At 74.0% G+C, this 57,671-nt stretch carries 46 protein-coding genes and 1 riboswitch (2 of these 47 running past the window's edge); of the genes, 23 read left to right on the top strand and 23 right to left on the bottom strand.

Features of this window, described 5'->3' with window-relative positions; all coding sequences use genetic code 11:
* Together GA0070564_RS18025 and GA0070564_RS18030 are read right to left on the bottom strand one after the other, a co-directional pair.
* Window positions 1-339: the 5' portion of an alpha-ketoglutarate-dependent dioxygenase AlkB gene (locus GA0070564_RS18025; RefSeq protein WP_091609844.1), read on the bottom strand. 291 nt of this gene lie to the left of the window's left edge; only the first 339 of its 630 coding nucleotides appear in the window; the start codon lies at window positions 337-339; its stop codon lies off the left edge, out of view.
* 37 nt (window positions 340-376) lie between these two features.
* Window positions 377-1,042: an HAD family hydrolase gene (locus tag GA0070564_RS18030; protein WP_091609845.1), complete on the bottom strand. Its 666-nt coding sequence runs from the start codon at window positions 1,040-1,042 to the stop codon at window positions 377-379.
* A 164-nt stretch (window positions 1,043-1,206) separates the two neighbouring features.
* Between GA0070564_RS18030 and GA0070564_RS18035 the strand changes: the two genes are divergently transcribed.
* From GA0070564_RS18035 to GA0070564_RS18055, 6 genes are all read left to right on the top strand, one after another.
* Window positions 1,207-2,457 (top strand): acyltransferase family protein, encoded by a 1,251-nt coding sequence (locus tag GA0070564_RS18035; RefSeq protein ID WP_245670096.1) that lies wholly within the window; start codon window positions 1,207-1,209, stop codon window positions 2,455-2,457.
* Window positions 2,458-2,551: 94 nt separating this feature from the next.
* Window positions 2,552-3,055, top strand: a complete 504-nt coding sequence (locus tag GA0070564_RS29400; RefSeq protein ID WP_176730725.1) for a hypothetical protein — start codon at window positions 2,552-2,554, stop codon at window positions 3,053-3,055.
* Between the two features lie 149 nt (window positions 3,056-3,204).
* Complete coding sequence (locus GA0070564_RS18040) at window positions 3,205-3,975, top strand: hypothetical protein (protein WP_091609847.1); 771 nt, start codon at window positions 3,205-3,207, stop codon at window positions 3,973-3,975.
* A 290-nt stretch (window positions 3,976-4,265) separates the two neighbouring features.
* Window positions 4,266-4,404, top strand: a riboswitch (cyclic di-AMP (ydaO/yuaA leader).
* A gap of 229 nt (window positions 4,405-4,633) precedes the next feature.
* Window positions 4,634-5,521 carry a C39 family peptidase gene (locus tag GA0070564_RS18045; RefSeq protein WP_091609848.1) on the top strand — a complete coding sequence of 296 codons (888 nt, stop codon included), beginning with the start codon at window positions 4,634-4,636 and terminating at the stop codon, window positions 5,519-5,521.
* A 106-nt stretch (window positions 5,522-5,627) separates the two neighbouring features.
* Window positions 5,628-6,362, top strand: coding sequence for an alpha/beta fold hydrolase (locus tag GA0070564_RS18050; protein WP_091609849.1), 735 nt, complete (start codon window positions 5,628-5,630; stop codon window positions 6,360-6,362).
* Window positions 6,363-6,384: 22 nt separating this feature from the next.
* On the top strand, window positions 6,385-8,313 hold the full coding sequence (locus tag GA0070564_RS18055; protein WP_425412494.1) for a DUF6311 domain-containing protein: 1,929 nt from the start codon (window positions 6,385-6,387) through the stop codon (window positions 8,311-8,313).
* Between the two features lie 9 nt (window positions 8,314-8,322).
* Here the strand turns inward: GA0070564_RS18055 and GA0070564_RS18060 are convergent, their stop codons facing one another.
* Window positions 8,323-9,495: a glycosyltransferase family protein gene (locus GA0070564_RS18060; RefSeq protein WP_091610302.1), complete on the bottom strand. Its 1,173-nt coding sequence runs from the start codon at window positions 9,493-9,495 to the stop codon at window positions 8,323-8,325.
* Window positions 9,496-9,751: 256 nt separating this feature from the next.
* Window positions 9,752-10,090 (bottom strand): DUF952 domain-containing protein, encoded by a 339-nt coding sequence (locus GA0070564_RS18065; protein ID WP_091610304.1) that lies wholly within the window; start codon window positions 10,088-10,090, stop codon window positions 9,752-9,754.
* Between the two features lie 104 nt (window positions 10,091-10,194).
* On the opposite strand from GA0070564_RS18065, the gene GA0070564_RS18070 reads away from it, so the two are divergent.
* The gene (locus GA0070564_RS18070; RefSeq protein WP_091609851.1) at window positions 10,195-10,851 is read left to right on the top strand and encodes a response regulator transcription factor; all 657 of its coding nucleotides are present in this window, start codon (window positions 10,195-10,197) and stop codon (window positions 10,849-10,851) included.
* An 11-nt stretch (window positions 10,852-10,862) separates the two neighbouring features.
* The gene (locus GA0070564_RS18075) at window positions 10,863-12,347 is read left to right on the top strand and encodes a sensor histidine kinase (protein WP_091609852.1); all 1,485 of its coding nucleotides are present in this window, start codon (window positions 10,863-10,865) and stop codon (window positions 12,345-12,347) included.
* Here the strand turns inward: GA0070564_RS18075 and GA0070564_RS18080 are convergent.
* The 4 genes from GA0070564_RS18080 to GA0070564_RS18095 all read right to left on the bottom strand — a co-directional run bounded on the left by GA0070564_RS18080 (window position 12,344) and on the right by GA0070564_RS18095 (window position 16,640).
* Window positions 12,344-13,303, bottom strand: coding sequence for a TAXI family TRAP transporter solute-binding subunit (locus GA0070564_RS18080; RefSeq protein WP_091609853.1), 960 nt, complete (start codon window positions 13,301-13,303; stop codon window positions 12,344-12,346). The two genes, GA0070564_RS18075 and GA0070564_RS18080, sit on opposite strands and share 4 nt — an antisense overlap.
* Window positions 13,304-13,351: 48 nt before the next feature.
* On the bottom strand, window positions 13,352-14,053 hold the full coding sequence (locus tag GA0070564_RS18085) for a hypothetical protein (RefSeq protein WP_091609854.1): 702 nt from the start codon (window positions 14,051-14,053) through the stop codon (window positions 13,352-13,354).
* A 95-nt stretch (window positions 14,054-14,148) separates the two neighbouring features.
* Entirely contained in the window at window positions 14,149-14,946 is a 798-nt protein-coding gene (gene yaaA, locus GA0070564_RS18090) for a peroxide stress protein YaaA (RefSeq protein WP_091609855.1), read from the bottom strand.
* A 23-nt stretch (window positions 14,947-14,969) separates the two neighbouring features.
* Entirely contained in the window at window positions 14,970-16,640 is a 1,671-nt protein-coding gene (locus tag GA0070564_RS18095) for an ArnT family glycosyltransferase (protein ID WP_176730726.1), read from the bottom strand.
* 174 nt (window positions 16,641-16,814) lie between these two features.
* Between GA0070564_RS18095 and GA0070564_RS18100 the strand changes: the two genes are divergently transcribed.
* Window positions 16,815-17,798, top strand: coding sequence for an App1 family protein phosphatidate phosphatase (locus tag GA0070564_RS18100; RefSeq protein WP_245670111.1), 984 nt, complete (start codon window positions 16,815-16,817; stop codon window positions 17,796-17,798).
* Window positions 17,799-17,871: 73 nt separating this feature from the next.
* Here GA0070564_RS18100 and GA0070564_RS29405 read toward each other — a convergent pair whose 3' ends face one another.
* The 5 genes from GA0070564_RS29405 to glgA all read right to left on the bottom strand — a co-directional run bounded on the left by GA0070564_RS29405 (window position 17,872) and on the right by glgA (window position 25,723).
* The gene (locus GA0070564_RS29405) at window positions 17,872-19,119 is read right to left on the bottom strand and encodes a hypothetical protein (RefSeq protein WP_176730727.1); all 1,248 of its coding nucleotides are present in this window, start codon (window positions 19,117-19,119) and stop codon (window positions 17,872-17,874) included.
* A gap of 393 nt (window positions 19,120-19,512) precedes the next feature.
* Window positions 19,513-21,618: a 1,4-alpha-glucan branching protein GlgB gene (gene glgB / locus GA0070564_RS18110; RefSeq protein ID WP_091609857.1), complete on the bottom strand. Its 2,106-nt coding sequence runs from the start codon at window positions 21,616-21,618 to the stop codon at window positions 19,513-19,515.
* The gene (locus GA0070564_RS18115; protein ID WP_281182168.1) at window positions 21,606-23,858 is read right to left on the bottom strand and encodes an alpha-1,4-glucan--maltose-1-phosphate maltosyltransferase; all 2,253 of its coding nucleotides are present in this window, start codon (window positions 23,856-23,858) and stop codon (window positions 21,606-21,608) included. The genes glgB and GA0070564_RS18115 overlap by 13 nt, the downstream gene beginning before the upstream one ends.
* 58 nt (window positions 23,859-23,916) lie before the next feature.
* Entirely contained in the window at window positions 23,917-24,471 is a 555-nt protein-coding gene (locus tag GA0070564_RS18120; RefSeq protein WP_245670097.1) for a Uma2 family endonuclease, read from the bottom strand.
* 43 nt (window positions 24,472-24,514) lie between these two features.
* Complete coding sequence (glgA, locus tag GA0070564_RS18125) at window positions 24,515-25,723, bottom strand: glycogen synthase (RefSeq protein WP_091609859.1); 1,209 nt, start codon at window positions 25,721-25,723, stop codon at window positions 24,515-24,517.
* A 94-nt stretch (window positions 25,724-25,817) separates the two neighbouring features.
* Here glgA and glgC point away from each other — a divergent pair, with 94 nt between their 5' ends.
* Complete coding sequence (gene glgC, locus GA0070564_RS18130) at window positions 25,818-27,050, top strand: glucose-1-phosphate adenylyltransferase (protein ID WP_091609860.1); 1,233 nt, start codon at window positions 25,818-25,820, stop codon at window positions 27,048-27,050.
* Between the two features lie 70 nt (window positions 27,051-27,120).
* Complete coding sequence (gene pgm, locus GA0070564_RS18135) at window positions 27,121-28,764, top strand: phosphoglucomutase (alpha-D-glucose-1,6-bisphosphate-dependent) (protein ID WP_091609861.1); 1,644 nt, start codon at window positions 27,121-27,123, stop codon at window positions 28,762-28,764.
* 10 nt (window positions 28,765-28,774) lie between these two features.
* Here pgm and GA0070564_RS18140 read toward each other — a convergent pair whose 3' ends face one another.
* Together GA0070564_RS18140 and GA0070564_RS18145 are read right to left on the bottom strand one after the other, a co-directional pair.
* Window positions 28,775-29,689 (bottom strand): NAD(+)/NADH kinase, encoded by a 915-nt coding sequence (locus tag GA0070564_RS18140; protein WP_091610309.1) that lies wholly within the window; start codon window positions 29,687-29,689, stop codon window positions 28,775-28,777.
* A gap of 580 nt (window positions 29,690-30,269) precedes the next feature.
* On the bottom strand, window positions 30,270-33,371 hold the full coding sequence (locus GA0070564_RS18145; RefSeq protein ID WP_091609862.1) for a M14 family metallopeptidase: 3,102 nt from the start codon (window positions 33,369-33,371) through the stop codon (window positions 30,270-30,272).
* 186 nt (window positions 33,372-33,557) lie between these two features.
* On the opposite strand from GA0070564_RS18145, the gene GA0070564_RS29920 reads away from it, so the two are divergent.
* The 10 genes from GA0070564_RS29920 (at window position 33,558) to wecB (ending at window position 44,717) form a co-directional block, all read left to right on the top strand.
* Window positions 33,558-34,286 carry a nucleotidyltransferase family protein gene (locus GA0070564_RS29920; protein WP_091609863.1) on the top strand — a complete coding sequence of 243 codons (729 nt, stop codon included), beginning with the start codon at window positions 33,558-33,560 and terminating at the stop codon, window positions 34,284-34,286.
* Window positions 34,283-35,200: an NAD-dependent epimerase/dehydratase family protein gene (locus GA0070564_RS29925; RefSeq protein ID WP_245670098.1), complete on the top strand. Its 918-nt coding sequence runs from the start codon at window positions 34,283-34,285 to the stop codon at window positions 35,198-35,200. Before GA0070564_RS29920 ends, GA0070564_RS29925 begins: the two co-directional genes overlap by 4 nt.
* Window positions 35,201-35,202: 2 nt before the next feature.
* Complete coding sequence (locus tag GA0070564_RS18160; protein ID WP_176730728.1) at window positions 35,203-36,558, top strand: nucleotide sugar dehydrogenase; 1,356 nt, start codon at window positions 35,203-35,205, stop codon at window positions 36,556-36,558.
* Window positions 36,558-37,565, top strand: a complete 1,008-nt coding sequence (locus GA0070564_RS18165) for an NAD-dependent epimerase/dehydratase family protein (protein WP_091609864.1) — start codon at window positions 36,558-36,560, stop codon at window positions 37,563-37,565. The genes GA0070564_RS18160 and GA0070564_RS18165 overlap by 1 nt, the downstream gene beginning before the upstream one ends.
* Window positions 37,562-38,506 (top strand): NAD-dependent epimerase/dehydratase family protein, encoded by a 945-nt coding sequence (locus GA0070564_RS18170; protein WP_091609865.1) that lies wholly within the window; start codon window positions 37,562-37,564, stop codon window positions 38,504-38,506. The genes GA0070564_RS18165 and GA0070564_RS18170 overlap by 4 nt, the downstream gene beginning before the upstream one ends.
* 1 nt (window position 38,507) lies before the next feature.
* Complete coding sequence (locus GA0070564_RS18175) at window positions 38,508-40,034, top strand: lipopolysaccharide biosynthesis protein (protein WP_176730729.1); 1,527 nt, start codon at window positions 38,508-38,510, stop codon at window positions 40,032-40,034.
* Between the two features lie 50 nt (window positions 40,035-40,084).
* Window positions 40,085-41,275, top strand: a complete 1,191-nt coding sequence (locus GA0070564_RS18180; protein ID WP_091609866.1) for a glycosyltransferase — start codon at window positions 40,085-40,087, stop codon at window positions 41,273-41,275.
* Window positions 41,276-41,393: 118 nt separating this feature from the next.
* Entirely contained in the window at window positions 41,394-42,434 is a 1,041-nt protein-coding gene (locus tag GA0070564_RS18185; RefSeq protein WP_091609867.1) for a polysaccharide biosynthesis protein, read from the top strand.
* A 2-nt stretch (window positions 42,435-42,436) separates the two neighbouring features.
* Entirely contained in the window at window positions 42,437-43,543 is a 1,107-nt protein-coding gene (locus GA0070564_RS18190) for a polysaccharide biosynthesis C-terminal domain-containing protein (RefSeq protein ID WP_245670099.1), read from the top strand.
* A gap of 55 nt (window positions 43,544-43,598) precedes the next feature.
* Entirely contained in the window at window positions 43,599-44,717 is a 1,119-nt protein-coding gene (gene wecB / locus GA0070564_RS18195) for a non-hydrolyzing UDP-N-acetylglucosamine 2-epimerase (RefSeq protein ID WP_245670100.1), read from the top strand.
* Here the strand turns inward: wecB and GA0070564_RS18200 are convergent.
* The 5 genes from GA0070564_RS18200 to GA0070564_RS18220 all read right to left on the bottom strand — a co-directional run bounded on the left by GA0070564_RS18200 (window position 44,659) and on the right by GA0070564_RS18220 (window position 51,332).
* Window positions 44,659-46,251, bottom strand: a complete 1,593-nt coding sequence (locus tag GA0070564_RS18200; RefSeq protein WP_091609870.1) for a hypothetical protein — start codon at window positions 46,249-46,251, stop codon at window positions 44,659-44,661. The genes wecB and GA0070564_RS18200 overlap by 59 nt on opposite strands.
* Entirely contained in the window at window positions 46,248-47,381 is a 1,134-nt protein-coding gene (locus tag GA0070564_RS18205; protein WP_176730730.1) for a glycosyltransferase family 4 protein, read from the bottom strand. Before GA0070564_RS18205 ends, GA0070564_RS18200 begins: the two co-directional genes overlap by 4 nt.
* Window positions 47,382-47,508: 127 nt before the next feature.
* Window positions 47,509-48,720 carry a glycosyltransferase gene (locus GA0070564_RS18210; protein WP_141714812.1) on the bottom strand — a complete coding sequence of 404 codons (1,212 nt, stop codon included), beginning with the start codon at window positions 48,718-48,720 and terminating at the stop codon, window positions 47,509-47,511.
* 150 nt (window positions 48,721-48,870) lie between these two features.
* Complete coding sequence (locus GA0070564_RS18215; RefSeq protein ID WP_091609873.1) at window positions 48,871-50,103, bottom strand: glycosyltransferase family 4 protein; 1,233 nt, start codon at window positions 50,101-50,103, stop codon at window positions 48,871-48,873.
* Window positions 50,104-50,192: 89 nt separating this feature from the next.
* Window positions 50,193-51,332, bottom strand: a complete 1,140-nt coding sequence (locus tag GA0070564_RS18220; RefSeq protein ID WP_342672561.1) for a DegT/DnrJ/EryC1/StrS family aminotransferase — start codon at window positions 51,330-51,332, stop codon at window positions 50,193-50,195.
* Between the two features lie 181 nt (window positions 51,333-51,513).
* On the opposite strand from GA0070564_RS18220, the gene GA0070564_RS18225 reads away from it, so the two are divergent.
* Window positions 51,514-52,575 carry a DUF389 domain-containing protein gene (locus GA0070564_RS18225; protein WP_091610319.1) on the top strand — a complete coding sequence of 354 codons (1,062 nt, stop codon included), beginning with the start codon at window positions 51,514-51,516 and terminating at the stop codon, window positions 52,573-52,575.
* Here the strand turns inward: GA0070564_RS18225 and GA0070564_RS18230 are convergent.
* Both GA0070564_RS18230 and GA0070564_RS18235 read right to left on the bottom strand, forming a co-directional pair.
* Window positions 52,487-52,921, bottom strand: a complete 435-nt coding sequence (locus GA0070564_RS18230) for a hypothetical protein (RefSeq protein WP_091609874.1) — start codon at window positions 52,919-52,921, stop codon at window positions 52,487-52,489. The two genes, GA0070564_RS18225 and GA0070564_RS18230, sit on opposite strands and share 89 nt — an antisense overlap.
* Window positions 52,922-53,032: 111 nt before the next feature.
* Entirely contained in the window at window positions 53,033-55,564 is a 2,532-nt protein-coding gene (locus GA0070564_RS18235; protein WP_091609875.1) for a Tex family protein, read from the bottom strand.
* A 148-nt stretch (window positions 55,565-55,712) separates the two neighbouring features.
* On the opposite strand from GA0070564_RS18235, the gene GA0070564_RS18240 reads away from it, so the two are divergent.
* Complete coding sequence (locus tag GA0070564_RS18240) at window positions 55,713-57,224, top strand: deoxyguanosinetriphosphate triphosphohydrolase family protein (protein WP_091610322.1); 1,512 nt, start codon at window positions 55,713-55,715, stop codon at window positions 57,222-57,224.
* Here the strand turns inward: GA0070564_RS18240 and GA0070564_RS18245 are convergent.
* On the bottom strand, window positions 57,221-57,671 hold the 3' portion of the coding sequence (locus GA0070564_RS18245; protein WP_091609876.1) for a glycosyltransferase. Its footprint extends 743 nt past the window's final position; 451 of the gene's 1,194 nt are visible here — the last part of the coding sequence; the start codon falls outside the window, past its right edge; it ends in the stop codon at window positions 57,221-57,223. The genes GA0070564_RS18240 and GA0070564_RS18245 overlap by 4 nt on opposite strands.

Below are 57,671 nucleotides of genomic sequence, written 5' to 3' on the forward strand. Positions count from 1 at the left end.
GGCGGTGACGAACGGCTCGCCCAGCTCGTCGGCGTAGTGGGCGGTCAGCGCCGTCCGGGCCGCCGTCAGCACGGGGTGGGGGAGCGGACGGTGGCCGGCGTACCAGCAGAGCAGGCGGGGCACCTCGACCTCGCTGTCGTACATGGTGCGGCGCTCGGCCCGCCACGGCACGTCGTGCAGCAGGGTGTCGAAGACCGCGTCGGAGCCGTGCACCCAGCCGGGCAGGTGGTCGACCCAGGCGCCCCGGCTCAGCTCGTGCCGGCGCAGCCCGGCGAGCGGGCCCAGGCCGGGCTCGTCCTGCAGATCCAGCATCGAGGGCTGGTACGCGACGTCGGACACGCCCCGATCCTACCCCTCCGGTCGAACAGGCGTACGACTAGCCGGCCTTGGGGCTCGTGGCGTTGTGCCTGGCCACCAGGCCGGGCAGCTCGTCCAGCGAACCGATCCGGAACAGGCACCGCTGCGCCACGGCCGGGTCGTCGAGGATGTGCCCCCACGGTCCGCGCCGGATCAGGCAGGCCGGCATGCCGGCCGCCATCGCGGGACGGGCGTCGTTGTCGGGCCGGTCGCCGACGTACAGGATCGTCGACGGGTCACCGCCGCCGGCGCGGACGACCCGTTCGAAGAAGGCCGCCGCCGGCTTCGTCACGCCCCAGCCGGCCGAGGTGCCGATCGCGTCGACGGGGAGGTCGAGGGCGCGCAGGGTCGCCTCGGCGTGCGGCGGCTGGTTGCCGGCCAGGCCCACGAACAGGCCCTGCGCCTTGAGCGCGGCCAGGCAGGGCCGGGCGTCGGGGTGGAGATCCTCCTCGCCGAACGTCTCCGGTACGCCGGCGTCCGCCCGCCGCTCGAGTTCGGCGGCGAGATCGAAGTCGGGCCGGAAGGTCCGGAACGCCTCCTGGTAGTCCTGGCCCCTGGCGATCACCGCGCCGAAGACCGCCGAGAACGTGTGCCGGGGGACGCCGAGCCAGTCCGCCCAGTCCGCGAACTCCCGGGTCTCGTCGAGGATCGTCCCGCCGACGTCGAAGAAGACCGCCTCGATCATGTCCGTTCCCCCGTCACCGTCGCGCCGGGTCCCCGCCCGGGCCGTGCACCCGATCATGCGCCATGGAGCCGGCAGGCGGGGGGACGGAGGTGGGGGCGGGGGCCGGTAGGGTGCCCCGGGCGGTGTCGCGGTGGACGACGCCCCGGTCGAGGAGGAGACGAGACGTGCCGGTGGATCCGACGGTCGCCGATCCCGGGACCGGCGCCCCGGCCGGTACGCCCGCCGTCGACGCGCCGCCGAGCCGGCTGCCGTCGCTGACCGGGCTGCGGTGGATCGCCGCCCTGCTGGTCTTCGGCTTCCACGCCGCCACGATGGGCATCGTCGCCGAGCCCGCGCTGAAGGCGGTGCTGGACAAGACCTTCGCCCTGGGTCTGTCCGGGGTGGAGTTCTTCTTCGTGCTCAGCGGCTTCGTGTTGGTCTGGTCGGCGCGTCCGGGCCAGCGGCGGCGGGACCTCTGGCGCCGCCGGCTGGCCAAGATCTATCCGAACCACCTGGTCACCTGGGCGGCGGCGCTGCTGGTCGGCTGGTGGTTCGCCGACCCGCTCCCGCTGCGGGCCACCGTGGAGAACCTGCTGCTGGTGCAGGCCTGGGACCCCACCCCCGGTCACTTCTACAGCGTCAACACGGTGAGCTGGTCACTCTCCTGCGAACTGTTCTTCTACCTGGCGTTGCCGTTCGCGCTGCCGGTCGTACGCCGGATGCGCCCGGCCGCCCTCGCGGCCGTGGTGGTCGCGGTGCCGCTGCTGATCGTGGCGCTCTGGCCGGTGCAGCAGCTGGTGCCGGAGTCGGACCGTTGGTGGTTCACCCAGATCTTCCCGGTGGTCCGGTCGATGGAGTTCTGGCTCGGGGTGGCCGCCGCCGAGCTGCTGCGCCGCGGTCGCTGGCGCGGGCCGGGGCTCGGCGTCGCCAGCGGCCTGTTCGTGGTCACCTGGCTGGTGGCGGCCCGGTGGGTGCCGGCCGAACTCTGGGCCGGCCTGATGGCCGCGGCCTACGTGCTGGTCATCCCGGCGGCGGCCCGCGCCGACGTGCAGGGCCGGCCGACCCCGTGGCGGGGCCGCCGGATGCGTTGGCTCGGCGAGGTCTCCTTCGCCTTCTACCTGGTGCACGTGCTGGTGATGGTGACCGTGCTGCGGCTCACCGGGCTCCGGGGCGAGGGGCTGCCCGGCTGGTGGGGGCCGGCCGCCGTGCTCGGCTTCCTGCTGGTCAACCTGGTCCTCGCCGGGCTGCTGCACCGGTGGGTGGAGACGCCGATGATGCGCCGGCTGGCCCCGCCCCGCCGCCGGCCGGCGGTCGGGTCGCCCACCGCGCCGGAGCCGGCCGCCGCGCCGCCGGGGTCCGCCGCGCGGGTGCCGGCGCCGCGCTCCGGCGACCCCGACCAACCACTGGCGTACGTGGGCCGGCGCGACCCGGTCTGAGCTGCGTCCATCCTGGTCGGTGCGGCCCGGCGTGCCGGCCACGACACGCCCGGCCGCCGTGCGGGTCGGGGGTGGTCGACGGTAGCGTGGTGCCGTGCTTCCCGTCGCGCTCACCGGTCCGCTGTGGTGGGTGGCGCGCTGGACGTGGCGGCTGCTGACCAGCCTGGCCCTGGCCGTGGTCTTCTCTACCGGCGCCGTGCCGCTGCCCGCCGGGCCCGGCCCCTCGGTCGCCCTCGGCCCCGGTCCGGCCGACCCGGCTTCCGCCCCGCTCGCGGCGACCGCGGTCGGCCTCCGACCGGCCTCCGTCCCGCTCGCGGCGACCGTCGGCCTCCCACCGGCATCCGCCCCGTTCGGGGCGCCCGGCCGGGCCACCTCGGCCGGGCTCGACGCCACCGACCGTCCGGGGGTCGAGCTCCGGGCGGTCGTCACCGGCTCCGACGCGACGCGCGGCGACGTCACCCCCGTGCACCTTCTGCTTGTCGCCGGCGGCCCGGTCGGGGCGGCACCGGTCGGCCCCACGGCCGAGGCCGGGTCCCGACCCGTGCCGGCCGGACGGCCGGTGGCGGCCACCGGGCCTCGTGCCCCGCCCGTGGCCTGACGGATCCGCGGGCCACGCGCCCGCCACTCTTCCTCGACCTGATCACCGCAAGCCCGCCGGCCGGCGGTCGTGGCGCCCGCGACGGCGCCCACCCGTCCGGCGGCAGCGGTTCCCCGCTCCACCGCGTCCGCTCCCCGCGAGGTGCCGTCATGAACATCGTCCTCCAGCAGTTCCTGATCGAGGTCCCGCAGGCCGTCGCCATCTGGTCGGCGCTGCTCGTGCTCTCCCTCTCCGTCCTCGCCGTGCTGGTCGCCCGCCCAGACCGGGACCGGGCGCCCGACGAGGAACCCGCCCCCGGCTCGTCCGCCGCCCTCGCCGCCGCGGCGGCGGCCGACCTGCGCCGGTACGCCGACGAGGTCGCCGTGGCGGCGACCGGCGCTACCCAGACCGCCCGCCGTCGGCGGTCGGAGTGGCTGGCCGCCCAGGCGGAGGTCGACCTGGCCTGGCAGGCGTACGACGAGGCGGAGACGGCCGCCCGCCGGTTCACCGGCGCCGACGCGATGCCGACCCCGCGTACCCCGCGCACCCCGGCCGAGTACGCGCAGCGCGAGCGCTGGCTGCACCAGGCGGCGATGGCGGCGCACTGGCGCGGTGAGTTGACGGCCCGCCAGCTCAGTGACGTCTTCGGCCACCGGGACGGGTGGGATCCCCGCCGGCACCCGGCGGAGCAGGAGGTCACCCTGGCCCGGGCGGTCCGGGACGGGCGGCTGGCCGGCTACCGGGGGGCCGCCGAGCGGGAGCGGTCGGCGTGGCGGGCGGCCGAACTGGCCGCCGAGTCGGCCCGTGCCCTCTCGGCCGAGGCGTACGCCGCGGCGCAGCGGCTCCGGGTCGCCCCGGCGTCGCGGCCCCGCACCGTCCCGGCGTCGACCTCCACCCCGGCGCGTACGGCCACCCGGTGGCGCCCGGCCCGGGTCGGCTGACCAGCTGCTCAATTTGCGTGACGCCGGTCACTCGGCAGTGGAAACGGTCATCGGGCGCGTGTCGGGCCAGCCCGGAGATCGACTGGGGGAATTCGGTCACCGGCCGTCCCGTTCCGGCCTTTCCGGGCCGGGAGGAACCGTCGTCCCCATTGAGTACGGTCAGTGCTCCAACGCGGAAAGCGTCGCCGGTCCGGGCGGGGTTTACGCAGCTCGCGGGGGGTTGGCAGGCCAGTGACCGACAAGTAGTGTCGGCGCGGTCCGGAGCGGTTCTCGATCGCAGGTGGCGACGCCGCTCGGACCCGCCGAATCGTGTTCACGAACCGGGGACCCAGGTACGTCGGGGTGAATCCGCAGGGCCACGGCCCGCGGTAGGGCGCTCTTCCCGCCCGAATCCGTCAGCTAACCCGGTAGGCGGTCGCGGAAGGAGCTCCACCCGTGCCCGAACCCACCCCTCGAATGTTCCGCCTTCACGGTGCCGCGGTGCCGTCGCTCGCCCCCGCCGGGCGCGCGAGCTGAGCGCCGCGTTCGACCTTCCGCCCGGCTGACCGGGCGTCATCCCCGCGAGCGGCCGCCCTCGGCCGACGTCCCCTGCTGCGCGTGAGTCCTCCGCGCCTCGGTGGGGTGCGCCGCTCTCCCCCCGTACCGTGGAGGAAAAGACGTGAAGCACCACCTCAAGCGACAGCTGCGGCGCCTCGCCACCGAACGTCCCTACCAGGTCGTGGCCGCCTCGGCGGCGGCGCTGGTGGCGGCCTCCGCCACCGGTGCGCTGCTGGCCGGCCCCGCCGAGGCGCCGGCCCGCCAGGAGGCCGCGGCGGTGGCCGAGGCCGCACCGCGCCTCGACGACGCCGCCACCCGTGGCCAGGCCCGGATCGCGGCCGCCGCGCCGGTCAGCCCGCCGGCGTCGCCGTCGGCCACCGCCACCCCGGACCCGGACCTCACCGGCAACCCGGCGGCGAAGAAGGTCACCGCGACGAAGGCCGCGACCAAGAAGGCCGCGACCAGGAAGGCCGTGGCGGAGAAGCCCGCGGCGAAGAAGCCGCCGGCGACCAAGGTGCTCGACTACACCTACGAGGCCCAGTCGACCTACTACAACTGCGGCCCGGCCGCCGTGCGCAACGCCCTGAGCGCCAGCGGCGTCGAGGCCACCCAGGAGGGCCTCGCCGGCCCGCTCGGCACCACCGAGATGGGCACGAACTCCGCCGAGGACACCACCCGGGTGCTCAACCAGATGGTGAAGGGCTCCCCGTACCGGACGACGATGTTCGCCGGCAGCCCGTCGTCGGCGCAGATCGAGCGGCTCAGCGCCGACGTGGTCAGGGCCGTCAGCAACGGTCGCGGCGTCGTGGCGAACATCGCCGGGGACGCCACCGACACCCAGGGTGGCTGGCACTCCTTCCCCGGCGGCCACTACATCGCGGTGGTCGGCTACCAGGACAACGGCCGGACCCTGCGGATCGCCGACTCGGCCGACCCGTCGCTGCCGGCGTACTGGATCAGCGCCGCCGACCTGGCGAACTGGATCGCCACCCGCGGCTACTCCGCCTGACCCATACGACGAACCGACCGGACGCCGGCTCCCCACGGGGGCCGGCGTCCGTTTCGCGTACGGCGGGCCTCGCGCGCCGTGTCCGACCGGTGGCAGACTGCGCACCATGGTCGACGGGACGCGGGACCGCCCCCTGCTGCTGCTCCTGCACGGGATGGGCGCCACCGGTGAGGTGTGGCTGCCGTGGGCGCCCCTGCTGGAACGCGACTGGCCCGGCCGGTGGCTGGCGCCCGACCTCGCCGGTCACGGCTGGTCGCCCGGCCTGCTCCGGTACTCCTTCCGCGGGCTCGCCGACCAGGTGGCCGGCGGGCTCGACGGCCGGGACCGGCTGGTCGTCCTCGGGCACTCGCTGGGCGGGGTGGTGGGCCTGGCGCTGGCCGCCCGGACCGCCGGGTTGCCCGTCGCCGCGGTGGTCGGGCTCGGCATCAAGGCGGTCTGGTCGCCGGCCGAGCTGGCCAGGGCCGGGGAGCTGGCGCAGCGGCCGGTCACCTGGTTCGCTACCCGGGACGAGGCGGCCCGGCGCTACCTGCGGGTGGCCGGTCTGACCGGGCTGTTCGCCCCGGACCACCCGGTGGTCGACGCGGGCCTGCGCAGCGCGGACGGGCGGTGGCGGCTCGCCATGGACCCGGGCGCCTTCGCCGTCGGCGCGCCCGACCTGACCGCCCTGCTGGCCGCCACCGACGCCCCGGTGCTGCTGGCCCGGGGCGAGGACGACCCGATGGTGACCGACGCGCAGCTCGGCGGGTTGGGGGTGCCGGTGGTGACCCTGCCCGGGCTCGGCCACAACGCCCACGTGCAGGACCCGGCGGCGGTGCTGGCACTGGTCGAGGCGTACCGCTGAACGGAGCGGCGGCGGCCGTAAGATGCCACGGGTGACGGAACGCCAGTCCAGCCTCGCCCCGACCGACGCCGACACCACCCCCGTCGACACCACCCGCACCGACGCCGCCGGTCCGCCCGGCACGGTGGCCGGGTCGTCCGGGGCCGGCTCGGTGGCCGGGGCGGGCGCGGCCGACGGGAAGGACCCGGCGCAGCGGCAGACCCCGCCGGACGCGGACCGGACCGGGCGCCGACCCGGGTGGCGGTCCGTGCTCTTCGCGGCGCTGGCCTACCTCGCCGCGGCCCTCGTGGTGACCTGGCGTGGCTGGGCCGACCCGAACGGCGTCTTCCTCGGCACCCGCCCCGGCGACCAGAGCTTCAACGAGTGGATGCTGGCGTTCGACGCCCACGCAACCACCGGACTGGACAACCCGTTCTTCACCACCCTCCAGAACGCCCCGGACGGGGTGAACCTGATGACCAACGTCGGCATGCAACTGCCCGGCCTGCTGCTGACCCCGGTCACCGTGTTGGGCAGCGCGGCCCTGTCGTACCTGGTCTTCATCACCCTCAACCTGGTCGCCACCGGCCTGGCCTGGTACCTGGTGCTGGCCCGGCACGTGGTCACCTCCCGGGTCGCGGCGTTCGTCGGCGGGCTGGTGCTGGCCTTCGCCCCGGCGCTGGTGTCGCACAGCAACGGTCACCCGCACATCACCGCCCAGTGGCTGGTGCCGTTCCTGCTCTGGCAGGTCGTCCGGCTCACCCGGCCGGGGCACACCGTCCGCGACGGGCTGGTGCTCGGCGCGCTGGTCGTCGCCCAGTTCTACATCGGGCTGGAGATCCTCTTCCTGGTCGCGGTGGGCTGCGCGCTGGCGGCACTGGCGTACCTGCTGCTCAGCCCGCGCCGGGCGGTGCGGGAGGCGCCCCGGACGCTGGGCGGGCTGGCGGTCGCCGGAGTGCTGGTGGCCGTCGCCACCGCGTACCCGCTCTGGATGCAGTTCGCCGGGCCGCAGCACCGCACCGGCCACCCCGGCGAGCACGACGTGTACGCGTTGAAGCTGGCCTCCTTCGCCGCGTTCGCCACCCGCACCGTCTTCGGCGGCGACACCAAGGGACTGGTCGCCAACACCACCGAGGAGGCGAGCTTCTTCGGCCTGCCCGCGCTGCTGCTGGCGCTGGTCGCCGCGGTGGCGCTCTGGCGGTTGCTGGTCGTACGCATCCTGGTGGTCGTGGGCGTGGTCACCGCGCTGCTCTCCCAGGGGTCGACGTGGGCCTGGGGTCGGGAACGCACCGACACGCCGGCGCCGTTCGCGCTCCTGGCGCACCTGCCGGTCTTCGACTCCATGGTGATCGCCCGGTTCGCGCTGATCACCACGGTGGCGCTGGGCCTGCTGCTGGCGATCTGGCTGGACCGGGTGCTCACCGCCACCACGGGTGCCGGTGGCCGCCGGTTGCCGCTGCGGCTGGCCGCCGCTGCGGCGCTGGTCGCCGGGCTGCTGCCGATGGTGCCCACCCCGCTGCCCGCGCAGGCCCGGCCACCCGTGCCGGAGTTCGTCACCTCCGGCGCCTGGCGCGAGCACGTCGCCGAGGGGCGCACCCTGGTGCCGGTGCCGGTGGACAACTTCTCCTCCATCCGCTGGGGTTCCGCCGCCGTCGCCGGGTTCGCCGTGCCGCAGGGCTACTTCCTCGCCCCCACCTCGCCCACCGACAGCACCGGCCGGTGGGGGGTCGAGCCCCGACCGACGGCGGCGCTGCTGACCGCGGTCGCCGCCGGCACCCGGGGCACCGCGGTGACCGCCGCCGACCGGGACCGGGCGGTGGCCGATGTCCGGCACTGGAAGGCGGACGCTCTGGTGCTGCCCGCCGGCCATCCCCGGGCGGCGGCGCTGCGTACCGTCCTGGACGCCTGCTACGGCCCGGGACGTCAGGTGGACGACGTGTGGGTGTGGGACGTCCGTCCGCTCACCCGCTGACCGGCCGAGTCAGGGCGACGACGTCCAGACCAGCATCAGGTAGCCGCCGCAGTAGGCGGAGATCGCGGTGAGCAGGATCAGCACCGGGTACGCCCGGCCCCGCCGGGCGCCCGCCAGCGCCCCCGCCACCGGCAGCAGCAGCGCGAACGCGGGCAGCAGGAACCGGCCCTTGGAGTGGTAGTAGCCGGCGGCGCCGATCGTGGTGACCAGCAGCAACCCGCTGTAGAGCAGCAGTGGCCACGGCTGCCGGTCCATGATGCTCAGCACGAACAGGGTCAGGGCGGTCAGCAGGACCAGCACCACCAGGTAATGCGCCAGCCGGGACGGGTGGTCGAGGACGTCCCCGGTCCGGCTCCAGGTGAACGCGCCCCCGTCGAACGACGAGTTCCAGCCCTTGCCCTGGATGAGGAACCAGCCGTCCGCTCGGCCGGTGCGGTCGGCGACCCAGGCGACGAAGGCCAGCCAGCCCAGCGGCGCCAGGAGCATGGCGACCAGCGGCCGCCACCACGGCCCCCGCCGTCGGATCAGCGCGACCAGGGCGGCCAGCCCGACGACCGCCACCAGGGACGACGCGGTCGGGCGGGTCAGCCCGCCGATCAGGCAGAGCACGCCGGCGGTGAGCCACCGCTCGGTGAGCACGGCGTACAGCGCCCAGGCGGCGAAGGCGGTGAAGATCGCCTCCGTGTAGGCGAGGTTCTCCACCACGGCGTGCGGGACCACACCCCAGAGCACCGCGAGCAGCACCCCGGTCCGGCGGTCCTGCAGGTGGTTGCCGATGGCGAAGAGCCCCCAGGCCGCGGCGAGGGCCGCCACCCAGGACACGGTGATGGCCGCCTGGCGCAGGTCCATCGCCCAGGAGTCACCGAAGAACGCGACCAGCCCGGGATAGAGCGGGAAGAAGGCCATGTTGCTGTGCAGGTTCTCGGCCCGGTCGTAGCCCAGCGTCGCGATCTGGAGATACCACCGGCTGTCGTAGCGATCGGTGAGCAGGGCGTCGAACGACAGGCCCCGCGCCTCCGCCCAGATCCCGAGCACCACCAGGCCGACGGCGCGGACGGCCGCGTACCCGAGCAGGGCCGGCCAGGCCAGGGCCAGCGCCCGGAGCGGCCCGGAGCGGGTCGGCCGGTCGGTGGTGGTCGGGTCGGTGGTGGTCGGGTCGGTCCGCTCGGGCCCGGTGGGCACCCGCCGACCGTCGGTCACGGGAAGGGAACCGGGGGAAGTCCTCTCGTCGCGACCGTCTTCCGCTGCGACGTCCATATCCTGTTCCTCTTCGGCGCAGCCCGGCCGACCACCGGCGGGACCGGTGGGCCGGGGCGTCTGATGATCCGAAACCGCGCGGGCAGCCTAACAAGGGCAGCATCACCCGGTGCGCCCGACGCGCCTCTCCCGGGGGATAGCCCGGGTCACTGTCGGACACCCGACGGTGTGCGCGCTCCGGTCAGGGCAGCAGCGCCGCGACCGCGTCCGCCGCCGGCCGGTCCACCGGCAGGGCCTCCGCCACCACCACCGCGTCGACCGGCAGATCGCCGTAGAGGTGCGGGAAGAGCGCGCCGCCGCGGGACGCCTCCCAGCGCAGGGCGGCGCCCAGGCGGGCCGGGTCGACGGTCAGCAGGGTCAGCCCGGTCGCCCCGCCGAAGTGCCGCCGGGCCGTCTCCACCACCTGGTCGGCGGCCGAGAAGTGCAGGTAGCCGTCCTCGCGGTCGACGGCGGACCCGGTGAACCGGCCCCGCTGACAGGCGGCGTCCCATTCGGTCGTCGGCAGCAACTTGTAGATCACCGCACCAGCGTACGGTCCGGTGCCGCCGACCGACCGGCCCTCCCGCGGGGCCGGTGCGTCTGCCACCATTCCCAGGGCAACGGACCGACGAACGGGGGGTAGAGGTGCGCATCCTGCTCGTCGAGGACGACCGTCGGGTGGCCGCGGCCCTGTCGTCGGCGCTGAGCCGGCGCGGCTACGAGGTGGAGCACGCGCCCACCGTCGCCGCCGCACTCTCCGCCGCCCCCTGCGACCTGGTGCTGCTCGACCTGACGCTGCCCGACGGCGACGGCACCGACCTCTGCCGGGAGCTGCGCCGGCGCAGCAGCCAGCTCGGCATCATCGCGGTCACCGCCCGGGGCGAGGAGCGCGACCGGGTGCTCGGCCTGCGGCTCGGCGCCGACGACTACGTGGTCAAGCCGTTCTCCATGGTGGAGTTGCAGGCCCGGATCGAGGCGGTGCTGCGGCGGGCCGCGCACACCCCGCCGCAGCGCAGCGCGATCGAGGTCGGCGCGGTACGCATCGACGTCGAGGGGCGCACGGTCACCGTCCACGACCGGCCGGTGGCGCTGACCCGCAAGGAGTTCGGCATCCTGCTCTCGCTCGCCCGGCAGCCCGGGGTCGCGGTGCCCCGGGACCGGATCCTGCTCGACGTCTGGGGCACCACCTGGGCGGACCGGCACACCGTCGAGGTGCACGTGGGATCGTTGCGCGGCAAGCTTGGCGACTCCACCCTGGTGGAGACCGTACGCGGGGTCGGCTACCGGCTGCGCGGCGAGTAGAGGAGGCCGGGGTGCGTCGTCGGCTGGTGATCAGCTACCTGCTGTTGATGGTGCTGGTGCTGCTGGCGCTGGAGACCCCGCTCGCGGCGACCCTGGCCACCCGGGAGACCGACCGGGTCCGCGCGGACCGGTTGGCCGACGCCACCCGGTTCGCCTCGCTGGCCCGACCGGCGCTGCGCAGCGGCGCCCCCGGCTCGCTCGGCAGCGAGCTGCGCGCCTACCACCAGCTGTACGGCATCGGCGCGGTCGTGGTCGACCGGGAACGCCGGACGGTCGCCGCGTCGGCCGGCTGGCGCGGCGGGTCGGGCAGCGCGGTGGCGCTGGACACCGCCCTGTCCGGCCAGCAGTTCAGCGCGCCCGAGCTGGTCTGGCCGTGGGCGGACGGGCCGGTGGTGGTGGCCGTGCCGATCAACGACGGCGGTGAGGTGCTCGGCGCCGTGGTCACCGCCACGCCGGCGGACCGGGTCCGGCGTACCGTCACCACCTGGTGGCTGCTGCTCGCCGGGATCGGGATGGTCGCCGTGCTGGCCTGCGTGCTGACCGCGTTCGGGCTGGCCGGCTGGGTGCTGCGCCCGGTCACCGAACTGGACGCCGTCACGCACGAGATCGCCGAGGGTCGGCGTACCGCCCGGGTGCGGCCCCGGCTCGGCCCACCCGAGCTGCGCCGTTTGGCGGCCAGCTTCAACGACATGGCCGACGCGGTCTCCGACGTGATGGACCGGCAGCGCGCCTTCGTGGCCCACGCCAGTCACCAGCTGCGCAACCCGCTGACCGCGCTGCGGCTACGGGTGGAGGAGCTGGGCCCCGGCCTGACCGACCCGGACGGCCGGGCCGAGCACCGGTTGGCGCTGGAGGAGACCGACCGGCTGGCGCAGGTGCTCGACGCCCTGCTCACCCTCGCCCGGGCCGAACGGGCGGAGAACGAGCGGGTGGTGGTGGACGCGGCTGCCGTCGCGGCCTCCCGGGTCACCGCGTGGCAGCCGCTGGCCCGGCACCGGTCGGTGACGTTGCGGCTGGCCGTCGGGACCACGCCGGCGTACGCCCGGACGGTGCCCACCGCGATCGACCAGTCCCTGGACGCGCTGATCGACAACGCGGTCAAGTTCAGCGGGACCGGGGGAGAGGTGACGGTGACCGTCCGCCGGGAGGACGGCGGCATCGCGGTGGAGGTGCGCGACACCGGCCCCGGCATGACGCAGAGCCAGTTGGGGCAGGCCACCGAGCGGTTCTGGCGGGCCCCGGAGGTGCAGAACGTCGACGGCGCCGGGCTGGGCCTGACCATCGTGGCCGTGCTGGTGGACGCCTCCGCCGGCCGGCTCACCATGCGGGCCGTCGAGCCCCGGGGCCTGGCCGCCGGCCTCTGGTTCCCGGCGCCGCCGGCCCACCCGGCCGAAGCTGTGGACCCGGCCGAAGCTGTGGACCCGGCCGAAGCCGCCGCGGATCCCGCTCCGGCGCCGGCGGTGGACCCCGCCCCGGCCGTCGTCGAGCCCCGCTAGGGCTTGGTCTCGCGGTACCAGTCCGCCGCCCCCGGATGCAACGGCAGCGGGTCGGTGGCGATCGCCGACCGGGGGCTCATCCGGCCGGCAGCCGGATGCGCCCGGGCCAGCTCGGCCCGGCGGTCCATCAGCAGCCGGGTCACCTCCCGCACCAGCGGCTCCGGCAGGTCCGCCCGGACGATCAGGTAGTTCGGGTTCGCCACCGTGCTCACCGGATCGGTGTTGTACGCCGACCGGGGGATGTCCCGGGTGACGTACACCTCGCCGTGGGCACGGCGCAGCGGCTCGGTCCACTCGCCCAGGTCGACGATCCGGGTGGCGGTGCTGGCGGCCAGCTCCTCGACGGCGCGTACCGGCAGGCCGCCGGAGAAGAAGAAGGCGTCGATCCGCCCGGCCCGTAGCGCGGCCACCGAGTCGTCCAGGCCGAGCTGCTGCCGTCGTACGCCGTCGGTGAGGTGGGCGACGTCCAGCAGCCGGCCGGCGGTGGTGGCGGTGCCGGAACCGGGCGCCCCCACCGACACCCGGTGCCCGCGCAGGTCGGCCAGCCGGCGTACCGGGCCACCGGCCAGGGTGACCAGGTGCAGCAGGTCGTCGTAGACCCGCGCCACGGCCAGCACCCTGGACTGCCCGACGACGTCGGCGGTGAGCACGTCGGCCTGGGTGAAGCCCAGCTCGGCTTCGCCGGAGCCGACCAGCCCGACGTTGGCCTGGGAGGCGGCGGTGACCAGCACGCTGGCCCGGACCCCGGGCAGTTCCCGGTTGAGGATGGTGGCCAGCGACTCGCCGAAGGCGTGGTAGACGGCGGTAGGGCTGCCGGTGGCGATCCGGATCCGCACCGGCTCGGCGGGCTCGTCGCGGCAGCCGGCGAGCCGCGGCAGGACGGCGGTGACCAGCAGCGCGAGCAGGGCCAGCCGGGCGAGGTGCCGGCGGCCCGGGACAGACCGGCCACGGTTCACAGGCTGCACTCTGCGCCGGTGACGCCGGCCGTCGCAACCCGCGTCCGGTCAGTCCTGCCCGGCGTCCAGGTCCGGTGGTGGACAGACCGGCGCGGGGGCCGGGGCGAGGGCGGCGTTGTCCAGGATCCGGCGCCGGTCCGGGCCGTCGGCGACGCAGACCACGAAGCAGCCCGCCCCGGGTCGCAGCAGCGCCGGGACGTCCAGCAGCGCGGCGCCGCGGACCAGGACCGCGGCCAGCTCCCGGTCGGCCAGCCGGACGCCGAGGATGTGCCGGCGTACGTGCCGGCCGCCGGCCAGCAGGGCGGAGCGCCAGGCCGCGGCGGCCAACCGGGTACGCCAGAGCCGACGCGCCGCCGACGCCCCGGGGACCGGCCCGCCGAGCAGCTCCCGGCGACCCTGCCGCCAGCCGGCCTCGACCAGCCGCGCGTACGCCGGGCGGTGCTCCCGGGGCACCTCCAGCCGGTGCAGTTCGTAGCGGCGGCGCAGCCCGCCGGTGGTGACCTGGTGTTCCACCGGCACGTCCAGCCGGGTGAGCAGCTGGCGCATCCGGTGCGCGGCCTCGGGGCGGTTGAACTCGACCGGCGCCCCCCGGTACGGCTCGGCGCCGCCCCGCCGGCCGTCGACCGGGTGCGCCGGGGCGCAGCGGACCAGGCAGGCGATCTCGAAGGCGTCGGCGAGGGTGAGCCAGTCCAGCGGGGGCGGCGTCGACGGCGGCCGGTGCCGGTCGAGCAGCATGGTTTCGGGGGCCATGTCGGTGCTCCTTGTCGCACGTCGGGTCCCCTTACCGTCACCCGCCGCCGGCCCGGAGGAAACCGGTCAGGCCCAGCCTTGAGGAAAACTTGCGCCTACAGCTCCGTGACCACGACGTCGACCTGCCGGGGCCGGCCGGGCGGCGTCGGCTGCTCCAGCACCGGGTACTTCAGGTCGCGCAGGGCCGTCACCAGGCCGGCCGCGGTGCGGGGCCGGGCGCCGGCGGTGAGCAGCTCCCGGACCAGCCGGCCCTTGGTGGCCTTGTTGAAGTGGCTGACCACACTGCGCACCGGCACCCCGTCCACCTCCCGCTCGTGCAGCACCCGCACCGTCACCGTGCGGGCGGCCAGCTCCCCGCGGGGCGCCCAGGTCGCCGCGTACGCGCCGGAGCGCAGGTCCAGCACCGGCCGGTCGCCGGCCGCCTCGGTCAGCGCCGGGGCCAGCGTCCGCCGCCAGTACGTCGACAGCGCACCCACCCCGGGCAGGCGCGCCCCGATCGGGCAGCGGTACGGCGGGATCCGGTCGGTGAGGCGTACCGCGCCCCAGAGTCCGGAACTGATCAGCACCGACCGGCGGGCCAGCCGCTCGGCGGCCGGCGGGAGGGTGGCCAGGTCCAGCGCCTCGTAGAGCACCCCGGTGTAGATCCGGCCGGCCGGGGCGGTGGCCGCCGTGCGGAGCCGGGCGTTGCGGCGCAGCTCGCCGCGCTGCCCCTCGCTCAGGCCCAACGCCGCCAGGGTCGCCGCCTCGTCCGGGTCGGTGCTCGTGGTGACCAGCGCGGCCAGCACCTCCTCCCGGGCGTGGGTCAGCTCCGGCAGGCTGAGCCGGGACAGGTCCAGCCGGCGGCCGGTCCCGGCCTCGGCCTTGCCCTCGGAGGGCGGCAGCAGGATGAGCACGTCGGAAAGCGTACGGGCCGGCCTCACCGCCAGGGCCGCACGGCCGTCTCCGGGTGGTACACGCGATAACCGCCCAGCTCGGCGACCTTCGCGTCCTCGGCCCGGTCGCCGAGCAGGGCGCGCAGCCGGCGGTCAGCCGGGGAGTCGACCGCCAGCACGTAACCCGGGCGGGCCGCCCGGCCCACCCGCGCCCAGTACGGCCGGTAGCGGTTGAAGCCCGGCGTCAGCTGGCCGTCGACGACCGCGCAGACCACCTCCTCGCCGGTGTTGAAGGTCAGCCGGTTGCAGGTCCAGTACTCCCCGTACACCTCGCGCAGACCCAGCCGGCGTACCTCGTCGGCGAGCCGCTGCGCCTGCCGCTCCTGCTCGCGCAGCCCGCCGGAGGTGGCCAGGAAGCCGACGGTGGCAGCCAGGGTGGCCACGGTCAGCACGGCCAGCGCGCCGGCGGCCAGCGCGCCGCCGATCCGGCCGGCCACCCCGGCGGTACCCCGTCGGGCGTGCGCGGCGGCCAGCCAGAGCGGCCAGAGCACCGCCGGCAGGGAGATCTGCAACACCGACAGGTAGCGGGCGTTGCCGAGGGGCTCGATCGCGGCGAGCGGGCTGCGGACGTACGCGAGCAGGGTCAACCCGGCGCCGGCGAGCAGCGCGAGGTGGGTCAGCGGCCGGACCCGGATCCCGGCCGGGCGACCTGCGGCCCGGCGGTAGGCGACCACTGCGAGCACCACGGCGCCGACCAGCAGCGGCAGATAGAGCAGCCCGTACCAGATGGTTGCGCGGGCGCACCCGTAACCGGGGCAGAGCCCGGCGGCCAGCGGCACGCTCTCCAGCAGCCCGCCGGCCAGCCGGGCCGGCCAGGTCGGGTGGGCGCCCGTGCCGGCGTTGACCTCGCGCAGCACCGACAGCGAGCCCTGCCCGGGCGGCGCGACCAGGTTGTCGTGGATCAGCGGGGCGGCCCCGAGGAGGAATCCGCCGACCAGCAGCACGCCGGCCCAGCCCACCAGCTCCCGGCCGGACACCCGCAGCAGCAGCAGGCCGGCCACCGCCAGGTACGGCAGGACCAGCCAGTCGGACCAGACGGCCAGGCCGGCGAGCAGGCCGAACAGCCCGACGGCCAACCGGCGGTGGTGGATCCGGCGTTCCGCCAGCCCCACCACGATCAGCAGCATCAGCACCACCGCCGGTTTCGCCTCGGGCCGGCCGCCGACCGCGGTCAGCTGGTCGCGCACCACCCGTTCCGAACCGAGCGCCAGCAGTCCGACCATGAAGGCGGCGAACCAGGGCGAGCAGATCCGCCGGGTCAGCAGGTACAGCAGCCACACGAAGACGGCGTGCAGGACCAGCACCGGCAGCCGCAGCGCCGGCCAGCTCGGCCCGGCCACCGCGATCAGCGGCGCGGCCAGGTACGCCTCCGCCATGCCCATGTAGCGCTGCCCGTAGAGGAAGACGGGGTGCTCCCGGCCGGCGGCGATGTGCATCGCGGCCAGACCGAACGTCGCCTCGTCGCTGTTGGAGGTCGGCAACGTCAGCAGCGTCAGGACCAGCCGGTAGCCGAGCCCGGCCAGCCCGAGCAGCAGCGCGACCAGCGCCGGAGCGTCCGGACGCGGTCGCCACCGTTTCCGGCGCCCCTGCGCGGTCGACACGTCCACGCCCCCGTCGTCGTCCCGCCTGTCGTCGCGCTCACCCTCGGCGCGCATGCCGTTTCGTCCCGGAGTCTCGCACGCGGCGGGGGCGGCGCGGGGTCGATCGGCGCAGGCCGGTCGGAACCGGCTCGCCTGGCCGGTGCGGGCAGGTTGTGGCAGGGTGGCAGCGTGCCAGCATCGCCACCCACCGGGGAACTCGCCATCCCGACCCTGCACCGGGCCGCGCGGATCGAGGACGCCGTCCACCAACTGGTCGAGCGCCGGCTGCGGCGCACCGGGTGGCAGATGAAGATCGTCGCGTACGCCGGTTACGGCGCGCCCGGTTGGGCTCGGGTGATGTGCCGGGTGCTGCTCGGCCGGCCGGAGGTCCGCGCCAAGGGCAAGCCGGAGAAGGTGCGGGGGTGGCGCAGCTTCGCCACCCTGCCGGCCAAGCACGTGCGGGTGACGATCGAGGCCGGCGGGGTGGTGCACGAGGCGTGCGCCGACCGCAGCGGCTTCGTCGACACCGTGGTCGAGGCCGACCTGACCCCGGGCTGGTCGTCGGTACGGCTCACCGTCGCCGACGCCGAGCCGGTGGAGGCGCTGGTCCGCATCGTCGACCCGAGTGTCCGGTTCGGCATCGTCTCCGACATCGACGACACGGTCATGGTGACCGCGCTGCCCCGGCCGATGCTGGCCGCCTGGAACACCTTCGTGCTCGACGAGCACGCGAGAAACGCGGTGCCCGGCATGGCGGTGCTCTACGAGCGGTTGGCCACCGCCCACCCCGGGGCGCCGGTGTTCTACCTGTCGACCGGGGCGTGGAACGTGGCGCCCACCCTGACCCGGTTCCTGTCCCGGCACCTCTATCCGGCCGGGCCGCTGCTGCTCACCGACTGGGGTCCGACGGCCGACCGGTGGTTCCGCAGCGGCCGCGAGCACAAGCGGGCCACCCTGGCCCGGCTGGCCAGGGAGTTCCCGGACGTCCGCTGGCTGCTCATCGGCGACGACGGCCAGCACGACCAGGAGATCTACCGCGAGTTCGCGGCCGCCCACCCGGAGAGCATCGCCGGGGTGGCGATCCGCCGGCTCTCGCCCACCCAGGCCGTGCTCGCCGGTAGCCTGCCCGCCCCGGCCGGGTCGTCGTCCTCGGGCCCGGTGGGGCAGAAGTGGCTCTCCGCCCCCGACGGCGCCGGGTTGTGGAAGCTGCTGCGGGACGCGGGCCTGGTCTGACTGTGAGGCTGGCTTGCTCGACCTGGCCTGATCTGCACGTACGTCTGACCGGCCCGCGCCCGCCGCTGCCCGCTCAGTCGGTGGTGTGCGCCACCTCGCCGTCCGGTACGCAGGCCGGCACGCGGGGATCGGCCACCCGGTGGACCGTGACGCCTCCGGCCGGCTCTTCCTGGGCCGCGGCTCCGAGCGTGCCGGCCCCGGCCCCGCGCTGTCCCTGACCTCGGTCCTGTCCCTGCACCTGGCCCTGGCCCTGGGCGGCCTGGTCCCTGGCGGCCTGGCGGGCTGCCCGGATCTGCTGCACGACTGCCCACAGTTGCTGGATGCGGGCCCGGATCTGCTCGATCCTGGCCGCCACCCGGGCACCCGCGCGTTCCTGCTGCCCACCGACGGCCTGCTGACCGCCGAGGCCGTCGCCGCCGGCTGCGGCCTGCTGGTCCCCGTTGCCACCGTTGGCCTGCTGGCCACCGGCCTGCTGGCCACCGGCCTGCTGGCCGACCGCTTGCTGGTCGCCGGCCTGTTGGGCTGCTGCGGCGTCGCGGGCAGCCCGGGCCGCCTGCACGATGCCGGCGATCTGTCCGATCAGCCCGCCGACGGCGTTGATGATGCCCGCCGCCCGACCGGCTCCGCCGCCACCGCCCGCCGCGCCACCGGCCGTGCCACCGCCGTTCGACGCGCCGCTGGCCGCGCCGATGCCCGCCCCGCCGCCGTTCGCAGCGCCGCCGCCCGCCGCGTCGCCGCCCGCCGCGTCGCCGCCCGCACCGGCCGCCAGGCCGTTCCCGGCGCCCTGCCGGGCCTGGATCGCGCCCTGGACGATGCCGCGGATGCCGCCGACGATCCCGTCGAGCCGCTGCACGCGTACCTCGGTCGCGGCCGGATCGGGCAACTGCCCGGAACGTTCCCCGCCCATCGCCTCGGTGACCGACCAGGCCCGGTCCAGCTCGGTGGCGACCGCCTCCTCCCAGGGCACCATCGGGCAGGCCACCGCGGCCACCTCCACCTGACCCGAGCAGCCGGCCGCGGTCCGGCGCTGCTCGATGAGGTCGATCACCGCCTGCCGGTTGGCGATCCGCGCGGCCGAGTTGGCGTCCGGGTTCCGGCGCTGGTCGGCGATGAAGGTCAGGTTGTTGCGCAGGGCGCCGTCCAAGCCCTGGCAGTTCTCCGCCGCCTGCCCCGTGCCGGTGGCCACCGCGAAGGCCGCGCCGGCGGTAACCGCCAGCGCGACCCCTCCGGCGATCTTCCGGTTGGCAGGCCGGCCCGCCGGCACCCGCCTGCCACTCGTACCCCTGCTGGTCCTGCTGATCGTGCCCCTGCGCCACGCCATCGAAGCTCCTCCGCCTCGTCACGGTCTCCGGCATCCGGTCAGCGGTACGGAAGGACCAGGTTCAGGGTTCACGGTGACGCAGCGCAACGGCTGGACGGTCGACAAGTTGTGAGAGCGTGATACCTCTCAGTCATAAATATTCCTGAGAGGCATCACGCTCACTCGGGAGCTGCCCCCAGGACGCCGGCCACGCATCCGTGGGTCGGGAAGAGCCCGACTTGCCGCAGGCGGGGCCCCCTGTGGCGGCTGAGGCCGCGAGGGGCGGGGCGCTCTGTGGCATCCGAGGCCGCGACGTGCCGTAAGTGGGGCGCACCGTGGGACAGCAGGCACCGACCTGCCGCACGTCGGTGGTCCGGCGCGCGGCGGCCCTGGAACGTCGGGGCGGGTTGGGAGTCAGGTGGTGGGGCGGAGCCAGAGCACGCCCAGCGGGGGCACCCGCAGCGGCGCCGAGGCCGGCATGCCGTGCCAGGGGACGTCCTCGGCGTGCACCGCGCCGAGGTTGCCGACGCCCGAGCCGCCGTAGTGGTGGGCGTCGGTGTTGAGGATCTCGGCCCAGGTGCCGCCGGCCGGCAGGCCGACCCGGTAGTCCTCCAGCGGGGCGGCGGAGAAGTTGGCCACGCAGACCAGGGTGCCGCCGTCCGGCGCGATCCGGATGAACGAGACGCTGTTGTTGGCGACGTCGTCCCCGGCGATCCACCGGAAGCCGGCCGGCTCGGTGTCCTGCGCCCAGAGCGCCGGCACCTCCCGGTACGCGCGGTTCATGTCCGCGACCAGGCGCTGCACGCCGGCCCGCGCCGGATCGTGCAGGAGGTACCAGTCGAGGCCGCGCTGTTCGCTCCACTCCCGGTCGTCGGCCAGCTCGCAGCCCATGAAGAGCAACTGCTTACCGGGGTGCGCCCACATGTACGCCAGCAGGGCGCGTACGTTGGCCAGCCGCTGCCAGGTGTCGCCGGGCATCTTGCCGGTCAGGGAACCCTTGCCGTGCACCACCTCGTCGTGGCTGATCGGCAGCACGTAGTTCTCGCTCCAGGCGTACGCCAGGGAGAAGGTGAGCTGGTGGTGGTGGTGCTGGCGGTAGATCGGGTCCTTCGAGGTGTAGAGCAGGGTGTCGTGCATCCAGCCCATGTTCCACTTGAACCCGAAGCCGAGCCCGCCGTCGGCGGTGGGCCGGGTGACCCCCGGCCAGGCGGTCGACTCCTCGGCGATCATCAGCACGCCCGGGTAATTCTTGTAGACGGTGGCGTTGGTCTCCTGCAGGAAGGCGATCGCCTCCAGGTTCTCCCGGCCGCCGTACCGGTTGGGCAGCCACTGCCCCTCCTGGCGGGAGTAGTCGAGGTAGAGCATCGAGGCGACCGCGTCGACCCGCAACCCGTCGACGTGGAACTCGTCGAGCCAGTAGAGCGCGTTGGCGACCAGGAAGTTGCGGACCTCGCGGCGGCCGAAGTCGAAGACGTACGTGCCCCAGTCGGGGTGCTCGCCGCGACGCGGGTCCGGGTGCTCGTAGAGCGGCGTGCCGTCGAAGCGCGCGAGGGCCCACTCGTCCTTGGGGAAGTGCGCGGGCACCCAGTCCAGGATGACCCCGATCCCGGCGGCGTGCAGCCGGTCGACCAGGTGCCGGAAGTCGTCCGGGTCGCCGAAGCGGGACGTCGGGGCGTAGTAGCCGGTGACCTGGTAGCCCCACGAGCCGCCGAACGGGTGCTCCATCACGGGCAGGAACTCCACGTGGGTGAAGCCCAGCTCGGTGACGTACTCCGTCAGCTGGTCGGCCAGCTCCCGGTAGCTCAGTCCGGGACGCCAGGAACCCAGGTGCACCTCGTACACGCTCATCGGCTCCTGGTGCGGCTGCCGCCTCGCGCGCCGGGCCAGCCAGTCGCCGTCGGACCACTCGTACGTCGAGTGGTGCACGACCGAGGCGGTGGCCGGCGCGGTCTCGGCGTACCCGGCGAGCGGGTCGGCCTTGTCCCGCCACTGCCCGTCGGCGCCGAGGATGCGGTACTTGTAGCGGGCGCCGACGTGCGCGCCGGGCACGAAGATCTCCCAGACGCCGCTCTCGCCGAGCGAGCGCATCGGCCAGCCGTCGTCCGGACCCCAGCCGGTGAAGTCGCCGACCACCCGGACCGCCCGGGCGTTCGGCGCCCAGACGGCGAAGGCCACGCCCTCGTCGAAGACCCGCGCGCCGAGCGCCTCCCAGAGCCGCTCGTGCCGCCCCTCGCCGATCAGGTGCAGGTCCAGCTCGCCCAGGGTCGGCGGGTAACGGTAGGGGTCGTCCCGGACCGCGCCGTCCACCTCGACCCGGTAGTCGAGCACCTCGCCCGGCACGGTGACCTCGAAGACTCCGGCGTCGTGCACCCGCTTCATCGGGTGCCGCTCCCCGTCGAGGAGCAGCGTGACGTCGCCGACGCCCCGACGCAGGGTGCGGATGGTCGTCCGCCCGTCGGCGGGGTGCGCGCCGAGCAGGGCGTGCGGGTCGTGCGACTCGCCGGCGATCAGCTGGTCCATCGGGTGTCCTTCGGGGCGTTCGTGGTCGGAGCGGCGCCGCGCTTGCGGCCCTTGGCGCCCTTGCCGCGGCGGGGACGAGGAACGGCGGCGGCCGCGGGGCCGTCGGGGGCGCGGCTGGCCGGGCCGGGGGAGTGGCCGTCGTCGGTCGCGGCGGCCGGGGGCGGCGGGCCGTCGACCGGGCCGGTGGGCGCGTTGCCGCCGGACAGGTCGTCCGGCACGTCCTCGACGGTCAGCTCGACCGGGGCGGTGACCGCCGGTTCCGGCTCCGGCGGCGCGGCCGGGCGGCGGACCGTGAGCACGTGCGCCGGTTGCAGGTACGGGTCCAGCCGCACCGCGTTGCGCTGCCCCCAGTCGTAGCTGGCGCCGGTCAGCTCGTCGTGCACGGTGAACCGCTCGTGCCAGTCGAAGCCCAAGGCCGGCATGTCCAGCGTCGTGTTGCCCCACTGCACCGTCTGCGGGTCGAAGGAGCAGATCACGATGACCGTGTTGCCGGTCTCCGGGTCGTGCTTGGACCAGCAGAGCAGCGCCGGGTTGTCGATGTCGTGGAAGCGCAGGTTGCGCAGCCGGTGCAGGGCCGGGTTGTCCCGGCGTACCCGGTTGAGGGTGGTGATGAACGGCGCCAGCGACCGGCCGTGCTTCTCGGCCGCGGCCCAGTCCCGGGGGCGCAGCTCGTACTTCTCGTTGTCCAGGTATTCCTCGGCGCCGGGGCGGGCCAGGTGCTCGAAGAGCTCGAAGCCGGCGTACATGCCCCAGGAGGGGGAGAGCAGCGCGGCCAGCACCGCCCGGATCTTGAACATCGGCGGGCCGCCGTGCTGCAACGACTCGTGCAGGATGTCCGGGGTGTTGGGCCAGAAGTTCGGCCGCATGTAGTCGGCCGCGGCGACCAGCTCCTCGCAGTACGCCCGCATCTCCGCCGCCGACGTGCGCCAGGTGAAGTACGTGTACGACTGGGTGAAGCCGACCTTGCCCAGCCCGTGCATGATCGCCGGCCGGGTGAACGCCTCGGCCAGGAAGAGCACGTCCGGGTCGACCCTCTTCACCTCGGCGATCAGCCAGTGCCAGAAGTCGAACGGCTTGGTGTGCGGGTTGTCCACCCGGAAGATCCGGATGCCCTCGCCCACCCAGTGCAGCACCACCCGCAGCACCTCGGCGCGGATGCCGTCGGGGTCGTTGTCGAAGTTCAGCGGATAGATGTCCTGGTACTTCTTCGGTGGGTTCTCCGCGTACGCGATGCTGCCGTCGGCCCGGGTGGTGAACCACTCCGGGTGCTCGGTCACCCACGGGTGGTCCGGCGCGCACTGCAACGCCAGGTCCAGCGCCACCTCCAGGCCCTGCTCGGCGGCGGCGGCGACGAAGTCGCGGAAGTCCGCCGGCGTACCCAGGTCGGGGTGGATGGCGTCGTGGCCGCCCTCGGCGGCGCCGATCGCCCACGGCGAGCCGACGTCGTCCGGCCCGGCGGTGAGCGCGTTGTTGCGGCCCTTGCGGTTGACCCGGCCGATCGGGTGGATCGGCGGCAGGTAGAGCACGTCGAAGCCCATCGCGGCGACCCCCGGCAGCCGAGACGCGGCCGTGGCGAAGGTGCCGGAGCGGGCGGGGGAGTCGACGGTGGCCGCGACGGCGCCCTCGGAGCGGGGGAAGAACTCGTACCAGGCGGAGAAGAGCGCCCGGGGGCGGTCCACCCAGAGCCGGTGCTCCGCGTCGGTGGTGACCAGCTCCCGCACCGGGTGGTCCCAGAGCAGGTCGGCCAGCTCCAGCGCCGGGGCGACCCGGCGGTGCAGGTCCAGCGTCGCGTCGGCCAACGCGGCGGCCGCGGCCCGGACCCGGTCGGTGTCGCCTGCCGGGACCAGCTCGACCGCGGCGGTGAGCACGCGTACGCCCTCGGCCAGGTCGTTGGCCAGCTCGGCCGGCCCCTGCCCGGCGGCGATCTTCTTGGTCACCGCGTTCTGCCAGGTGAGATAGGGATCTCCGAACGCCTCGACGGTGAACACCCAGTCGCCGACCGCGTCGGGTCGGATGGTGGCGTGCCAGGTGTCCTGGCCCGGCTCACCGGCCCGCATCCGGGTGAAGGGGCGCTCCGCGCCGTCCGGGCCGCGCCACACCACGTTGCAGCCGAGCGCGTCGTGGCCCTCCCGGTAGGCGCGCGCGGACACGGGGACCACCTCGCCGACCACCGCCTTGGCCGGGTACCGGCCGCAGGCGACGGAGGGGGAGACGTCTTCGATGGGGAACCGTCCGCTCACCCCGCCAACCTACTGTGCGAGATCCGTTCGCGCGCGGGCAAGCGGCCCGAAGGCACCGTCAGCCGAGGTCGTGCTCGGCCGGGCTGGTGTTGAGGACCCAGGCGAGCGGCATGGTCGCCCGTACGCCGTAACGGTCGCCGTCCAGGCTGTGCATCGTGACGGTCTGCGCCGCGTCCTGCTCCACGACCCAGTACTGCGGGATGCCGGAAGCCGCGTACTCGCTGCGCTTGGTGACCGTGTCGATGCCTTCGGAGCCGGGCGAAATGATCTCGATCACCAGGAGAACGTCGTCGGTCGGCAGCCATACTCCGTCGGCCTGAGCCTTGCACCAGACCACCAGGTCGGGGATCCGGCCGCCGACGCCGCCATGACGACCGGGGATGCGCAGCCCGACCGCCTGGGCGACGAGCTCGGTCGACACGCCGCCCTGGGCGAGCCACACCATGAGCCGGATCGCGATGATGGCGTGGGCGTATCCCGGCGGCGGCATGATGGAGAGGACTCCCTCGGGACTGATCTCGTACCGGTGGTGCTCGTCCGCGGCCATCATCGCGGTGAGGTCGTCGAGCGTCACGATCGGGGGCATCGCCCGCCCAACCGCCTCCGAACTCATGCCGCCATCCTATCGGCCGGGGCCGGTCCACAACGGTACGGACTCACCCGGTCGCGCCCACCGACCGATACACCTCGACCGTGCGTTCGGCGATGGCGTCCCAGGAGAAGTGCTCCACCGCCCGGCGGCGGCCGGCCAGCCCGAACTCCTGCGCCCGCTTCGGGTCGCCGAGCACCTCGTTCATCCCGGCCGCCAGGTCGGCCACGAACCGCTCCGGGTCCAGCGGCCGGCCGCTGCCGTCGCCGGCCTGCTCGATCGGCACCAGCAGCCCGGTCTCGCCGTCGGCGACCACCTCGGGGATACCGCCGGTGGCGGTGGCCACCACGGCCGTCTCGCAGGCCATCGCCTCCAGGTTGACGATGCCCATCGGCTCGTAGACCGAGGGGCAGACGAAGATCGTGGCGTGGGTGAGCACCTGGATCACCTCGTGCTTGGGCAGCATCTCGGCCACCCAGACCACCCCGGAGCGGTTGGCCCGCAGCTCGGCCACCAGACCCTCCACCTCGGCGGCGATGTCCGGGGTGTCCGGGGCGCCGGCGAGCAGCACCAGCTGGGTGTCGGCCGGCAACTCACGGGCGGCGCGCAGCAGGTAGGGCAGGCCCTTCTGCCGGGTGATCCGCCCCACGTATACGACGCTGGGGCGGGCCGGGTCGATGCCGAGCCGGTCCACCACGTCGGTGCCGTGGTCGGGGGAGTACTGCGCGGTGTCGATGCCGTTGTGCACCACGCGTACCCGGTCCGGGTCCACGCTCGGGTACGCGGTCAGCACGTCGCGCCGCATCCCGGCGCTGACCGCGACGATCGCGTCGGCCGCCTCGTACGCCGTCTTCTCGCACCAGGACGAGAGCGCGTACCCGCCGCCGAGCTGTTCGGCCTTCCACGGTCGCAGCGGCTCCAGGCTGTGCGCGGTGACCACGTGCGGCACCCCGTGCAGCAGCTTCGCGGTGTGCCCGGCCAGGTTGGCGTACCAGGTGTGGCTGTGCACCACGTCGGTGCCGGCGCAGCCGGCGGCCATCTCCAGGTCCACGCCCATGGTGCGCAGCGCGGCGTTCGCACCGGCCAGCGCGGCCGGCTCGGCGTACGCGGTGACCCCCGGCTCCGAGCGCGGCGCGCCGAAGCAGTGCACCCGGACGTCGGCGAGCCGGCGCAGCTCGCGGGCCAGGTACTCGACGTGCACCCCGGCGCCGCCGTACACCTCCGGCGGGTACTCCCGGGTCAGCAGGTCGACGCGGAGCGGGGTGAGATCGGTCATGCCCGGCACCCTAGTGCAGAAACCCGCCCCGCACCGGGCGCGCGACTGTGCCGTACGAGTGGTGAAGTTGCGACGACATGGCTAGCGTCGGGACATGGCTGCAAAGGTGCTCGCTATCGTTCTGGCCGGCGGAGAGGGCAAGCGCCTCATGCCGCTCACCACGGACCGGGCCAAGCCGGCCGTCCCGTTCGGCGGGATGTACCGCATGGTCGATTTCGTCCTGTCCAACCTGGCGAACGCCGGCTTTCTCAAGATCGTCGTGCTGACCCAGTACAAGTCCCACTCGCTGGACCGCCACATCACCAAGACGTGGCGGATGTCGACCCTGCTCGGCAACTACGTCACCCCGGTCCCGGCCCAGCAGCGGCGCGGCCCGTGGTGGTTCGCCGGCTCCGCGGACGCGATCTACCAGAGCTTCAACCTGATCAACGACGAGCAGCCGGACTACGTGATCGTCTTCGGCGCCGACCACATCTACCGGATGGACCCGCGGCAGATGGTGGACGACCACATCGCCTCCGGCGCCGCGGTGACCGTGGCCGGCATCCGCCAGCCGCTGTCGATGGCCGACCAGTTCGGCGTGATCGAGGTCGGCGAGGACGGCAAGCGGATCCGGGCCTTCCGTGAGAAGCCCACCGACGCGGTCGGCCTGCCCGACGCCCCCGACCAGGTCTACGCCTCGATGGGCAACTACGTCTTCAGCACCCGGGCGCTCTGCGAGATCGTCGAGCGCGACGCCGAGGACAAGACCAGCAAGCACGACATGGGCGGCAGCATCATCCCGATGCTGGTTGAGCGGGGCGAGGCGAACGTCTACGACTTCAAGGACAACGAGGTCCCCGGCAGCACCGACCGGGACCGCGGCTACTGGCGGGACGTCGGGACCCTGGACTCGTTCTACGACGCCCACATGGACCTGATCAACGTCCACCCGGTGTTCAACCTCTACAACTTCGACTGGCCGATCTACACCGACCAGCCGCCGTACCCGCCGGCGAAGTTCGTCCACCAGTGGGGCGAGCGGGTCGGCCGGGCGGTCGGCTCGATGATCTCGCCCGGCGCGGTGATCTCCGGCTCGCTGGTGGAGAACTCGGTGGTCTCGCCGAAGGTGAAGGTGCACTCCTGGGCGCACGTGGACGGCGCGGTGCTGATGGAGGGCGTCGAGATCGGCCGGCACGCGGTGGTCCGCCGGGCCATCCTGGACAAGAACGTCTACGTCCCGGAGGGCGCCGAGATCGGCGTGGACCTGGAGAAGGACCGGCAGCGCTACACCGTGTCCGACAATGGCATCGTGGTGATCGGCAAGGGGCAGCGCGTCGAGCCGTGAGGCAGGTGTGACGCCCGCTCCCGCCGGGAACCAACCACCGTCCGTACCCCGCTTCCTGGAGGTTGCCGCAGTGGCCCACCCCCGTGCCGGACAGCCGGCCCAGCCCGCCGACCTGGTCGACGTGCCCCGGCTGCTCACCGCCTACTACGCCGAACACCCGGACCCGGCGGACCCGGCGCAGCAGGTCTCCTTCGGCACCTCCGGGCACCGGGGGTCGTCGCTGCGCAACGCCTTCAACGAGGACCACATCCTCGCCGTCACCCAGGCGCTCTGCGACTACCGGCGGGAGCAGGGCCTGTCCGGTCCGCTCTTCCTGGCCCGGGACAGCCACGCGCTCTCCGCCCCGGCGGAGGCCAGCGCGCTGGAGGTGCTCGCCGCCAACGAGGTGACCGTGCTGCGGGACAGCCGGGACGGCTACACCCCCACCCCGGCCGCGTCGCACGCGATCCTCACCCACAACCGGGGCCGGACCGGTGGGCTCGCCGACGGCATCGTGATCACCCCGTCGCACAACCCGCCGGACGACGGTGGCTTCAAGTACAACCCCACCAATGGCGGGCCGGCGGACACCGACGTCACGAAGTGGATCCAGGACCGCGCGAACGCCATCCTGGCCGCCGGGCTCAAGGAGGTGAAGCGGATCCCGTACGCGCGGGCCCTCGCCGCCGACACCACCGGGACGTACGACTTCCTCGCCAACTACGTCGACGACCTGCCCGCCGTGCTGGACATCGACGCGATCCGCGACGCCGGGGTGCGGATCGGCGCCGATCCGCTGGGCGGGGCGAGCGTGGCGTACTGGGGGGAGATCGCCGAGCGGCACCGGCTGGACCTCACGGTGCTCAACCCGACGGTCGACCCGACCTGGCGGTTCATGACCCTGGACGGCGACGGCAAGATCCGGATGGACTGCTCCTCGCCGAACGCGATGGCCTCGCTGATCGCCGCCCGCGCCGACTACCAGGTCTCCACCGGCAACGACGCCGACGCCGACCGGCACGGCATCGTCACCCCCGACGGTGGCCTGATGAACCCCAACCACTACCTAGCGGTGGCCATCGGGCACCTGTTCCGCACCCGTGACCAGTGGGGTCCGGCCGCGGCGATCGGCAAGACCCTGGTCTCCTCCTCGATGATCGACCGGGTCGCCGCCGACCTGGGCCGGCCGCTGCTGGAGGTGCCGGTCGGCTTCAAGTGGTTCGTGCCGGGGCTGCTGGACGGCACCGTCGGCTTCGGCGGCGAGGAGAGCGCCGGCGCGTCGTTCCTGCGCCGCGACGGCAGCACCTGGACCACCGACAAGGACGGCATCCTGCTCTGCCTGCTCGCCGCCGAGATCATCGCCGTCACCGGCCGCACGCCCAGCCAGCACTACGCCGAGCTGGCCGAGCGGTTCGGCGCGCCCGCGTACGCGCGGATCGACGCGCCGGCCACCCGGGAGCAGAAGGCCGTGCTCGGCAGGCTCTCCCCGGAGCAGGTCGGCGCCACCGAGCTGGCCGGCGAGCTGATCACCGCGACGCTCACCGAGGCGCCCGGCAACGGCGCGAAGATCGGCGGCCTGAAGGTGACCACCGAGTCGGGCTGGTTCGCCGCCCGACCGTCCGGCACCGAGGACGTCTACAAGATCTACGCCGAGTCGTTCCAGGGGCCGGAGCACCTGGCCCGGATCCAGGCCGAGGCGAAGGACCTGGTCGACGGGGTGCTGGCGAAGGCCTGACCGGCCGGAGTCAGCAGGGCGGCGGCAGCTCACGCTGGTCGTGCTGCCGCCGCAGCTCCTCCGGAAGCAGCTCGCGGAGCTGGTCTGGGAGGAAGGGCAGGTCGAGCAGGCTGAGCTTGAGCTGGTTGCGTTCCTGGTAACGCAGCGGGTCGAAGCGGACCACCAGTCCCGCGTCGCGGCGGTAGCTGATGGCCACCGTGCCCTCGGTGGCCGCGTCGTTGATCACCTGGCCGTCCATCTCCACGGCGACCGCCGCCGAGTTCGGCTCCAGCTCCAGCCGGATGCTCTCGGTGGGGGAGAGCACCAGCGACCGGGAGATGCCGGCCATCGGCGCCGACGGGGTCACCACCACCGCGTCCGCGGCCGGGGAGACCAGCGGGCCGCCCGCCGCGTAGCTGTACGCCGTCGAGCCGGTCGGGGTGGCGACCACCAGCGCGTCGCAGCGGTAGTAGCCGTACCGCTGGCCGTCCACGGCGAGGGTGGCGGTGACGAAGCCCGAACCGGGCTGCCGGACCAGCGCGATGTCGTTGAAGGCCACCACGTCGTCGCCGCACAGGTCGCAGGCGAGGCAGGCGTGCGACTCGATGGTGAAGTCCTTGTCCAGCAGCCGGCCCAGCGCCTCCGGCAGCTCCGGCGGGGCGATCTCCACCAGGAAGCCGAGCCGCCCCAGGTGCACGCCGAGGACCGGCTTCGGGTCGCGGACGGCGGAGCGCAACGCGCCGAGCATGGTGCCGTCACCGCCGATGCTGATCAGGGCGTCGGCGCGGGCCGCCAGCTCGTCACCGGGCACCGCTTCGACGCCTGCCGGCACCCGGTGCCGGTCGGCCGCGCCGACCAGCAGCGACTTGCGGTTGCGCGTGGCCCACCGCTCGATGATCCCGACCACCTCGGAGACGTCCCGGGTGGGGTGCAGCACCAGACCCAGCCCGCCCACCCGTACAGCTCACCACATCCGGGTCGGGGGCGCTCGGCGTACCGCAGCTCTCCGGGCACCCGCTGTCGGCCGATCCCTCCGCCGGGCCCGCGCCCCGACGACCGGGGTATCGGTGGAGGCCGCGCCCGGAGGTTGGCCGGGGCGGTGGTGAATGTCGCGCCCGGGGCGTCGGCCGGCACAGCTCTCCGTGCCCCTTTGCTCTGCTGCCCTCCGCGCGACAGTCACCACGGGTGACCGCGCTGTGGGCGGCGAGCCGGGCGCACTGTCGCGTCGGCGGCAGCAGAGCAAAGGGAGCGGCGGTAGGTAGGTGCCGGGCGTAGGTCGGTCACCGCACGAGGCGCCCGCCGAGCGGCTGTTCCCGGCCGCGCCAGGCCGTCCCGGCCTGGACGGCCTCGTCGGGCCGGGCTGGGCTCGACGGGCCCGGACTGGGCTCGTCGGGCCGGGCTGGGCTCGACGGCCTGACGGGGCTCGACCGGGCCCCTAGATGCCCGACCGGCCCCTTCGGCCCGACTGGCGCCAGGTGCGCCGGCGGTGCGGACACCGCCGGCGCACCCTGGTGGCCGGTCCCGCGTTACGGCTTCGCGGCCAGGTGCTTCAGCGACCGGGCGACCAGGTCGTCCCGGGCGGCCGGGGCCAGCCCCTCCAGGCCGAAGCCGAGGTAGACGCTGTCCGTGGTGACCACGGCCGCGCCCTCGGAGAACGCCTGCTGGCTTCGCGACCAGTCGTTGGCGGCGGCGCCGGAACCGGCCGGCGGGCCGGCCACCGACCAGCCGCCCAGGTCGGGCGTCTCGAACGAGGTCTGGGAGACCACCGCGCCGTCGGCGATCACCCGCGCGTCGTCCACGAAGACACCCAGGCCCTGGGTGCCCCAGTCGGAGACGTACGAGATGGAGACCTCCACCTGCTTGCCGGCGTACGCCGACAGGTCGACGGCGAACTCCTGCCAGCCACCGGAGGCGCCGGTGGCCGCGTTCCAGGTGCCGGTGGTGCCGGTCGGCGAGCAGTCCGCCCCCTGGTAGTGGCCGAGGAACGGGTGCAGCTGTGCCACCCAGCCCGACTGGCAGCTCTCCCCGGTGCCGGTGCCGGTGTGCCCGTTGGCGTCCGGCAGCGTCGTCCAGGTGTCGCTGCCCACCTCGTGCGCCTCGACGATCATGAAGTCCCAGTTCTGCTCGATGTCGTACGAGGTCCAGAAGCGCAGCTCACCGCTGCTCGCCCCGGTCAGGTCCACGGTCCGGGTGAGCCGCTTGTACGACTGGTCGGCCCGGTCGCTGTAGAGGTACCAGTCGCCGGTGTGCGGGTCGAACGGGGCGCCGCCGGGGCGTACCCAGTCCACCGCCGCCGAGCTGGCGAACTGCGGGAACTGCTCGGGCTTGAGGAAGCTCGACGTGGTCAGGAAGGACGCCGTGTGGTCCTGGTTGCCGGCGGATCCGGCGGCGTTGAGCTGTCCGGTGAAGCCGGTGAAGGCCCCCGCCGAGCCGCGTACCGGGTAGGGGTTGCCGTCCGGGTCGGTGCCGCCGTCACTGACGTAGTTGTAGGCGCCCAGGTAGTACTGCTGGAAGTCGTTGAGCAGCGGCAGGCAGGCCACGTCGTTCGGGTCGGTGCACTCCGGCGGGGCGTCCGGCCGGTAGACGTACGAGCCGTTGGCGCCCTGCGCGAAGAGCGCGTACTTGCCGCTGACCAGGACCTTGCCGCCCTCGTTGAGGTAGTCGCGGACGGCCAGTTCGGTGTCCAGCGCGGCCCGGGCCGCGGTGCCGCCGACCTGCCCCGGTGAGCGGGGGATGATGTCGTCGCCGGTCTCCCAGATCACCGTCTTGTAGTGCGACAGCACGCCCAGCGGGTGCGGGGCCCGGCGGCCCATCGCGTCGAAGTCGTACACGTCGGCCCGGTGTCCGGCCTTCGTCACCGACGCGGCGATCTGGTCGGCGTACTTCGCGGTGGGGCTGTTCTGCGCCGGGCTCAGGCCGGTGGTGTCCTCCACCGCGAGGACCAGTACGTCCCCGCCGACGTCGGTGTGCACCCGGTAGGTGAAGTGGTCGCTGGCCACCGGGCCCCTGCGGGGCTTGACCCCGGTGAACCAGACCTCCACCCGGTCGCCGGGTTTCGTGCCGGTCACCGTGCCGCGCAGCTCGGCGTAGTAGTCGTCGTTGGTGTCGCCGTAGCGCTCACCACCGCGCCACTCGCGGACCTTGACCGTCTTCGGCCGGCCGCCGTTGACCAGGTAGTGCATCCGGACGTCCTTGAGGGCGCGCCGGGCGATCGTGGCGACCTGCTGGGTCCGGCCGTACGAGGTGTCGAAGGAGTCGACCACGAAGTCCGGGGTGCTGCGGCCGACCACCGAAGCCGGGTCGTCCGGGTCGCCGGCCGACTTCGCCACGGCCAGGGCGAACGGCAGGTTCTTGGCCACCTCGGCGGAGATCAGCTTCTCGTCGTCGGGGAAGATGAAGCCGCTGACGCAGTCCGCCGGGTCCCACTGGTCGTCGGGGTCGGACGCCGACGCGGTCTGGCAGGTGGACATCTCGGGGGTGAAGCCGAGGGTCTTGTAGCGCACCTGGGCGTGGGCGTCGGTGTCGCCGTTGGTGGTGTACAGCTCGGCGGAGATGTCCGGGTCGTAGCCGGGGACGGCCGGGTGGGCGTCGTCGCCGGCCATCGTCTCGTAGATGACGTCGTCCGGGGTGGGCGTGCTCACCTGCCAGCCCACGCCGTAGAGCAGCAGCTCGGCGGCGGAGTGGTAGTTGATCAGGAACTTGAAGCCGACCCGCTTGAAGAGCCGGTCCAGCGCCTTGGTCTCCGGCTCCGAGTTCGGCCCGGTGCCGCGGTAGGTCTCGCTGGACGGGTCCGGCGAGGAGCCCTCGTCGTCGTAGCCCCACTTGTAGGCGAAGTTGCGGTTGAGGTCCACGCCGTCGACGCCGGTGAGCTGTCCGTCGCCGTTGTTGTCCCGCAGGTTCTTGCGCCACAGCCGGTTGCCCGGGGTGAAGGTGTAGTCGTAGCCGTCCGGGTTGGCCACCGGCAGGAACCACAGTTCCCGGGTGTCCACCAGGGAGGTGACCTCCGGGTCGGTGCCGTAGTTGTCCAGGTAGTGGTGCAGCAGCCGCCGGGTCATCTCCGGGGTGATCCACTCGCGGGCGTGCTGGGTGCTGGAGTAGAGCACCGCCGGGCGGGTGCCGTCGGGCACCTTGCCGGCGTTCTTGGTCACCTTGACCGCGAGGATCGGCTTGCCCTGCACGGTGCGGCCGATGGTCTCCAGCTTGGCCAGCTTGGGGAAGCGGGCCGCGGTGGCGGTCAGCTCGTCGCGGATGCCGCCCGGCTCGCTGTACGAGCGGAACGCCTTCCACCCGGCGCTGGCCTGCTCGCGCAGCAGCTGGGATGCGGGTTTTCCGTCGACCTTCTTCACGCTCAGCGGGACGCCCTGGCCGGCCAGTCGCCGGGCCTCGCGGCGGCTGAGCACCGTCTCGACCCGGGCGCCGCCGGCGGTGGTCTGCACCGCGTCGTGCCCCAGGTCGACCCCCGCCGCGCGGAGCTTGCCCAGTTGCTGCGCGTCCACCGTGCCGACGTACACCTCGAGGCCGTCGCGGGCGGCCGGATCGGACGGTGGTCTTGCACTGGCCGGTGCGGTCAACGCCAACGCGCCGACCAGTGTGAACACGCCGGCGATCGCCAGCCGTCTGCGCCTCATCGCGCCCCCTTCGGTGGAAGGACCTGTAGCGCGAGCCTTGCGGGGAGTTGCATGCATGTCAATGGACCGATCAAGCGGAGATGTCGGCGGTTTGCAGCAACTTAGTCAGATTTGCTCCGTTAGCCATGGCGTGGGCCGAAGGACCGCCGGTGGTGCGTCGCGGCCCGAACCGGGAGAGGGGGCGCCATGCATGTGGTGATCATGGCGGGTGGACGAGGTACCCGGCTGCGGCCGTACACCACCGCGCTGCCCAAGCCGTTGGTGCCGATCGGGGACAGCTACGCCATCCTGGAGATCGTCCTGCACCAGCTGGCGGCGCGCGGCTTCACCCACGCCATCCTGGCGATCAACCACCTCGGCTCGCTGATCCGTGCCTTCGTCGGCGACGGCCAGCGGTTCGGGCTCCGGGTCGACTACACCGAGGAGCGGGTGCCACTGTCCACGGTCGGGCCGCTGTTCGGGCTCCTGGACCGGCTCCCCGAGCACTTCCTGGTGATGAACGGGGACATCCTCACCGACCTGGACTACGCCGACCTGCTGCACACCCACATGGCCTCGGGCGCGCCGGTCACCGTGGCGACCTTCCAGCGCAGCGTGAAGATCGACTTTGGGGTGCTCACCGTCGCCGAGGACCGGGTGGTCGAGTTCACCGAGAAGCCCACCCTCGACTACCGGGTCAGCATGGGCGTCTACGGGCTCTCCGCCAAGGCCGTCGCCGGCTACCCGGTCGGCCGGCCGTTCGGCTTCGACCAGCTGATGCTCGACCTCATCGGTCAGGGGCAGTACCCCGCCGACTACCCCTTCGAGGGGCACTGGCTCGACATCGGACGGCCCGAGGACTACGACGAGGCCAACCGGACCTTCGACGACCTGCGTTCGACGCTGCTGCCCGCGACGGTCGGCGGCGCCGGGTGAGCCGGGTCCTGGTCTTCGGCGGCGCAGGCTTCCTCGGCCGGCACGTGGCGCGGGCGCTGGCCGACGAGGCGACGTTGATCCTGCCCCGTCGCGCCGAGTGCGACCTGGTGGAGGCGAGCCTGCCCGAGCTGACCGACCTGGTCCGGCGGGCGCGGCCGAGCGCGGTGGTCAACTGCACCGGCCGGCTCGACGGCACCGAGCTGGAGTTCGTCCGGGCACACCCGCTGGTCACCGCGAAGCTGATCGAGGCGCTCCGCTCCGCCGCCCCGACCGCCCGGCTGGTCCGGATCGGCTCCGCCGGGGAGTACGGCCCGACCCCGGTCGGCCGGTCGGTCCGGGAGGACGACCCGGTCGACCCGGTCGGCGGGTACGGCCTGAGCCACCTGACCGCCACCCGCCTGGTGGAGCTGGCGGTCACCGCCGGCCTGCTGGACGGGGTGGTGCTGCGGGTGTTCAACCCGATCGGCCCCGGCCTGCCCGAGCAGAGCGTGCTCGGCCGGGCGGCCCGGCTGCTGCGCGGCGCGCTGGCCCGGGGCGAGGCCGGCATCGCCCTCGGCTCCCTCGACGCGCACCGCGACCTGGTCGACGTGCGGGACGTGGCGCTGGCCGTGCGGGCCGCCGTCCGCCGGCCGGCCCTGCCCGCCGTGGTCTTCAACGTCGGCAGTGGACGGGCCGTGCGGATCCGGGACGCGGTGCGGATGCTCGCCACCGCCGCCGGGTTCTCCGGGGTCGTCACCGAGGCGGCCCCCGCGCCGGGCGCCGCCCGCACCGCCGCCGTGCCGTGGATCTGCGCCGACGTCTCACGGGCCGCCGGCGGTCTCGGCTGGGCCCCCTCGTACGACCTCACCGACACGGTGAAGGCCATCTGGAGCGAGGTCGGCGACCTCGCCCACGTTCCGCTGCCGAAGGAGTAAGCGTGTACCACAGGATCGGAGTCGTCGGGCTCGGCTACGTCGGCGTGACCCTCGCCGCCGCGCTGGCCGACAAGGGGTACGAGGTGCACGGCGTCGACACCCAGCCGGCGGTCCGCGAGGCGCTGGCCGCCGGCCGGCCGCACCTCTTCGAGCCCGGCATCGAGGAGGTGCTGCGCCGGCGGATCGGCCGCACGCTGCACGTCGCCGAGCACCTCCCCGCCGACCTCGACGCCGTCGTGCTCTGCGTCTCCACCCCCGTCGACCCGGCCGGCCACCGGGCCCGGCTGGAGAACCTGGCCGCCGCCGCCGAGGCGGTGGCCGCGCACTGCGACCCGCGCACCCTGGTGGTGGTCCGCAGCACCGTCCCGGTCGGCACCAGCCGCGCGGTGGTGCTGCCACCGCTGCTGGCCGCGTGGGGCGACGACGTACGGCTGGTGATGGCGCCCGAACGCACCATCCAGGGGCAGGCGCTGCGGGAACTGGTCGAGCTGCCCCAGGTGGTCGGCGGCCGGGACGCCGCGAGCCTGGAGGCGGGGCTGGAGTTCTTCGCCGGGCTGGCCCGCCAGCTCGTGCCGGTCTCCGGTCTGGAGGCGGCGGAGCTGGTGAAGCTCGCCAACAACTGCCACACCGACCTGATCTACTCCTACGGCAACGAGGTGGCGCTGATCGCCGAGACGCACCGGCTGGACCCCCTGGAGGTGATCCGGGCCGCCAACCTGGACTACCCCCGGCCGGACCTGAGCCGTCCCGGCTACGTCGGCGGGGGATGCCTTTCCAAGGATCCGTACCTGTTGATGGAGAGCGCCGGGGACCGCCCGCCCTTCCTGGTGGGCGCGGCGCGGCGGCTCAACGAGCACCTGCCCGTGCACGTCGCCGAGCGGGTGCTCCACCTGCTGCGCCAGGACCGCGGCGAGCTGCGCGGCGTCCGGCTGGCGGTGCTCGGCTGGGCGTACAAGGGCTGGCCGGCCACCGACGACATGCGGGGCACCCCGGTGACCACGATGCTGCCGGTCTTCGCCGCCGCCGGCCTGACCGTGCTCGGCCACGACCCCATGGTCACCGACGAGGTGATCGCCCGGCACGGCGGCCAGCCCACCAGCCTGGACAAGGCGTTCGCCGAGGCCGACGCCGTGCTGGTGCTCAACGACCACCCCGACTACCGGGCGCTCCCGGTCGGCACGCTGCTGCCCGGCACGCCGGTGCGGCTGGTCTTCGACTCGTGGCGGATCTTCGACGAGGCGGCAGTCCGCTCGGCCGGCGTGCGCTACGCCGGCATCGGCTACCTGCCCGCCGACGGCGTGCCACCCGCCCCCCGACCGGCCGGCCGCCCGGCCCCGAGCGCGACGGTGCCGGCCTGATGCGCGCGCTGGTGCTCGGCGGGGCCGGGTTCATCGGACTGCACCTGGTCGAGCGGCTGGTCGCCGACGGCCACGCGGTCACCGTCGTGGACGACTTCTCCCGGGGCCGCGACGACGACCGGATCGCCGGGCTGCGGGACACCGGCGCGGTGGACGTACGCTCGGCCGACCTGACCGTGCCGGCCGCGTGGGACCGGCTGCCGGACGACGTCGACCAGGTGTACCTGCTGGCCGCCGTGGTCGGGGTGCGCAACGTCGAGGCCGATCCGGCCCGGGTGCTGCGGGTCAACACGCTCACCGCGGCGCACCTGGTGGACTGGCTCCGCCCCGGCCCGCGAATCTTCTTCAGCTCCACCAGCGAGGTGTACGCCGGTGGCGTGGACGCCGGGCTGGTGCCCGTGCCCACCCCGGAGGACGTACCGGTCACCATCGCCGAGGTGTCCTCGCCCCGGCTGGCGTACGCGATCAGCAAGCTGGCCGGCGAGGCGCTGCTGCTGCACGGCGCCCGGGCCCGGGGCTGCGAGGTGGTGGTCGGCCGGTTCCACAACGTCTACGGCCCGCGGATGGGGACCGACCACGTGATCCCGGAGATGGCCCTGCGGGCGATGGCCGGCGAGGACCCGTTCCGGATCTGGGGCGCCGACCAGTTCCGCGCCTTCTGCCACGTCGACGACGCGGTGGAGGCGGTGGTCCGGTTGATGGGCGTCCCGGCCGCCGCCGGGCAGATCGTGCACATCGGCAACGACAGCGAGCAGACCAACATCGCCGACTTGGCGAAGCTGGTGCTGCGGCTGGCCGGCGTGGCGCCGGACGTGGTGCACCTGCCCGCGCCGGCCAACTCGGTGCGGCGGCGCTGCCCGGACCTGACCCGGCTGCGACAGCTGACCGGGTTCGAGCCGGCCGTGCCACTGGAGGAGGGTGTGCGGCGCACCCTCGACTGGTACCGGGGCTGGTTCGCCAGCGCGCCCGACCGGGCCGAGGCGCCGCACGGAGGGACACCGTCATGAAGGTCGTGGTGACCGGCGGAGCCGGTTTCATCGGCTCCAACCTGGTACGCGAGTTGGCCGGGACCCCCGGGGTGAGTCGGATCGTGGTGGTCGACGACCTCTCCACCGGCTCCCTGGACAACCTCCCGGACGACTCCGTCGAACTCCTGGTCGGCTCCATCCTGGACCCGGACCTGCTCGACGAGGCCGTCGTCGGCGCGGACTCGGTGGTCCACCTGGCCGCCCTGGGCTCGGTGCCGCGCTCCATCGAGGACCCGATGCGCAGCCACCACGCCAACGCCACCGGCACCCTGACCGTGCTGGAGGCGGTCCGCCGCCACGGTGTCCCGCAGATCGTGCTGGCTTCCTCGTCGTCGGTGTACGGGGACCATCCCGTGCTGCCCCGCCAGGAGACGCAGCGCCCGATGCCGGTGAGCCCGTACGCGGTCTCCAAGCTCGCCACCGAGTCGTACGCGCGGGCGTACGCCGCCTGTTTCGGTCTGCGCGTGCTGCCGTTCCGGTTCTTCAACGTCTTCGGGCCGAGGCAGCCCGCCGACCACGCGTACGCCGCGGTGGTGCCCCGGTTCGTCTCGGCCGCCCTGGACGGGCGACCGCTGCACGTGCTCGGCGACGGTCGGCAGACCCGGGACTTCACCTACGTGGGCAGCGTCACCGGGGTGATCGCCGACGCGATCGTGCGCCGGCTGCACGCCCCGGACGTGGTCAACCTGGCGTTCGGCCGGCGGATCTCGCTGCTGGAGCTGATCGGCGAGCTGGAGGCCGTGCTGGGCCGCCACCTGACGGTGGAGTACGGGCCGGTGCGGCCCGGTGACGTCCGGGACTCGCAGGCCGACTACGCACGGCTGCGCCAACTCTTCCCCGACGCGCGCCAGTATCCGTTGCGGGCGGCACTCGAGTCGACGGTCGACTGGATGTCCGGGCTGCTGCCCGTCAACCACTGACGTGGCGACGTCGCGCCACCGGGCCACCGCGACGCGTCCCGCCCGGCCGGCCGCGGCGGTAGGGTCCGCCGGCGAGCCGACCGCGGATCCGCTCGACCATGGTTCGGCCCGCAGTCGTCGGCTGCTGACCGGGGTGGTCACCGCGGGGCTGGCCAAGGGGGGTGGCCTCCTGGTGCCGGTGCTGCTCATCCCGGTGTCGCTGGACCGCCTGGGCGCGGAGCGTTACGGGCTCTGGATGGCGGTGCTGGCGCTCACCGGGATGGCCACCTTCGCCGACCTGGGCCTGGGCACCGGACTGATGACCAAGCTGGCCCCCTGCTACGCCGACGGGGACACGGCCCGGGCGCGCGGCTACGTCTCCACCGCGTACGCGCTGCTGACGGCGGTGGCGGCGCTGGCCTGTGCGCTGCTGTGGCTGCTGGCCGGACTGGTGCCGTGGACGTCGGTGTTCAACGTGGCGGGGGCGGTGAGCGCGGGGGAGACCCGGGACGTGGTGCTGGTCTGCCTGACCGCGTTCCTGCTGAACATCCCGCTGTCGCTGATCGTCCGGGTGCAGTACGCGTACCAGCAGGTGGGGGCGAGCAACCTGTGGCAGGGGGCGGGCGCCCTGGTCACCGTCCCGCTGGTCCTGCTCGTCGTGCACAGCGCGCTGCCGCCGCTGGCCGTGGTCGTCGCGACGGCGGCGGGACCGCTGCTGGCCAACGTCGCGGCGAGCGTCTGGGTCTACGGCCGGCGGATGCCCGGGCTGCGCCCCCGACTCGGCGCGGTCGACCGGCGGCGGACGGCGTCGCTGCTGCGGCTCAGTGGGCTGTTCTTCCTGATCACGATCCTGACCAGCGTGTCCTACAACGTCGACAACCTGATCGTCGCGCACACGCTGGGGCCGCAGAGCGTCACGGCGTACGCCGTGCCGGCGAAGGTGGCCTCGCTGCTCGGGATCATGGTCACCATGATCAACCTACCGCTCTGGTCGGCCAACGGCGACGCGCTGGCCCGGGGCGACCTGGCCTGGGTGCGGCGGATGGTGCGCAGGATGGTCACCCTCTCCGTGCTGGCCACCGTGGTGCCGGCGGTCTGCCTGGTGGTCGCCGGTGACTGGATCTTCGCGGCCTGGCTCCCGGTGTCGCTCGGCGAGACCCGTTGGCTGCTCGCCGGGCTCGCGTTGTGGTTCCTGCTGCTCGGCGCCTTCTCGGCGCTGATGATGGTGCAGAACGCCGCCGGGGTGCTCCGCCCGCAACTGGTCGGACTGGTCCTCTACCTCGTCGTCTCCGTGGCGGCCAAGTGGTACGCCGCCGGCGCGTACGGGCTGGTGGCCGTGCCGTTCGTCGGCGCGGTGACGTACGCGCTCACCGTGCTCCCCGCCGGCATCTACGGCTACCGCCGCACGCTCGCCCGGTACGAGGGCGCGGGCCCGACCGCCGACGGCGGTGCGGGTCCGGCGGGTCGGCGGCGGGGCGGCCGGCACCGCCGCCCGCAGGCCGCCGGGCGGCGGGGCGCGGCGGTGTCGTCACCCGGGTTGGGTCGTTGAGCCGGACAGGGGACGCGCAGGCGTCGACATCGGAACGGGGCGGAATCGCGATGGACGTGACCGGGCGGCCGGGATGGGTGGCCATCGTCGGACCCTTCCTCTTCCCGTGGGGGCAGGCGAGCTCCCGCCGGGTGTACGGGATCGCCGGCTCGCTGGCCGCGGCGGGTCGGCACGTGGTGGTGGCGAGCGGGGAGCACGGACCGGCGCTGACCCCGCTGACCGACGTGGACGGGCCGGGCTCGGTCTCCTACCTAGGTCTGGGCGAGATTCCGCCACCCGGCGCCGCGAAGGTCGACAAGGCGCTGCGCTGGTGGGTCACCTGGGGCGCCCGGACCGTGCGCTGGCTGGACGCCCAGCCGGCGAGCCCGTCACACGTGGTGCTCTACGGCGGCGAGACGCCCTACGCGGCGCACCTGCGGCGGTGGTGCCGCCGCAACCGGGTGCCGCTCGTGGTCGACGTCGTCGAGTGGTACAGCCCCAAGCAGGTGCCGGGCGGCCGGCTCGGGCCGCAGTACCTCAGCGCCCAGCTCGCCCTGAACTACCACTACGCCCGCTGCGACGGGGTGATCGCGATCAGCTCGTACCTCGGCGAGCACTACCGGCGGCACCGCCGCCCGGTGCTGCGGATCCCGCCCACGCTCGACGTGCGGTCGCTGGCCGTCGGGGAACCGGGGGACGACGGCCGGCTCCGCCTGGCGTACGCGGGGGACCCCGGCCGCAAGGACCTGCTCGCCACGATCGTGCGGGCGGTCGAGCGGGTCGACCCGACCGGCCGGCGGATCGAGCTGCGGATCATCGGCCCCGGCCCGCAGCAGGTGGCGGGGATGCTCGGCGGCGGGCCGCTCCCGCCCGGGGTGCGGGTGCTGGGGCGGCTGCCGCAGCAGGAGGTGCCGGCCACGTTGCAGGCCGCGGACTTCAGCGTTCTGGTGCGTCCGGTGGAACGGTTCACCCGGGCCGGTTTCCCGACGAAGTTCGCGGAGAGCCTGGCCAACGGGACGCCGGTGATCGCCAACCTCACCAGCGACCTGGGCCGCTACCTGACCGACGGGGTCGAGGGTCTGGTCTGCCGGGACAACTCGGTGCAGGCGCTCGGGGAGGCCCTGGGCCGGGCGCTGCGGCTCGGCGCCGCCGAGCGCGGCGACATGCGGGCGGCGGCCCGCCGGCAGGCGATCCGGTCCTTCGACTTCCGGGCCTACGCCGAGCCGCTCGGCACGTTCCTGGACGCGGTCGGGCGGCCGTGAGGGGCGCGGTGATTAGTCCCATTTGCGTTTCTTACTCCGGCTGACCTCGTTGATCCGGAGGGTGCGTCGACACGACCGGCAGGCGCGGAGCCGACCGGTGGAGCAGGGGGAGTCACCGATGGACGCCACGACAGCGGGACGCCGGGTCCTGATCACCGGCGGCACCGGATCGTTCGGCCGGACCATGACCCGACGTCTGCTCGACCGGGGGGTCGCCGAGGTGCGGGTGCTCAGCCGGGACGAGGCGAAGCAGGACGCCATGCGACGCACGATCGGCGACGACCGGGTGCGCTACCACATCGGTGACGTCCGGGACTACGACAGCGTGCTGCGGGCCACCCGGGGGGTGGACTTCGTCTTCCACGCCGCGGCGCTCAAACAGGTGCCGTCCTGCGAGTTCTTCCCGCTCGAGGCGGTCCGCACCAACATCCTCGGCAGCGGGAACGTCATCGAGGCGGCCACCCGCAACGGTGTCGGGTCGGTGGTGGTGCTCAGCACCGACAAGGCCGTCCACCCGATCAACGCCATGGGCATGAGCAAGGCGATGATGGAGAAGGTGGCCCAGGCGCACGCCCGCAACGACCCGCGCAGCGCCACTGTCGTCTCCTGCGTCCGGTACGGCAACGTCCTGTACTCCCGTGGCTCGGTGGTCCCGCTCTTCATCGAGCAGGTCCGGGCCGGCGCCGTGCCGACCGTCACCGACCCCGGCATGACCCGCTTCCTGATGTCGCTGGCCGAATCGGTCGAACTCGTGGAACACGCCTTCCGGCATGCCCGAGCGGGTGACGTCTTCGTCCGCAAGGCCGCCGCCTGCACCATCGGTGACCTGCTGACCGCCGTGTGCCAGCTCTTCGACGTCCCGGCCAAGTACGACGTGATCGGCGTGCGGCACGGTGAGAAGCAGGCGGAGACGCTGGCCAGCCGCGAGGAGCTGGCCCGCGCGGAGGACTTCGGCGACTTCTACCGGGTCCCGGTCGACGCCCGCGACCTCAACTACGCGCCGTACGTCACCGAGGGCGACTTCGGGGTACGCGACACCGAGGACTTCACCTCCGCCAACGCGCCGCGTCTCGACGTACCGCAGATCGTCGCCCTGCTGCGGACGCTGCCGGAGGTCCGCGCGGAGCTGGCGTTGCGCGACGGGGCCCTGACGCCGTGAGGGTGGCCCTCACCGGAGCCGACGGTTTCCTCGGCTGGCACGCCCAGGTGCTCGTCCGCGCGCTCGGCTGGCCCGCGCCGACCCTGATCGGCCGCGCCGACCTGGCGGACCCGGCCGTGACCGCCGGCAAGCTCCACGGGGTCGACCGCGTGCTGCACCTCGCCGGTGTCAACCGGGGCACCCCGCAGGAGGTGGCGACGGGCAACACGGCGCTCGCCGAGGCCCTCGCCCGCGCGCTGCGCCGCTGCGCGGAACCGCCGAAGAGCGTGGTGTACGCCAACTCCACCCAGGCCGGCAACGGCACCCCCTACGGCGACTCGAAGGCGGCGGCGGCGGCGATCCTGGCCGGCGCCGCGGGCGGCTGCCAGCTCGTCGACGTCCACCTGCCGAACCTGTACGGCGAGCACGGGCGGCCGTTCTACAACTCGGTCACCGCCACCTTCTGCCGGCTGCTCGCCGACGGCGGCGCCCCCGAGGTGCACGACGACCGCGAGCTGGACCTGGTCCACGTCACCGACGCCGCGGCCCGCCTGCTCGACGCGCCGCCCACCGGCACGTGGGACGCCTCGATGCCGGCCCTGCGGATCGGCGTACGCGCCCTGGCCGACCGGCTGGCCGACTTCGCGGCGACCTACCGGGGCGCCGAGATCCCGGCCCTGCCGGACCGGCACGACGTCCGGCTCTTCAACACCTACCGGTCGCACCTGTTCCCCACCGGCTGCCCGATGCCCCTGGTACGCCGCTCGGACCACCGGGGCGACCTGGTCGAGACGGTCCGGTCGCGGGGGGCGGGGCAGACCTTCTGCTCGACCAGCCATCCCGGCGTCACCCGCGGATCCCACTTCCACCTGGCCAAGGTGGAGCGGTTCGCGGTGCTGCGCGGGCGGGCCGAGATCAGGCTGCGCCGGGTCGGTCACCGGCAGGTGCACCGCTTCCCGGTCGGCGGGGAGAACCCGGTCGTGGTGGACATGCCGACCATGTGGGCGCACGACATCACCAACACCGGCGACGACGAGTTGCTGACCCTCTTCTGGACCAACGAGCTGTTCGACCCGGCCCGACCGGACACCTGCCCCGAGCCCGTCACCGAGGTGCCGGCCGCGTTGTGACCAGGTCACCGACCGGATCGACCGTACGACGCGGAGGTGCGTTATGACCCGGGTGATGACGGTGGTCGGTACCCGACCGGAGATCATCCGACTGTCCCGGGTGCTCGATCGCCTGGACCACACCGTGGACCACACCCTGGTCCACACCGGGCAGAACTGGGACGCGGCCCTGTCGGACGTCTTCTTCAGCGACCTGCGGCTGCGCGAGCCCGACCGCTTCCTGCGGGTGGACACCACGTCGTTGGGGCGGGTGCTCGGTGGGGTGCTGACCGGGGTGGAGACCGCGATCGACGAGCTGCGGCCGGACGCGCTGCTGGTGCTCGGGGACACGAACAGCTGCATCGCGGCGCTGATGGCCCGCCGGATGCGGGTGCCGGTCTACCACATGGAGGCCGGCAACCGCTGCTTCGACCTGAACGTCCCGGAGGAGACCAACCGGAAGCTGGTCGACCACGTCGCCGACTTCAACCTGGTCTACACCGAGCACGCCCGGCGGAACCTGCTCGCCGAGGGGCTGCACCCCCGGCGGATCCTGCACACCGGATCACCGATGCGGGAGGTTTTGGAGCACCACCGGGCGGACATCGACCGGTCGACCGTGCTCGACCGGCTGGAGCTGACGCCCGGCCGCTACTTCGTGGTGAGCGCCCACCGGGAGGAGAACGTCGACGCCCCCGACCGGCTGCGCCGCCTGCTGGACTGCCTGCGGGCCGTCCGGGACACCTGGGGCCTGCCGGTGCTGGTCTCCACGCATCCGCGTACCCGCAAGCGGCTGGAGGCGGTCAGCGCGGACGGCACCGTGCTCGACGGCATCGCCTTCCACGAGCCGTTCGGCTTCTTCGACTACGTCCGGCTGCAGACCCGGGCGTACTGCACGCTCTCGGACAGCGGCACCATCAGCGAGGAGGCGGCCATCCTGGGCTTCCCGGCGGTGACCCTGCGGGAGTCGATCGAACGCCCGGAGGCGCTCGACGCCGGCGGCATCATCATGACCGGCCTCGACCCGGCCGGCGTGGTGGAGGCGGTACGCGTCACCACCGCGCAGGTCGCCGCGGACGGGGTGCCCTGCCCGGTCGACTACCGGGTCACCGACACCTCGCGCCGGGTGGTCGACTTCATCCTGTCCACGGTCCGCCGGCACCACGACTGGGCCGGGATCCGACGCCGGCCATAGGCAGGCCCGGCCCGAGGCGTCCGTCCCGGGCGGTACGGTCGGGCGCCTCCCGGGCCAGCAGCACCACGAGCGCCAGCGGCGCGGCGTACTTGAGCAGGAAGTCGAGCAGGTTGTCCAGGTCCGCGCCGTTGGCGTTGACCAGGGCCCAGGCCATCGGCGCCAACAGCTTGGGCACCAGGTCGACGCCCTGCCGGGCGGACTCGTAGTAGTCACCGACGAAGCGGACCACCAGACCGAACGCGGCGAAGGCGAGCAGGCCGCCGACCAGGCCGAAGTTGAGCATCCCCTCGCCGGCCATGCCGTACACCTTGCTGGACGGCCCCTCCCCGGCCGTGTACAGCGGGTTGTAGAGCACCCGGGAACCCACGTCGACCTTCGTCTCGACGCCGGTCGGCCTGATCGACCTGGGGATGTAGCGCAGCACCGCCGACAGGTAGGTGACCCCGGAGACGGGTTCGAAGTCGCTGTGCAGCTGCCGGTACAGGATGACCGACTGGATGTCCGCCCGGCCCAGGTCCTCGGTCAGCAGCAGGGGCAGGTCCCGGCCGGTCTGGGACTCGACCGACGAGGCCCGGCCCGTGGCGCCGAACTCCTTGACCGCGTCGACGCCTCCGCTCTTGTAGAAGCCGTAGACGTACATGAAGGCGAAGACGATCAGGGCGACCACGGCGAGCGGCCGGCGACCGATCCGCCGGACGGTGAGGTGGATCATGATCAGGCAGAGCAGGATCGGCCAGAGGGTGGTGCTCCGGCTGCCCTTCAACCCACCCACGAAGAACTGCGTCAGGGTCAGCGCCAGCATCAGCAGGATCGTCAGGGCGGCGCTGCGGCTCAGCGCCCGGCGCCACCGCACCAGCGCGAGCGCGAAGATGATGGTGGGGAACGCCTCGGCGACGATGATGAAGGAACCCATGCCGGTCAGGTCCGGTTGGTGGACGCGGTCGGTCATGGCGGCCACGAAACCGGAGACGCCGCCGAACATGACCACCTCGTAGCCGAAGGTGGCGAGGCTGAACAGGGCGGCCACCGTACCGATGAGATAGAACGCCCCCGGGTTGAGTCGGCGGCCGGGTCCCTGCCGGCGGCCCCTGGCCCGGCGTGGGACCGCCAGCACCAGCCGGTAGATGCTCAGGCCCACGACGTTCAGCACCGCGAACGCGCCGATCGCGTCCGGCCAGTACGGCGCGTCGTAGATGTCGGCGGACCACGTGTTCAGCGAGATGTGCAGGACCGGCGCCACGTAGAGGAACTGGAAGCCGAGCAGGCCGGCGCAGGCCCGGGGCTCGAAGACGTCCGTGCCGGGGCGGAACCAGCGGACCACGTCGACGCCGATGAGCATGCCGCTGAGCGTCAACGGCACCATGAGCCAGTGCCGCAGGTTCGGCACCCAGAGCACCAGGACGAGACCGAGTACGGCCACCAGGGCCGTGGCGATGATCCCGTCCGAGGCGGAGCGCCGTCGTGGAGGGGGCGGGGCCTGGCCGGGCAGTGCCGTCCGGACGGGGACGAGGGGTGGGGCGGTCGGTGCCGTCACGCGGTCTTCTCCTGGTGTGGGACTGGGCTGCGGTGTTCCTCGGCGCTGGTCCGGTCGACCCGCCACAGGGCCCGCCACTGCCGTACGGCGGTGTCGAGGGTGAACGGCGAGGCGTTCAGGGCGCGGCGCAGGTGATCGCGGCTCGCCGCGTCCGTGCCGGCCCGGTCGAGCGCGGCCCGGGCCCAGGCGTCGGCCCCGGCGGCGAGTGGCACCAGGGTCAGGCCGTCGACCAGACCGACCATCTCCCGCAGGCAGGGCAGGTCGTTCGCCACCACCGGCACCCCTGCGGCGAGCGCCTCCAGGAGCACCCCCGGCAGCCCCTCGCGGTGCGAGGGCAGCAGCAGCACGTCCACCGCGGCCAGCAGGGAGCCGATCTCGTCGACCTCGCCGGCGAGGGTCACCCGGGGGTCCGCACCGATCGCGGGATCCGCCGCGCGCAGGTCGTCGGCGCCGCCCGGACCCGCGACGAGCAGCCGGGCCCCGGGGTCGTGCCGGCGGGCGGCCCGGTGCACGTCGACGAGGAAGGCCCGGTTCTTCTCCGGCGCCGCCCGGCCCAGGTAGCCGAGGACCGGCACGTCGTTCGGCAGGTTCCACCGCCGCCTGGCCGCCTCCCGGTCGCCGCCGGCGATCCGTCTGGTGTCGACGGTGTTGTAGAGCACCCGGTACCGCGGGTCGGTCGGACGGTCGCCGGCGAAGCGCAGCGACGCGAGGGTGACCCCGAGGACGTCGGTGGCGGTCCGGGCCAGCAACCACCGCAGCAGCGCCCGCTGGAGTCGCCGAGGTGGGCTGTCCGGCATCCCGTCGCCCTCGCTCCACATCCGCGACACCCGCACCGGTACGCCGCACAGGCGGGCGGCGAGCAGGACCACCGCACCGGCCAGGCTCACGTGGGCGACCACGACGTCCGGCCGCAGCGCCCGCAGTCTGCGCCAGATCCGGTACGCGAAGAACCCCCGCGGACTCACCGGACACTGCTCCACGGCGGCGCCGGTGGCGCGGAAGTCGTCGGCCAGCGATCCGGTCCAGCCGGCCAGGGTGACGAACGTCTGGTGTGCCTCGTCGGCCGGTACCGCGCGGCAGATGTCCAGCGAGACCGTCTCGGCGCCGCCCCGGTTGAGGCTGCCGACCACGTGCACGACCCGGACGGGTCGGGGGCGGCGGTCCGGACGTTCCCGGTGCTGCTGGTCGACCTGGCGCGGTCGGATGTCGACCGGTTCTGCGGTGGAAATGGGAGTTCTCCTCGTCGTGGGTCGGCGGTCAGGATCGTGGTGCCGAGAGCTGGCGGACACCGGTGGCGGCGTGCCGTGCCGTCGCCTCCCGGACGTCCCGGTAGAAGTGCTCGCGGCGCCCGGCCAGCACCGTGCGGGAGTACTCCCCGGCGCGGGCGAGATTGCGGGCGGAGGCGTCGGCCATCCGGACCCGGTCGGCGAGCATCCGGTGGATGGCGGTGGCCAGCGCCCCCGGGTCGTCGGGGGGCACCAGGTCGTCGGCCGGCAGCAGCTCGGGGATGCCACCGACCCGGGCGCCCACGGCCGGCAGGGCCCGGGCCATCGCCTCGACCAGCGCCCGGGGCAGGCCCTCGGTGCGCGACGGCATCACGAAGAGGTCCGCCCGGTCGAGCAGCGCCTGGAGCGGCGGCCCGGGTCGTACCCAGCCCGGGAACGACACGCGGTCGGCGACGCCCAGATCCGCGGCCAGTCGGACCAGCCGGTCCCGCATCCGGCCGGTGCCGGCGTGGACCAGGCGGATCCCCGGGTGGTCCACCGCCAGGCGGGGCAGTGCCTCGACGAGGGTGTCGATGCCCTTGTAGAGCTGCTCCAGTGAACCGACGGAGACGAGCGTGACCTGCGCCGGCGAAGGCTCGTCGTACCGGCGTGGGTGGGGCACGAAGGCCGCTTCGGGCAGTTCGATGTCGGAGACGGCCGTCATCCGCGTCGCGTCCGCCGCGGGGTAGCGCGCCTGGAGGTACGACCGGGTCACGTAACTGACGCCGACCGCGCCGCCGCACTCCCCCCGGAGCCGGGCGCGGTACAGCCGACGCAGCAGCGGCCGGGCCGGATGCCGTACGACACCGGGTGCGAACACGTCGTACGGGTCGCCCACCACCTGCACCCCGTACGGCAGCCCCTGACGTCGCCGCGCGCCCGCCAGGTGGGAGGCGAGGATCGAGGGCGCGCTGAGGATGACGGCGTCGTCCGGGTCGGCCGAGTCGGCGACCACCCGGGCGACCAGGGCGCGTTCCCGCAGGTACTGCCAGGGGCCGACGTAGTAGGGCACCGGCCACACCGACACCCCGTCCCCGTCGACCCGCAGGGAGCCCACCGGCGCCTCCGGGCGGTCGAGCACCCGCGCCACGACGCGGACGCTGGCGAAGACCGTGAGGTAGCGCCGCCAGATCGGGTAGTCGGGCTGGTGCTGGGTCCACACCCGACCGTCGGGTGTCCTGATGTAGCGGGATTCGTGTGTCACGACGACTCGCATGGCCTGCCCCCTCCGTCGAAGGAATGCCCGGTGACTCGGCCTGGCGGCCGAGGGAGCGCTACGACGGGTCCTCGTGGATCGGATCGGTTCGGTCCGCGGCGAGGGAATCCGCGAAAGTAATGTATCGGACTAACTGCCTCAAATGGTGTGATCGGCGACGGTTGCCACCGGGAGCCGGCACACCGACGGCGCTTCGCCGGCGGCTTCCCGCACCGCCCGGTAGAAGTCCTCCCGCCGTGGGGTCAGGGACTGGCGGGAGAAGTCCCGGGCCCGGGCCAGGTTGCGGGCCGACGCGGCGGCCATCCGGTCCGCGTCGCGCAGCATCCCGGCGATCGCCCGGCCCAACCCCCGCGGGTCGTCCGGCGGCACCAGATCCTCGGGGGCCAGCAGTTCCGGGATGCCGCCCACCCGGGTGCCCAGCGCCGGCAACCCCCGCGCCATCGCCTCGATCAGTGCCCGGGGCAGCCCCTCGGTACGGGAGGGCATGACGAACAGGTCGGCGTCGTCGAGGTGGGCGCGCAGTCGCGCACCCGGCGGTACGGTCCCGACGAACACCACCCGGTCGTCGACACCGAGCGCGCCGGCCAGGCGGCGGACCCGTGGCTCCAGCCGGCCACCCCCGACGTGGACCAGCCGGACCGGGACGCCGGCGTCCCGCAGCTCGGCCACCGCCGTGACGAGGGTGTCGACCCCCTTGTACATCTGCTCGATGACGCTGACCGTCACCAGCACGGGCACCCCGGTCCGGCGGTCAACGGCGTTGCGCGCCCGTGGCACGAACGCCTCCGGGGGGAGGTCGACGCTCGACAGGGCGGCGGTGGGCACGTCCGGCGACGGCGGGTACCGGTCCTGGAGGTAGGCCTCGGTGACGTACGACGCGGCGGCCGCCGAGGCGCACTCCTGACGCAGCCGGGCGGCGAACCGCCTCCGCAGCAGGGGCCGCAGCGGGTGGCCGGACGTCCCGGGGGCGAAGACGTCGTACGGGTCGCCCACGACCTCCACCGCGTAGCGGGCGCCCTGCCGGCGGCGCTGACCGGCCAGCATCGAGCCCAGGGTGGACGGTACCCGCAGGATCACCGCGTCCTCGGGGCGCGCCGCCTCGGCGATCGCCCGACGGACGGCCGACAACCGTTGCAGGTACTGCCGCGGACCGACGTAGTACGGCACCGGGTGCACCGTCACCCCGTCCCCGTCGACCGGCAACATGCCCTCGACCGTGGTCGACCGGTCGCGTACCCGGGCCACCACCCGGACCTCGTCGAAGGCGGTCAGGTACCGCTGCCAGATCCGGTAGTCCGGCACGTGCGGGACCCACACCCGGCCGTCGGGGGTCCGACTGAACCGGGACTCGGTCGTGACGACGACTCTCACCTGAGCGTTCTCCCTGCCTTCCGGCCCGGCCCGTCAGGACCGGCCTCCACGGTCTCGGGGCTCGGCCGGTTCCCCCCACGTGCCACCGGTCAGCCGTTGCGGACGAGGAACCGTTCGACGACGTCGAACAGCCGATCCCTCTTCTCGGCGCTGAGACCCGAACCGCTGGGCAGCGACAGTCCGGTGGCGAAGAGGGTGTCCGCCGCGCCGGTGACCACCGCGCGCCGGTGCGCGTGCACCGGTTGGCGGTGCATCGGCTTGAACATCGGGCGGGACTCGATGTCGTGCGCGGCCAGGTGCTCGCCCAGCTGCCCGACCCGCCAGCCGGCGCTGTCCGGGTCCACCACGATCGAGGTCAGCCAGCAGTTCGACCCCGGGTCCCCGTCGCCGAGGATCCGGGTGCCGGGTGCGGCGGAGAAGAGTTTGGCGTAGCGCTCGCGCAGGGCCCGCCGGCGCTCGATCATGCCGTCGAGGCGGCGCAGCTGCGCCCGGCCGAGGGCCGCGAGCAGGTTGCTGAGCCGGTAGTTGTAGCCGATCTCGCGATGCTCGTAGTGGGCGACCGGCTCCCGCGCCTGGGTGGAGAGCCAGCGCGCCCGGGCGATCAGGTCGGCGTCGTCGGAGACCAGCATCCCGCCGCTGGAAGTTGTCATGATCTTGTTGCCGTTGAAGGAGAAGACGCCGAGGCGGCCGAAGGTGCCGGCGTGCCGTCCCCGGTAGGTGGCGCCGATCGCCTGGGCCGAGTCCTCGATCAGCGGCACCCCGGCCTCCGCGCAGAGCGGGACCAGCCGCGCGTAGTCGGCGCAGCTGCCGTTGAGGTCGACGGCGAGGACGGCCGCCACCCGGCGGCCCTCCGCACGGAGCTGGTCGAACAGCTCCGGCAGCAGGTCGACGTCGAGGTTCCCGGTGCCCGGGACGCAGTCGACGAAGACCGGCTCGGCTCCGGTGTAGCTGACGGCGTTGCTGGTGGCGGCGAAGGTCAGCGTGGGGACGATCACCACGGTGCCCGGCCCGGCGCCGACACCCAGCAGCGCCAGGTGCAGTGCCGCGGTGCCGGAGCTGACCCCGACCGCGTGCCCGCTGCCCACCCGCAGCGCGACCTCCCGCTCGAAGGCGTCCAGGTCGGGGCCGGCCGGAGCCACCCAACCCGAGCGGATCGCGTGCAGGACGGCCGCTTCCTCGGTGGGGCCGATGTCGGGTGCCGAGAGGTGGATACGGCGGGTCACGGTCACCGGCGTCTCCACCCCGTCATGGCAGGTCGGTTCGGATACACATGGTGCTAACGCGCCGGATGTCCCTTGAGTGACGCGGGGGCGCGGCGGCGGTCACCGGGCGCGACGGGTCCGCGCGCCGTCGGCTGTTACTCTCCTGCCGGCCGTGGGGGCGTGCCCGGGCCCGAGGGGAGTGGGGACCGTGCTGCATCTGCGGGTGATCACCCCGACGGACCGTTCCGAGGCGGCCGCCGACCTGCTCGCCGCCGATCCCGGCGTCACGCACCTGGTGGTCCTGCCCGGTGTGGCCCGCCAGCCGGCCGGTGACCTGATCCTCTGCGACGTGGTCCGGGAACGCGCCGACGAGGTGCTGCGCGGCCTTCAGGACCTGGGTGTCGAGGCGCGCGGCGGGATCTCCGCCGACGACGTGGAACTGACCCTCTCCGCCTCGGCGGACCGGGCCGCCGAGGAGGCCCCCGGCAGCGGCGCGGACGCCGTGGTCTGGGACGAGGTCGCGGCCAAGACCGGCGAGCAGACGGAACTCTCCGGCACCTTCCTGGTGCTGATCGTCGTGGCCACCATGATCGCCGGCATCGGCGTCCTGCTCGACCAGCCCATCCTCATCGTCGGCGCGATGGTGGTCGGGCCGGAGTTCGGGCCCCTGGCGGCGCTCTGCGTGGCGCTGCTGCGCCGTAAGGGCCGGGTCGCCGTCCAGTCGGTGAAGGCCCTCGCGGTGGGCTTCCTGGCGGCGGCGGTGGCGACGGTGGTCAGCACCTGGGCGCTGGACGCCGCGGGCCTGGTCAGCCGGGAGATGCTGCTCGCCGAGCGGCCACTGACCGACTTCATCTGGCGGCCGGACGCGCTGTCCTGGGTGGTCGGCATCCTCGCCGGGATCGCCGGCATGCTCTCGCTGACCTCGAAGAAGTCCGGCTCACTGGTCGGCGTGCTCATCTCGGTCACCACCGTGCCGGCGGCGGCCAACGTCGCCGTGGCCGTCGCGTACCGGGTCTGGCACGAGGCGGCCGGTTCGGCGCTCCAACTGCTGATCAACCTGTGCGCCATCGTGCTGGCCGGGCTGGCCACGCTGGCCACCCAGCAGCTGTGGTGGCGATCGGTGGACCGCCGGGTCCGCCGGCAACTGGGGGGTGAGCGTGGCGCGCGGCCCGGCTCCGGGGTCAGTCCGGGTCGTCCCCGGCCGCGAGCCGGCGATCCAGCAGATCCCGCAGCGGAACCGAGTCCCCGTCCCGGCCGCCCTGCCCGATGACCAGCGGCGCCGGGGCCGGCCGCGGGTCGGCGCCGAACAGCCGGGCGCGCAGGCCGGCGGGGACCAGGAGCAGGTAGAACCGGCCCGCGGGATCCACCGCCCGCGTCCGGGCCCGGTCCAGGTACCAGCCGGTCAACCGGGTGCGGTAGCGCCCACGACCGTCGTAGGACGAGGCGGACAGCCGGGTGGTGGGCAGGCCGCGCCGGGTCGCCTCGGCGGCGAACCGGGCCACCAGCTCGGCCGCCTCCGCCTGCTCGGCGGCTCGGGCCCGCTCCTGCGCCTCGGCGTGCGCGCGTACCGCGTGGCGCTGCCGCTCCCGCCACTCGCGGCCGTCGTCCTCACCCACGCACCCGACGGTACGCGCGAGGCGAAGGCCGCGTCACGGCGGCTGCTCCCCGCCGGCGCCTCGCCGGGCCCGCCCCGACGGCCCCAGCGGGCCGCCGGGGGCGGGCTGGGCTCAGGCGAGCCCGGCGCGCCGCAGCGCCTCCGCCATCTCGCTGTTGGCCGGCGCGGGCGCGCCCCGACCCTGGCGCTGCGGGGAACCACCGCGGTCACCCCCGGCGCCGCCCTGCCCGCCGCGCGAGCCCGAGCCGCCCTGCCCGCCGCGCGAGCCCGCGCCGCCCTGCCCGCCCCGCGAGCCCGAGCCGCCCTGCCCGCCGCGCGAGCCCTCCTGCCCGGCCCGGGGGCCGCCGCGCGTACCGCGGTCGCCGCCACCCGCGCCGGGGGCGCCGGCGCCCTGGTCCGGTCGGGGGGCGCGCTCGCGGCGACCACCGCCGGCCGCGGGCCGGCCGCCGTCCGTGGCCGGCTCGTCGTCCAGCCGCAGGGTCAACGAGATCCGCTTGCGGGCCGCGTCCACGTCGAGCACCTTGACCCGGACCACGTCGCCGGACTTCACCACGTCGCGCGGATCCTTCACGAAGGTGTGCGACATCGCCGAGACGTGCACCAGGCCGTCCTGGTGCACGCCGACGTCGACGAACGCCCCGAACGCGGCCACGTTGGTCACCACGCCCTCCAGCAGCATGCCCGGCGTCAGGTCGCCGATCTTCTCCACCCCCTCGACGAAGGTGGCGGTGCGGAACTCCGGCCGCGGGTCGCGGCCCGGCTTCTCCAGCTCGGCCAGGATGTCGGTGACGGTGGGCAGGCCGAACTTCTCGTCGACGAAGTCGGTGGCCCGCAGCCCGCGCAGGATCGCCGACCTCCCGATCACCGAGCGGAGGTCCTGCCCGGTGCTGGTCAGGATCCGCCGCACCACCGGGTACGCCTCGGGGTGCACGCTGGAGGAGTCCAGCGGGTCGTCGCCGCCGGGGATGCGCAGGAAGCCGGCGCACTGCTCGAACGCCTTCGGTCCGAGCCGGGCCACCTTCTTCAGCTCGGAGCGGGTGCGGAACGGACCGTTGGCGTCCCGGTGCAGGACGATGTTCTCGGCCAGCCCGGCGCCGATGCCGGAGACCCGGGTGAGCAGCGGCGCGGAGGCGGTGTTGACGTCCACGCCGACCGCGTTGACGCAGTCCTCCACGACCGCGTCCAGCGACCGGGAGAGCTTCACCTCGGACAGGTCGTGCTGGTACTGCCCGACGCCGATCGAGCGCGGGTCGATCTTGACCAGCTCGGCGAGCGGGTCCTGGAGGCGGCGGGCGATGGAGACCGCACCCCGCAGCGACACGTCCAGGCCGGGCAGCTCCTGCGAGGCGTACGCGGAGGCGGAGTAGACCGACGCGCCGGCCTCGGAGACCATCACCTTGGTCAGCGTGAGCTCCGGGTGCCGCTTGATCAGGTCCGCGGCGAGCTTGTCGGTCTCCCGGCTGGCGGTGCCGTTGCCGATGGCGACCAGCTCGACGCCGTACGCCCCGGCCAGCTTCGCCAGGGTGTCGACGGAGGCGTCCCACTGCCGGCGCGGCTCGTGCGGATAGATCGTGTCGGTGGCGACCACCTTGCCGGTCGCGTCGACCACGGCCACCTTCACCCCGGTGCGCAGGCCCGGGTCCAGGCCCATCGTGGCCCGGGTGCCGGCCGGCGCGGCGAGCAGCAGGTCGCGCAGGTTGGTGGCGAAGACCCGCACCGCCTCCTCCTCGGCCGCCTGCCACAGCCGCATCCGCAGGTCCGCGCCGAGGTGGATGAGGATCCGGGTACGCCAGGCCCAGCGCACCGTGTCCGCCAGCCACCTGTCCGCCGGCCGCCCCTGGTCGGTGACGCCGAAACGACCGGCGATCGCCGCCTCGTAGCGGGTCGGGCCGGTGACCACGGCGTCGGAGTCGCCCTCGGCCTCCGGGTCCATGGTCAGGTCGAGCACGCCCTCTTTCTCGCCCCGGAACATCGCCAGGATCCGGTGCGAGGGCAGCTTCGGGTACGGCTCGGCGAAGTCGAAGTAGTCGGCGAACTTGGCGCCGGCGGCCTCCTGGCCGTCGCGTACCCGGGAGACCAGCCGGCCCCGCGACCACATCTGCTCGCGCAGCGTGCCGATCAGGTCGGCGTCCTCGGCGAACCGTTCGATCAGGATGTGCCGGGCGCCCTCCAGCGCGGCGGCGGCGTCGGCTACACCCCTGTCGGCGTCCACGAACCCGGCAGCCGCGCCCCGGGGATCCTGCGTCGGGTCGGTCAGCAGGGTGTCCGCCAGCGGCTCCAGCCCGGCCTCGCGGGCGATCTGCGCCCGGGTCCGCCGCTTGGGCTTGTACGGCAGGTAGATGTCCTCCAGCCGGGACTTCGAGTCGGCCGCCATGATCTGCGCTTCCAGGGCCTCGTCGAGCTTGCCCTGACCGCGGATCGACTCCAGCACCGCGGCCCGCCGCTCGTCCAGCTCGCGCAGGTAGCGCAGCCGCTCCTCGAGGGTGCGCAGCTGCGCGTCGTCGAGCAGGCCGGTGGCCTCCTTGCGGTAGCGGGCGATGAACGGCACGGTGGCACCGCCGTCGAGCAGCTCCACGGCCGCCCGCACCTGGCGTTCGGCGACGCCGAGCTCGTCGGCGATGCGCTGGTGAACAGACTGGGTCACGATCTTGATCCGCCTTCGCTCTGGGTTCCGTGCCCGATTCTGCCGCATGCAAGGAGGGGCCCCTTCTTAACGCCTGGCGTTGTACAAGGGCCCCTTGTTAACAGCGGCGGCGACCGAGGGCGCACGCCGTCCGGCTATCGTGGCGATCATGGAACAACCTGCGGATCCGCGGGCCCGACGGCTCTTCGGCGGCAGCGCCCGGGCGCTCGGCGACCTCGCCACCGGCCCGTTCCGCGCCGACCGGGACCGGATCGTCGGGTCACCCTTCTTCGCCCGCCTCAACGGCGTCACCCAGGTGATCAGTCCGGGCGGCTCCGGCCTGCTGGTGCACAACCGGCTCACCCACAGCCTCAAGGTGGCGCAGGTGGCCCGGGCCATCGCCGAACGGCTCACCGCCGACGAGGAGGTCCGGGGCGTCCTGGAGAAGCTGGGCGGCTGCGACCCGGACGTGGTGGAGGCCGCCGCCCTCGCCCACGACCTCGGGCACCCGCCCTTCGGGCACCTGGGGGAGCGGGTCCTGGACCGGCTGGCCCGGCAGCGGCTCGGCCTCACCGACGGGTTCGAGGGCAACGCGCAGTCGTACCGGATCGTCACCAGCACCGAGATCCGGGGCGCCGCCACCACCGGGCTCGACCTCACCGCGGCGGTCCGCGCGGCGATGCTGAAGTACCCGTGGACCCGGCTGGACCACCCGGACCCGCACCCGCGCACCATGGACCCGCCGCCGCGCGGCGCGACCCCGCCTCCGGACGACCCGGAGAGCGGCTCGTCGAAGTTCGGGGCGTACCGCACCGAGCTGGACGACCTGCGGCAGGCCCGGGAGCCGTTCGCCGGGCGGATCGCCGACTGGCAGCAGACCGTCGAGGCGTCGATCATGGACACCGCCGACGACATCGCGTACGCCATCCACGACGTGGAGGACTTCTACCGGGTCGGGGTGCTCCAGCAGGGTGCGGTGGCCGCCGAGCTGATGGCCTGGCAGCGCGACGTCGGGCACCTCCGCACCGCCACCGACGGTGGCCTGGACTCCGGCGGCCGGCGGCCGGGCGCGGCGATCGAACGGCTGCGCCGCCAGCTGCACCGCAAGGACGCCTGGGTCGCCGACGACGAGGCGTTCGCCGCCGCCGTGGAACACGTCCGGCAGGAGCTGGTGGAGGGGCTGCTCGCCTCGCCGTTCGACGGCTCGATCGAGGCCGAGCAGTACGTGGCCCGCTTCTCCGCCCGCTGGTCCACCCGGTTCGTCGAGTCGATCCGGGTGACCACCGACCCGAACGTCCGCTCCGGGCACGTGCTGCTGGCCGACGCCCAGTGGCACGAGGTGCAGGTGCTCAAGTTCGTCCACCACCGGTTCGTGCTGGCCCGCCCCGACCTGGCCCTGCACCAGCGCGGCCAGGCCCGGCTGCTCGGCACCCTGGTCGAGGCGCTGTGGGAGTGGCTGCTGGATCCGGAGGAGTCGTCCCGGCTACCGCGCCGGCTGCACGACCTGGTGGAGCTGGCGGAGGCGGAGCTGCACCCGCGTACCCCGGACCGGATCGGCAAGGCCCGGGGGCGGGCCATCGTCGACTTCGTCGCCCAGCTCACCGACGGGCAGGCGGTGGCCATGCAGGACGCGCTGTCCGGCCGCTCCGGCGCGCTCTGGACCGACGCCTTCGTGCTCTAGGGACGGACCGCCGGTCGCGCCGGCTCCGGCGTCACGGCCGCCTCGATCACGTCGGCCAGCGCGACGGCCGCGTCCCGGCTGTCGAACCGCTCGACGACCCGGCGCCGGCTGCGTCGCGCGCGTTCGGCCAGCGCGCCGCTGCTCCATTCCGCGTGGGCGAGCAGCAGGGCGGAGAGCAGCGCGGGTACGTCCCCGCGCGGGACCACCCAGCCGCTGTGGGCGTCGACGGTCTCGGGGAGCCCGCCGGCGTCGCTGACGATGCTGGGCACACCCATCGCGCCGGCCTCGAGCGCCGAGCCGTGGTTCTCCGACATCGACGGCGCGACGCTGAGGTCCGCGGCCAGATAGCAGGGGCGTACGTCGGAGACCGAGGTCAGCCAGCTGACCGAGGGGTTCTCCGCCACCCGGAACCGGTCCAGCAGGGCGTGCCGGTGCGCCTCGCCGGCC

Source organism: Micromonospora mirobrigensis (genome assembly GCF_900091555.1).
GTDB lineage: Bacteria > Actinomycetota > Actinomycetes > Mycobacteriales > Micromonosporaceae > Micromonospora > Micromonospora mirobrigensis.

Coding starts and splice junctions, on each gene's coding strand:
- GA0070564_RS18030 (WP_091609845.1), bottom strand. CDS start 1,042: ATGATCGAGGCGGTCTTCTTCGACGTCGGCGGGACGATCCTCGACGAG.
- GA0070564_RS18040 (WP_091609847.1), top strand. CDS start 3,205: ATGAACATCGTCCTCCAGCAGTTCCTGATCGAGGTCCCGCAGGCCGTC.
- GA0070564_RS18050 (WP_091609849.1), top strand. CDS start 5,628: ATGGTCGACGGGACGCGGGACCGCCCCCTGCTGCTGCTCCTGCACGGG.
- GA0070564_RS18055 (WP_425412494.1), top strand. CDS start 6,385: ATGCCACGGGTGACGGAACGCCAGTCCAGCCTCGCCCCGACCGACGCC.
- GA0070564_RS18085 (WP_091609854.1), bottom strand. CDS start 14,053: ATGGCCCCCGAAACCATGCTGCTCGACCGGCACCGGCCGCCGTCGACG.
- GA0070564_RS18095 (WP_176730726.1), bottom strand. CDS start 16,640: ATGCGCGCCGAGGGTGAGCGCGACGACAGGCGGGACGACGACGGGGGC.
- GA0070564_RS29405 (WP_176730727.1), bottom strand. CDS start 19,119: ATGGCGTGGCGCAGGGGCACGATCAGCAGGACCAGCAGGGGTACGAGT.
- glgB (WP_091609857.1), bottom strand. CDS start 21,618: ATGGACCAGCTGATCGCCGGCGAGTCGCACGACCCGCACGCCCTGCTC.
- GA0070564_RS18120 (WP_245670097.1), bottom strand. CDS start 24,471: ATGAGTTCGGAGGCGGTTGGGCGGGCGATGCCCCCGATCGTGACGCTC.
- glgA (WP_091609859.1), bottom strand. CDS start 25,723: ATGACCGATCTCACCCCGCTCCGCGTCGACCTGCTGACCCGGGAGTAC.
- glgC (WP_091609860.1), top strand. CDS start 25,818: ATGGCTGCAAAGGTGCTCGCTATCGTTCTGGCCGGCGGAGAGGGCAAG.
- GA0070564_RS18145 (WP_091609862.1), bottom strand. CDS start 33,371: ATGAGGCGCAGACGGCTGGCGATCGCCGGCGTGTTCACACTGGTCGGC.
- GA0070564_RS29920 (WP_091609863.1), top strand. CDS start 33,558: ATGCATGTGGTGATCATGGCGGGTGGACGAGGTACCCGGCTGCGGCCG.
- GA0070564_RS18165 (WP_091609864.1), top strand. CDS start 36,558: ATGCGCGCGCTGGTGCTCGGCGGGGCCGGGTTCATCGGACTGCACCTG.
- GA0070564_RS18170 (WP_091609865.1), top strand. CDS start 37,562: ATGAAGGTCGTGGTGACCGGCGGAGCCGGTTTCATCGGCTCCAACCTG.
- GA0070564_RS18180 (WP_091609866.1), top strand. CDS start 40,085: ATGGACGTGACCGGGCGGCCGGGATGGGTGGCCATCGTCGGACCCTTC.
- GA0070564_RS18185 (WP_091609867.1), top strand. CDS start 41,394: ATGGACGCCACGACAGCGGGACGCCGGGTCCTGATCACCGGCGGCACC.
- wecB (WP_245670100.1), top strand. CDS start 43,599: ATGACGGTGGTCGGTACCCGACCGGAGATCATCCGACTGTCCCGGGTG.
- GA0070564_RS18240 (WP_091610322.1), top strand. CDS start 55,713: ATGGAACAACCTGCGGATCCGCGGGCCCGACGGCTCTTCGGCGGCAGC.